53 protein-coding genes and 1 pseudogene (1 of these 54 only partly in view) are annotated in these 57297 nt (G+C 68.2%); 26 read left to right on the top strand and 28 right to left on the bottom strand.

The annotated features are described in order from the left end of the window. The 3 genes from R5W23_RS16370 to R5W23_RS16360 all read left to right on the top strand — a co-directional run. Positions 1 to 638: the 3' portion of an NADH:flavin oxidoreductase/NADH oxidase gene (locus tag R5W23_RS16370; protein ID WP_320687221.1), read on the top strand. 499 nt of this gene lie to the left of the window's left edge; only the last 638 of its 1137 coding nucleotides appear in the window; its start codon lies beyond the left edge, outside the window; it ends in the stop codon at positions 636 to 638. 274 nt (positions 639 to 912) lie between these two features. Further along, positions 913 to 1950, top strand: a complete 1038-nt coding sequence (locus tag R5W23_RS16365) for a DUF1559 domain-containing protein (protein ID WP_320687220.1) — start codon at positions 913 to 915, stop codon at positions 1948 to 1950. A gap of 75 nt (positions 1951 to 2025) precedes the next feature. Next, positions 2026 to 2415, top strand: a complete 390-nt coding sequence (locus R5W23_RS16360) for a peptidase associated/transthyretin-like domain-containing protein (protein WP_320687219.1) — start codon at positions 2026 to 2028, stop codon at positions 2413 to 2415. Positions 2416 to 2428: 13 nt separating this feature from the next. Here R5W23_RS16360 and pheS read toward each other — a convergent pair whose 3' ends face one another. From pheS to R5W23_RS16340, 4 genes are all read right to left on the bottom strand, one after another. Continuing rightward, complete coding sequence (gene pheS / locus R5W23_RS16355; RefSeq protein WP_407936135.1) at positions 2429 to 3460, bottom strand: phenylalanine--tRNA ligase subunit alpha; 1032 nt, start codon at positions 3458 to 3460, stop codon at positions 2429 to 2431. Positions 3461 to 3537: 77 nt separating this feature from the next. Beyond that, a complete protein-coding gene (locus tag R5W23_RS16350; RefSeq protein ID WP_320687217.1) occupies positions 3538 to 4011 on the bottom strand; it encodes a 6-pyruvoyl trahydropterin synthase family protein in 474 nt (157 codons plus the stop codon). A 58-nt stretch (positions 4012 to 4069) separates the two neighbouring features. Then, positions 4070 to 4762: a 7-cyano-7-deazaguanine synthase gene (locus R5W23_RS16345; protein ID WP_320687216.1), complete on the bottom strand. Its 693-nt coding sequence runs from the start codon at positions 4760 to 4762 to the stop codon at positions 4070 to 4072. Then, a complete protein-coding gene (locus R5W23_RS16340) occupies positions 4759 to 6243 on the bottom strand; it encodes a zinc ribbon domain-containing protein (RefSeq protein WP_320687215.1) in 1485 nt (494 codons plus the stop codon). Before R5W23_RS16340 ends, R5W23_RS16345 begins: the two co-directional genes overlap by 4 nt. A gap of 133 nt (positions 6244 to 6376) precedes the next feature. Here R5W23_RS16340 and R5W23_RS16335 point away from each other — a divergent pair, with 133 nt between their 5' ends. Beyond that, a complete protein-coding gene (locus R5W23_RS16335; RefSeq protein ID WP_320687214.1) occupies positions 6377 to 6934 on the top strand; it encodes an HD domain-containing protein in 558 nt (185 codons plus the stop codon). Next, complete coding sequence (gene phnX, locus R5W23_RS16330; RefSeq protein WP_320687213.1) at positions 6927 to 7730, top strand: phosphonoacetaldehyde hydrolase; 804 nt, start codon at positions 6927 to 6929, stop codon at positions 7728 to 7730. The genes R5W23_RS16335 and phnX overlap by 8 nt, the downstream gene beginning before the upstream one ends. Positions 7731 to 8164: 434 nt before the next feature. Here the strand turns inward: phnX and R5W23_RS16325 are convergent, their stop codons facing one another. From R5W23_RS16325 to R5W23_RS16315, 3 genes are all read right to left on the bottom strand, one after another. Further along, on the bottom strand, positions 8165 to 8650 hold the full coding sequence (locus R5W23_RS16325; protein ID WP_320687212.1) for a carboxypeptidase-like regulatory domain-containing protein: 486 nt from the start codon (positions 8648 to 8650) through the stop codon (positions 8165 to 8167). Between the two features lie 46 nt (positions 8651 to 8696). Further along, entirely contained in the window at positions 8697 to 9761 is a 1065-nt protein-coding gene (locus tag R5W23_RS16320) for a DUF1559 domain-containing protein (RefSeq protein WP_320687211.1), read from the bottom strand. A gap of 487 nt (positions 9762 to 10248) precedes the next feature. After that, entirely contained in the window at positions 10249 to 11112 is an 864-nt protein-coding gene (locus tag R5W23_RS16315; RefSeq protein ID WP_320687210.1) for a hypothetical protein, read from the bottom strand. 331 nt (positions 11113 to 11443) lie between these two features. Here R5W23_RS16315 and R5W23_RS16310 point away from each other — a divergent pair, with 331 nt between their 5' ends. Then, positions 11444 to 13408: a hypothetical protein gene (locus R5W23_RS16310; protein WP_261186803.1), complete on the top strand. Its 1965-nt coding sequence runs from the start codon at positions 11444 to 11446 to the stop codon at positions 13406 to 13408. Between the two features lie 93 nt (positions 13409 to 13501). Here the strand turns inward: R5W23_RS16310 and R5W23_RS16305 are convergent, their stop codons facing one another. The 5 genes from R5W23_RS16305 to R5W23_RS16285 all read right to left on the bottom strand — a co-directional run bounded on the left by R5W23_RS16305 (position 13502) and on the right by R5W23_RS16285 (position 21992). Then, entirely contained in the window at positions 13502 to 14143 is a 642-nt protein-coding gene (locus R5W23_RS16305; RefSeq protein ID WP_320687209.1) for a response regulator transcription factor, read from the bottom strand. Further along, a complete protein-coding gene (locus tag R5W23_RS16300) occupies positions 14140 to 19734 on the bottom strand; it encodes a PAS domain S-box protein (RefSeq protein ID WP_320687208.1) in 5595 nt (1864 codons plus the stop codon). Before R5W23_RS16300 ends, R5W23_RS16305 begins: the two co-directional genes overlap by 4 nt. Before the next feature lie 467 nt (positions 19735 to 20201). After that, positions 20202 to 20855 (bottom strand): SIMPL domain-containing protein, encoded by a 654-nt coding sequence (locus tag R5W23_RS16295; protein WP_320687207.1) that lies wholly within the window; start codon positions 20853 to 20855, stop codon positions 20202 to 20204. A gap of 111 nt (positions 20856 to 20966) precedes the next feature. Next, positions 20967 to 21383: a hypothetical protein gene (locus R5W23_RS16290; protein ID WP_320687206.1), complete on the bottom strand. Its 417-nt coding sequence runs from the start codon at positions 21381 to 21383 to the stop codon at positions 20967 to 20969. Between the two features lie 162 nt (positions 21384 to 21545). Further along, entirely contained in the window at positions 21546 to 21992 is a 447-nt protein-coding gene (locus tag R5W23_RS16285) for a hypothetical protein (protein WP_320687205.1), read from the bottom strand. A gap of 338 nt (positions 21993 to 22330) precedes the next feature. Between R5W23_RS16285 and R5W23_RS16280 the strand changes: the two genes are divergently transcribed. After that, a complete protein-coding gene (locus R5W23_RS16280) occupies positions 22331 to 23107 on the top strand; it encodes a hypothetical protein (protein WP_320687204.1) in 777 nt (258 codons plus the stop codon). An 18-nt stretch (positions 23108 to 23125) separates the two neighbouring features. On the opposite strand, the gene R5W23_RS16275 is transcribed toward R5W23_RS16280, so the two are convergent. The 4 genes from R5W23_RS16275 to R5W23_RS16260 form a co-directional block, all read right to left on the bottom strand. Next, the gene (locus tag R5W23_RS16275) at positions 23126 to 25471 is read right to left on the bottom strand and encodes a 2OG-Fe(II) oxygenase (RefSeq protein ID WP_320687203.1); all 2346 of its coding nucleotides are present in this window, start codon (positions 25469 to 25471) and stop codon (positions 23126 to 23128) included. 81 nt (positions 25472 to 25552) lie between these two features. Then, positions 25553 to 25885, bottom strand: a complete 333-nt coding sequence (locus tag R5W23_RS16270; protein ID WP_320687202.1) for a DUF4198 domain-containing protein — start codon at positions 25883 to 25885, stop codon at positions 25553 to 25555. A gap of 42 nt (positions 25886 to 25927) precedes the next feature. After that, the gene (locus R5W23_RS16265; protein WP_320687201.1) at positions 25928 to 26221 is read right to left on the bottom strand and encodes a hypothetical protein; all 294 of its coding nucleotides are present in this window, start codon (positions 26219 to 26221) and stop codon (positions 25928 to 25930) included. Between the two features lie 46 nt (positions 26222 to 26267). Next, entirely contained in the window at positions 26268 to 27269 is a 1002-nt protein-coding gene (locus tag R5W23_RS16260; protein WP_320687200.1) for a DUF1559 domain-containing protein, read from the bottom strand. Between the two features lie 106 nt (positions 27270 to 27375). On the opposite strand from R5W23_RS16260, the gene nikR reads away from it, so the two are divergent. The 6 genes from nikR to priA all read left to right on the top strand — a co-directional run bounded on the left by nikR (position 27376) and on the right by priA (position 34275). Further along, positions 27376 to 27825 (top strand): nickel-responsive transcriptional regulator NikR, encoded by a 450-nt coding sequence (nikR, locus tag R5W23_RS16255; RefSeq protein WP_320687199.1) that lies wholly within the window; start codon positions 27376 to 27378, stop codon positions 27823 to 27825. 93 nt (positions 27826 to 27918) lie between these two features. Beyond that, the gene (locus tag R5W23_RS16250; RefSeq protein WP_320687198.1) at positions 27919 to 28791 is read left to right on the top strand and encodes a hypothetical protein; all 873 of its coding nucleotides are present in this window, start codon (positions 27919 to 27921) and stop codon (positions 28789 to 28791) included. A 97-nt stretch (positions 28792 to 28888) separates the two neighbouring features. Beyond that, positions 28889 to 29764, top strand: a complete 876-nt coding sequence (locus R5W23_RS16245; RefSeq protein ID WP_320687197.1) for a metallophosphoesterase family protein — start codon at positions 28889 to 28891, stop codon at positions 29762 to 29764. A 69-nt stretch (positions 29765 to 29833) separates the two neighbouring features. Then, positions 29834 to 31123, top strand: coding sequence for an AAA family ATPase (locus tag R5W23_RS16240; RefSeq protein WP_320687196.1), 1290 nt, complete (start codon positions 29834 to 29836; stop codon positions 31121 to 31123). Beyond that, positions 31120 to 31791 carry a DUF4276 family protein gene (locus R5W23_RS16235; protein ID WP_320687195.1) on the top strand — a complete coding sequence of 224 codons (672 nt, stop codon included), beginning with the start codon at positions 31120 to 31122 and terminating at the stop codon, positions 31789 to 31791. Before R5W23_RS16240 ends, R5W23_RS16235 begins: the two co-directional genes overlap by 4 nt. Positions 31792 to 31872: 81 nt before the next feature. Continuing rightward, a complete protein-coding gene (gene priA, locus R5W23_RS16230) occupies positions 31873 to 34275 on the top strand; it encodes a replication restart helicase PriA (protein ID WP_320687194.1) in 2403 nt (800 codons plus the stop codon). A gap of 33 nt (positions 34276 to 34308) precedes the next feature. Here the strand turns inward: priA and R5W23_RS16225 are convergent, their stop codons facing one another. After that, positions 34309 to 36162 (bottom strand): RNA polymerase sigma factor, encoded by a 1854-nt coding sequence (locus tag R5W23_RS16225; protein WP_320687193.1) that lies wholly within the window; start codon positions 36160 to 36162, stop codon positions 34309 to 34311. Positions 36163 to 36703: 541 nt separating this feature from the next. Here R5W23_RS16225 and R5W23_RS16220 point away from each other — a divergent pair. Continuing rightward, positions 36704 to 37639 carry a hypothetical protein gene (locus R5W23_RS16220; protein WP_320687192.1) on the top strand — a complete coding sequence of 312 codons (936 nt, stop codon included), beginning with the start codon at positions 36704 to 36706 and terminating at the stop codon, positions 37637 to 37639. A 691-nt stretch (positions 37640 to 38330) separates the two neighbouring features. On the opposite strand, the gene R5W23_RS16215 is transcribed toward R5W23_RS16220, so the two are convergent. Then, positions 38331 to 38576 (bottom strand): hypothetical protein, encoded by a 246-nt coding sequence (locus tag R5W23_RS16215; RefSeq protein WP_261189571.1) that lies wholly within the window; start codon positions 38574 to 38576, stop codon positions 38331 to 38333. A gap of 691 nt (positions 38577 to 39267) precedes the next feature. On the opposite strand from R5W23_RS16215, the gene R5W23_RS16210 reads away from it, so the two are divergent. Beyond that, positions 39268 to 39924, top strand: coding sequence for a hypothetical protein (locus R5W23_RS16210; protein ID WP_320687191.1), 657 nt, complete (start codon positions 39268 to 39270; stop codon positions 39922 to 39924). A 103-nt stretch (positions 39925 to 40027) separates the two neighbouring features. Here the strand turns inward: R5W23_RS16210 and R5W23_RS16205 are convergent, their stop codons facing one another. Then, complete coding sequence (locus R5W23_RS16205) at positions 40028 to 40240, bottom strand: hypothetical protein (protein ID WP_320687190.1); 213 nt, start codon at positions 40238 to 40240, stop codon at positions 40028 to 40030. 128 nt (positions 40241 to 40368) lie between these two features. Further along, entirely contained in the window at positions 40369 to 41766 is a 1398-nt protein-coding gene (gene asnS, locus R5W23_RS16200) for an asparagine--tRNA ligase (RefSeq protein WP_320687189.1), read from the bottom strand. A 130-nt stretch (positions 41767 to 41896) separates the two neighbouring features. Between asnS and R5W23_RS16195 the strand changes: the two genes are divergently transcribed. Together R5W23_RS16195 and R5W23_RS16190 are read left to right on the top strand one after the other, a co-directional pair. Further along, entirely contained in the window at positions 41897 to 42187 is a 291-nt protein-coding gene (locus R5W23_RS16195) for a hypothetical protein (protein WP_320687188.1), read from the top strand. Between the two features lie 30 nt (positions 42188 to 42217). Continuing rightward, positions 42218 to 42478, top strand: coding sequence for a carboxymuconolactone decarboxylase family protein (locus R5W23_RS16190; protein WP_320687187.1), 261 nt, complete (start codon positions 42218 to 42220; stop codon positions 42476 to 42478). Between the two features lie 66 nt (positions 42479 to 42544). Here R5W23_RS16190 and R5W23_RS16185 read toward each other — a convergent pair whose 3' ends face one another. Further along, entirely contained in the window at positions 42545 to 42799 is a 255-nt protein-coding gene (locus R5W23_RS16185; protein WP_320687186.1) for a hypothetical protein, read from the bottom strand. A 239-nt stretch (positions 42800 to 43038) separates the two neighbouring features. On the opposite strand from R5W23_RS16185, the gene R5W23_RS16180 reads away from it, so the two are divergent. Next, positions 43039 to 43401 carry an RNA recognition motif domain-containing protein gene (locus R5W23_RS16180; protein WP_407936134.1) on the top strand — a complete coding sequence of 121 codons (363 nt, stop codon included), beginning with the start codon at positions 43039 to 43041 and terminating at the stop codon, positions 43399 to 43401. A 102-nt stretch (positions 43402 to 43503) separates the two neighbouring features. Here R5W23_RS16180 and rpsU read toward each other — a convergent pair whose 3' ends face one another. Then, a complete protein-coding gene (gene rpsU, locus R5W23_RS16175; RefSeq protein WP_261189565.1) occupies positions 43504 to 43710 on the bottom strand; it encodes a 30S ribosomal protein S21 in 207 nt (68 codons plus the stop codon). A 137-nt stretch (positions 43711 to 43847) separates the two neighbouring features. Further along, positions 43848 to 44114, bottom strand: coding sequence for a hypothetical protein (locus R5W23_RS16170; protein ID WP_320687185.1), 267 nt, complete (start codon positions 44112 to 44114; stop codon positions 43848 to 43850). A gap of 360 nt (positions 44115 to 44474) precedes the next feature. Between R5W23_RS16170 and R5W23_RS16165 the strand changes: the two genes are divergently transcribed. Further along, the gene (locus tag R5W23_RS16165) at positions 44475 to 44669 is read left to right on the top strand and encodes a hypothetical protein (RefSeq protein WP_320687184.1); all 195 of its coding nucleotides are present in this window, start codon (positions 44475 to 44477) and stop codon (positions 44667 to 44669) included. Positions 44670 to 45299: 630 nt separating this feature from the next. Here the strand turns inward: R5W23_RS16165 and R5W23_RS16160 are convergent. Both R5W23_RS16160 and R5W23_RS16155 read right to left on the bottom strand, forming a co-directional pair. Continuing rightward, a complete protein-coding gene (locus R5W23_RS16160) occupies positions 45300 to 47294 on the bottom strand; it encodes a preprotein translocase subunit SecA (RefSeq protein WP_320687183.1) in 1995 nt (664 codons plus the stop codon). Between the two features lie 605 nt (positions 47295 to 47899). Continuing rightward, positions 47900 to 48781: a UbiA-like polyprenyltransferase gene (locus tag R5W23_RS16155; protein WP_320687182.1), complete on the bottom strand. Its 882-nt coding sequence runs from the start codon at positions 48779 to 48781 to the stop codon at positions 47900 to 47902. 178 nt (positions 48782 to 48959) lie between these two features. On the opposite strand from R5W23_RS16155, the gene R5W23_RS16150 reads away from it, so the two are divergent. Together R5W23_RS16150 and R5W23_RS16145 are read left to right on the top strand one after the other, a co-directional pair. Next, positions 48960 to 49697, top strand: coding sequence for a glycosyltransferase family 2 protein (locus R5W23_RS16150; protein WP_320687181.1), 738 nt, complete (start codon positions 48960 to 48962; stop codon positions 49695 to 49697). Then, positions 49697 to 51112, top strand: coding sequence for a hypothetical protein (locus R5W23_RS16145; protein ID WP_320687180.1), 1416 nt, complete (start codon positions 49697 to 49699; stop codon positions 51110 to 51112). Before R5W23_RS16150 ends, R5W23_RS16145 begins: the two co-directional genes overlap by 1 nt. A gap of 66 nt (positions 51113 to 51178) precedes the next feature. Here the strand turns inward: R5W23_RS16145 and R5W23_RS16140 are convergent, their stop codons facing one another. Next, positions 51179 to 52027 carry a hypothetical protein gene (locus R5W23_RS16140; RefSeq protein ID WP_320687179.1) on the bottom strand — a complete coding sequence of 283 codons (849 nt, stop codon included), beginning with the start codon at positions 52025 to 52027 and terminating at the stop codon, positions 51179 to 51181. A 284-nt stretch (positions 52028 to 52311) separates the two neighbouring features. Here R5W23_RS16140 and recA point away from each other — a divergent pair, with 284 nt between their 5' ends. Further along, complete coding sequence (recA, locus tag R5W23_RS16135; protein WP_261189557.1) at positions 52312 to 53478, top strand: recombinase RecA; 1167 nt, start codon at positions 52312 to 52314, stop codon at positions 53476 to 53478. Positions 53479 to 53671: 193 nt separating this feature from the next. After that, positions 53672 to 55222 (top strand): lipopolysaccharide biosynthesis protein, encoded by a 1551-nt coding sequence (locus R5W23_RS16130; protein ID WP_320687178.1) that lies wholly within the window; start codon positions 53672 to 53674, stop codon positions 55220 to 55222. Here R5W23_RS16130 and R5W23_RS16125 read toward each other — a convergent pair. Next, positions 55170 to 55475 carry a DUF167 domain-containing protein gene (locus R5W23_RS16125; protein ID WP_320687177.1) on the bottom strand — a complete coding sequence of 102 codons (306 nt, stop codon included), beginning with the start codon at positions 55473 to 55475 and terminating at the stop codon, positions 55170 to 55172. The two genes, R5W23_RS16130 and R5W23_RS16125, sit on opposite strands and share 53 nt — an antisense overlap. A gap of 101 nt (positions 55476 to 55576) precedes the next feature. Here R5W23_RS16125 and R5W23_RS16120 point away from each other — a divergent pair, with 101 nt between their 5' ends. The 3 genes and pseudogenes from R5W23_RS16120 to R5W23_RS16110 form a co-directional block, all read left to right on the top strand. Further along, positions 55577 to 56092, top strand: a complete 516-nt coding sequence (locus tag R5W23_RS16120; RefSeq protein WP_320687176.1) for a DinB family protein — start codon at positions 55577 to 55579, stop codon at positions 56090 to 56092. A 78-nt stretch (positions 56093 to 56170) separates the two neighbouring features. Continuing rightward, on the top strand, positions 56171 to 56614 hold the full coding sequence (locus R5W23_RS16115; protein WP_320687175.1) for a TIGR03067 domain-containing protein: 444 nt from the start codon (positions 56171 to 56173) through the stop codon (positions 56612 to 56614). 68 nt (positions 56615 to 56682) lie between these two features. After that, positions 56683 to 57042 (top strand): annotated as a pseudogene (locus tag R5W23_RS16110) (hypothetical protein); the annotation flags it as partial. Between the two features lie 6 nt (positions 57043 to 57048). Here the strand turns inward: R5W23_RS16110 and R5W23_RS16105 are convergent. After that, positions 57049 to 57297 (bottom strand): Uma2 family endonuclease (locus R5W23_RS16105; RefSeq protein ID WP_320687174.1); only part of this gene is annotated, 249 nt, incomplete at its 5' end.

Here is a 57297-nt window from a genome sequence, read left to right as displayed (position 1 = left end):
TCGACGAGGCCGGCATCCGTGCCGTGATCGGTCAGTTCAAGGTCGCGGCGGCGCGGGCGGTGCGGGCCGGGTTCCGCGTGATCGAACTGCACGCGGCGCACGGGTACCTGATGCACGAGTTCCTCTCGCCGCTCTCCAACCGCCGCACGGACCGGTACGGCGGGAGCCTCGAAAACCGGATGCGGATCGTGCTCGAAACGGCCGCCGTGCTGCGCGACGCCGTGCCGCAAGAGTTGCCGCTGTTCGTGCGCATCTCGGCGACCGACTGGGCCGACGGCGGCTGGGACCTGCCGCAATCGATCGAACTGGCCAAGGCCCTCAAGCCGCTCGGCGTGGACCTGATCGATTGCTCCAGCGGGGCGCTGGTGCCGCACGTCAAGATCCCCGTGGGCAAGGGGTACCAGGTGCCGTTCGCGGACGCGATCCGGCGCGAGACGGGGTTGCTGACGGGGGCGGTCGGCCTCATCACGGAGACACAGCAGGCCAACGAGGTCATCACCTCCGGCGCGGCGGATCTGGCGTTCCTCGCGCGTGAGATGTTGCGCGAGCCGTACTGGGCGCTGAAGGCCGCCCAGACCCTCGGCCAGGAGCCCGCGTGGCCGGTGCAGTACGGGTACGCGGTCAAACGCCGGGGCTGAGCCGTGTACCGGGCGCTCGTTCAGACGCCCGGTGGAAATTGCCAGTCGGGAACGCCCTTGAAAGATCACGCCGCGTTGCTATTATGCATACATGTCACCGGGCGAACAGATGCTGTTCACCCGAACGGTTAATCCCGCACCCGCCTTTTCTGTTAGGTGTCGCTCAGTTTAGCTCTGCTGCTCGCCTCGCTCACCACGCGGGCGGGCCGTTTTGGTTGCCCGTGCCCCAACCCGGGCCACGGGCCTCTCTCCCTTTTCCTTCTCCGGGTCCGACATGCTCTTCTCTCCCACCCGCGCGCGCCGCGGGTTCACGCTGATCGAGTTGCTGGTGGTGATCGCGATCATCGCGATCCTGATCGGGCTCTTGCTGCCGGCCGTCCAAAAGGTGCGCGAGGCCGCCGCCCGCATGAAGTGCCAGAACAACCTCAAACAGCTCGGGCTCGCGGTCCACAACTTCCACGACGTGATGAACGGGCTCCCGAGCACCCGGTACACCACCCCGGTCGGCACCCCGAACCGCGGGGCGGCCCCGGTGTACGACACGATCAGCGGGTTCGTGTACCTGCTCCCGTACGCGGAGCAGGCGAACCTGAAGGACTCCATTTACAACAACGCGGCCTTCGTCGCCGGCACCGGCGGCGCGCCCTGGGACTCGAACTTTGCGCCCTGGACCGTCGTCCTCTCGCTGTTCCAGTGCCCGTCCGACGCCGGTACGGCGGCCAGCGGCACGGCCCCGCGGAACTACCACATGAACGTCGGCGACCGGTACGACGGCAGCCGCGGGGCGTTCCAGGCGGTCCCGCAGGGCGGGGCCAACCCCGAAAAGCACAGCGCCGGGCTGCTGGCCATCAGCGACGGCACGAGCAACACGCTCCTGTTCTCCGAGCGCCGGCGGCCGACCGGCGCCAACGAGATCGCCCGGTTGGGCCTGACCGCCTCGACCGTGCCGAGCGACTGCCGCGCGCTGTGGAACGGCACCCAGTACAGCGCCGTCGTCACGCACACCCCGTCGAGCCGGTACGGCGACGGCCGGTCCCTCTACGGCGAGATCCTGACCGTCCTGCCGCCGAACGGCCCCGGGTGCCACTCGGACTCCGGGTGGGACGGGAACCGCGGGTTCTTCACCGCGAACAGCAACCACACCGGCGGGGTGAACGCCTGCTTGGCCGATGGGAGCGTCCGGTTCGTCCGCGACAGCGTCAGCGTCGGCGACCAGACCGTCAACTCCAGCACCGTGGCCGGGACCAGCCCCTACGGCGTCTGGGGCGCGCTCGGCAGCCGTAACGGGGGCGAAGTCGTCACCCTCGACTGAACCGCCGCGCGGGCCGGGGCCGAGGCGCCCCGGCCCGCTCACGTTCCCGCTCCTCTCCACCGAGAACCAATTGCTATGAGCCTCGCGCGCCAGTTACTGTTTTTTGCCGCTCTGTTGGCCCCCGTGGCGGCCGGGTGCGGCGGGTCGGAGTCGGCGGTCGCCACGTCGCTCCTCCGGGGCAAGGTGACCTGCGACGGGCGGCCGGTCGTGGCCGGCGTGGTGACCGCTTACCGGGGCGGGACGAAGGTAATGGAGGCGAACATCAACCCGGACGGCGGGTACGAGTTCGCGCAGCCGTCGGCCGGCGAGTACCAACTGACCGTGACCAAAACCGACGTGGCGACCCCGTACGCGAAGCCGGTCAAGTTGCCGGCCCGGTACTCCGACCCGGCCCAGTCCGGCTTGACCGCGAAGGTGGCCGGGGGCCAGGCCAGCACCCAGGATCTGGCCCTGACCGCGAAGTGACGCCGGGGCTCGGTCAGAACTGCTTGAGGAACCGCAGGTCGTTCTGCCAGAACAGCCGGATGTCGTCGATCGCGTGCTTGAGCATCAGCATCCGCTGCGGCCCCATCCCGAACGCGAACCCGGTCACCTTGTCCGGGTCGTACCCGCCGGCGCGCAGCACGTTCGGGTGAACCATCCCCGCGCCCAGGATTTCGAGCCAGCCCGTGCCCTTCGTCAGCCGGTCGCGGTTCGGGTCGTCCTTCGGCCAGTCGATGTCCACTTCGATTGACGGCTCGGTGAACGGGAAGTAGCTGCTGCGGATGCGGACCTGGCGCTCGGGGCCGAACATCCGGCGCGCGAACGCCGTGATCGTGCCCTTCAGGTCGGCCATCGTGACGCCTTCGCCGACCACCAGCCCCTCGACCTGGTAGAACTGGATCTCGCTTCGCGTGCTGATGGCCTCGTTCCGGTAGCACATCCCGGGCAGGATGACGCGGATCGGCTTCCCCGCGGCCTCGCGCATCACGTGGATCTGCCCCGGGCTGGTGTGCGTCCGCAGCACGACGCCGGGTGTGGTGGTGAAGAACGTGTCCCACATGTCGCGCGCCGGGTGGTGCGCGGGCATGTTCAGCGCCTCGAAGTTCAGCTCGTCGGTTTCGACCTCGTTGGTGCGGTACACCTGGAACCCGAGGTCCGCGAAGATCGCGTAGATCTGCCGCAGGATCTGCGTCGCGGGGTGGAGGCGCCCGCGGGGGCGCCCACGGCCCGGGAGCGTCACGTCGAGCGGGTTGGTGGTGAGGCTGAGCTGGAGCGCCTTCTCCTTCGCCTCCGAGAACGCCGCGTCGTAGGCCGCGGTGAGCGACTCCTTGATCCGGTTGACTTCGGCGCCGGTGGCGGGCTTCTCGGCCTTCGGGACCTTGCCGAGCAGCGACATCGCTTTCTTCAGCAGCCCTTTCTCGCCGAACACCTGGGTGTTCCAGGCGCGAAGGGCCGCCTCGTCGGCGCACTGCTGGAGGGCGGTGAGGGCCGTCGCGACGCGCGCCCGGAGTTCGTCCAGCGAGTTCACCTCGTCCATCTGCTCTGCTCCCAACGTCGAAGGTCCTTCGTTGGGACAGGATACGGCCGCGAGGGGTTCGCGTCCGGTCACTCTGGCGCCGCGGGCGGCGTGCCCCCGACCACCTCGCGCATCGCAACCGGCCGCGACGGTACCCCGGGGGTGGGCCGGTACGTGGCGAACGAGTTCTCGGTCTCCCAGAGGATCACCTCCGTAACCGGCAACCCGTGTGCGACGGCCCGATCGAAGATGAGCCGGGCGATGGTTTCCGCGGTCGGGTTGGCGTCCAGTGCGACGAACGGCTCGCCCTGCCGCTCCAGTTCCGGGATGATGGGGTCGTCCTGGTGCAGCAGCATCCGGTGGTCGAGGGTGTCGTCGATCCACTTCCCGATGATGCGCTTGATCTCGGTGAAGTCCACGACCATGCCCAGGGCGTCGAGCGACTCGGTCTCGACGGTGACGACGGCCTTCCCGTTGTGCCCATGCAGGTTGCGGCACTTCCCGGCGTAGTTCAGCAACCGGTGCCCGTAGCAGAAGTGGATTTCCTTCGTCACGCGGAACATCGTTCCCTCCGGGAGAACGGCAAAAGAAGGCCGGCGAGCGGTCTTTTGCCGTTCTCCTTTACCTCTCTGCGTACTCAGTCGGGTCGGGCATGTGGGCCTCGCGGAACGCTAGCCGGCGCTCCGCACACTTGTTGCAGGCACCGCAGTGTAAGCCGCGCACGGGGCGGATGCAGGAGAACGTGTGCTCCAGCGGCAGCCTGCGCCCGCGGCGCATCACGTCCACCTTGTGAAGGGCCGAGTACGGGCGCAGTACCCTCACGTCGCCACGCACCGCGGAACTCACGATCCCGGCGAAGCCGTCGTAGAACGCGGGCGTCGCGTCCGGGAACGGGTTTGTACCGAGCGGCGCGGTCGCGACGAACGGCACCGCGTTCAAATGACACCAGATGAGCGGCTTGGCGAGCAGGAGGACGTTGCGCCCGGGCAGGAACACCGCCTCGTCGGCGGAGTCGGCACCGGGCACCCCCTCGCCGGTGGTGCTCCAGTGCGCACCGTACACGTCGGCGGTCGGCTGATCGAGAACCCGCAGCGGGCGCAAGTTCGGGGCCGCGATTGCTGCCAGGAAGCGTTCCAGGTAGGCGCGCTCGACGGCCTCCCAGTGCAGCCCGGAGCGCACATAAAGCGGGAACACGGCGGGGCACGCGCGGACCGCTTCGGCGAGCAGGATGGCGCTGTCCAGCCCGCCGCTGACGAGCACCGCGAGCGGGGCGTCGGGCAGCGGCGCGGGGTGCGGGTCCAGGGCGTCGGTCACCGGCAGGCCCGCACGCGGCGGCGCGGCTTCGAGCCGCCCGGTCTCGGCCCGGGACCGCCCGGGGCCGGCCCGGCAGGGCCACCCGGCGTGGGGGGCATTCCCGCGCCTCCGCCCCCGCTCGCGCCCCGCGGGTTGAACTTGTTCGCGACGCTGCTCACCGACTCCTTCAGGTCGGCGGACTCGACCGACGAGCGGGCGTAGAACAGGTCGCCGGACGAGCCGCACCCGATGTTCGCCAGCATTTGCGCCTTGATCTTGTTGCCGAGCGGGTCGACCTCGCTCTTCCACCAGCGCGGCGGGGTGCCCTCGTCCCCCTTGCCCAGGTCGCTCTCCTTCCACTTCCGGCTGGTGCTCGACGCTTTCTCGCTGTCGGCGTACCACACCACGACCTCGAACCGCACCTCGCGGCTGCCGATACTGGCCTTGAGCCCGTACCCTTTGCTCCCGCTCAGCGTCTCCGCGATGGTGCGCGCGAGCTGGGCCTTGCCGTCGTCGCTGCCGCCGCTCCCGCCGGCACCGTCCTTGCCCGCGGCCGGAGCGGCCGGAGGCTTCGAGTCGCCCTGGAACAGTTGCAGGCTCCAAAACGTACCGCGGGTGACACGTTTGCCGAGGTCCCCCATACGCGATCCTGCGGTTTTGTCCTGCGAGCCCGCGTTCCCGCTCAGAATCTTCTTGAACACCGGTTCGGGCACGTCCTGCGGGCAGACCACAACGAGCCGGTTGGTAGGGGCGAACACCCGCGTCCGGGGCGCCCCGCTGCTGAACCCGTCCACGGCGTAGTAGGTGCGCCCGTCGAGGGACTGCTGTTTCGCGCCGGGCAGCTTGCCCAAGCCGTCGGCGTTGAACTCCGATTTGGTGCGGAACACCATCGCGGAGTGGCCCTTGCTGTTGGTCCCGAACAGGACGTGGTCGGCGAGGCCGTCGAGGTCGTTGACGCCGATCGCGCGGCCGATGCCGTCGCCCGCGAGCTTGAACTCGCTGCCGCCGAACGTCCCGGAGAGGGCCTTGTAGAACTCCGGGTACTTCTGCGCGTGCCCCAGGTTCAACCCGGACAGCGAATCGGCGTCCTCGGGCACGTAGTGCATCATCTCGACCGACTTCGGTGTGCGGCCGAGCAGGTAGACCAGGAGTCCGGTCACGCAAGCGAGCATCACCAGCCCGGCGACGATCACCCCGATGAGCAACCCCTTGCTGGTCTCGCGCTTCTTCGACTTGCGCTTTCGCGGGGCCTTCGGGTCGGCGGCGCCCTTGACGGGCTTGTCTTTCTTCTTGCCCTCGCCGGCCCCGTCGCGATCCCGGTCTTTCTTGGGGCGGTCGTCGGACTTCTTTTTCTTGGGGCGGTCGTCGCCTTCGTTGTCCGCCGGCTCGGGCGCGACGAACGTGGTGCCGCACTTGGGGCACTCGATGTCCGTGCCGGCGTCCGGGGCTTCGTCTAGTTTGAGCTTGGCCCGGCATTCCGGGCAGCGGAGTTCAACGGCCATGCGGTAGCACCCGAGGCGAGCGGCGGACGTGCGGCTCCGACTTTCCGATACTATCGGGAGTCGCGCGCCGAGAGCAAGGGTGTGCGCGCGAGTTCATAAGAAGACGGCACACGCGCCCCGGAGAACCATTAACGTGACCCCCACTGACGTGATGGCCCGTATCGACCGCCTGTTCGCCGAGCGCGGCGGGTCCGAGTACCACGGCGAGGCCGTGACCCAGCTCGAGCACGCGCTCCAGGGGGCGCACTTCGCCGAGCAGGAGGGGCAGCCCGCCGAGATCGTCGCTGCCGCGCTGCTCCACGACATCGGGCACATGCTCCACGGCCACGGCGAGGACTACCTCGACAAGAACATCAACGACCGGCACGAGGAGCTCGGCGCGCGGTTCCTGGCGCACGCGTTCGGCCCGGCCGTCACCGAGCCGATCCGGCTGCACGTGCCGGCGAAGCGGTACCTCGCCAGCGGCAAGCACCCCGCGTACCCGGGCATCCTCTCGCCAGCGTCCGTGAAAAGCCTCGAGCTCCAGGGCGGGCAAATGAGCCCGGCCGAGATCGCGGCGTTCGAGGCGGAGCCGCACTTCGCCGCCGCCGCCAAGGTGCGCGAGTACGACGACCGCGCGAAGGTGGTCGGCATGGAGACCCCGCCGTACAGCCACTTCCGCAAGTACCTGGAGGCCTCGCTCCGTGGCTGAGATCAAGCTGGTGGTGCTCGACTGGGCCGGGACCACGATCGACTTCGGGTGCCTCGCCCCGTCCGGGGCGTTCGTGGCCGCGTTCGCCACGAAGGGCGTGACCGTGACGCTGCCCGAGGCACGCGGCCCGATGGGGCTGCACAAGAAGGACCACATCCGCGCGATGCTACGCACCGACGCGGTGGGCGGGAAGTGGCGCGCCGCCGTCGGCCGGGACTGGACCGAGGCGGATGTCGAGGACCTGTACCGCGACGTGACCCCGCGGCAGGTGGAAGCCGCCGTGACGTACAGCGAACTGATCCCCGGCGCCCGCGAGGCCGTCGCCGCGGTCCGCGCGGCGGGGATCAAGGTGGCCGCGACGACCGGCTACTTCCACGAGGCCGCCGCCGCAGTCGCCGGGGCCGCGAAGCGCCAGGGGTACGAGCCCGATTTCAACATCTGCGCCGACGACGTTCCGGCGGGCCGCCCGGCCCCGTGGATGATCTTCCGGTGCATGGAAGCGCTCGGCGTGTACCCGCCGGCCGCGGTGTTGAAGGTGGGCGACACGGTCATCGACATCGAGGACGGGCGCAACGCCGGGTGCTGGAGCGTCGGCGTGATCGACTCCAGCAACGAGATGGGGCTGAGTGCGGACGAGCTCCGCGCGCTGCCGCCCGCCGAACTCGCAGCCCGTCGCGAAGTCATCACCGAGCGTTACAAACAGGCCGGCGCGCACGCCGCGATCAACGACCTGGGCGGGCTGCCGGCGCTGATCGCCGACCTGAACGCCAAACTCGCCCGGGGCGAGCGACCGTAACCCGCCTGACAAGCGGCGCGTCGTTATGAGATGGGGGCCGCTCCGGTGGTGTCGCGCACAACGAGCTTCCGGCGACCGAATCCGGTAGCGGCGTGAGGGGCGGAGTCGCTCGAACGCCAAGGGCGGCGGTGGCGCGGGGGCGCCTCCTGCGTGCTCGTGTACCGAATAGCCCAGTAGACGTTTCACCCGACGGAAACGTGGCCGGTTGTCACGGAGGCAACCCGCGCGTACACCCCCTCCCTTCAGGGAGGGGCCGGGGGTGGGGCTATGCCCCGCGTGCGCCTCTCGCGCCGGGACCAGCGTTCCCGGCTCCCTCCCCTCCCGCCGGCCCACGGAAGCTTCGCTGACCGGGCCGGCGAGCACGGCGAGGAGAGAGCCGGGGGCGGTCTGCGCCCGACGCGCGAACCACCTCTACGCGCGGGAGGATCACGCGCTCAGTCCGTCAGCTCGAAGGCGAACGTGTTGTCCTTGTCGGTGACGGTCGCCGAGAGCAGCGGGGCCTTCGGGGCGTTGTACTTCTCGGGGATCACCGACTTCTGCTTGGTTCGCTCTTGGGGCCGCCCGGCCGGGTTGTACTCCTGCTTCGCGGGCTCGACCACGTTCCCCTTCGCATCGACCTCGACCACTTTGGAAATCAGCACGTCGTAGTCGCCCGGCATCGCCCCGTTGCGGGTCGCCCCGGACGTGACGAGTTCAAATGACCCGTCCGGGTTCGTGGTCCCGGAGGCCACGCGGGAGCCGCCCTTCGGCTTGAACATGACCAGCGCCCCGCCGAGCGGCTCTCCCTTGTACGTCACCCGGCCGATAACCTTCTTCACCTCGACCGCATCGCCGCCCCCGCAACCGGATATCAGCGGCCCGACGGACGCTAGCAGAAGCAGGCCGAGTGCCCGCAGCGGGGCGGAAAATCGGTGGCTCATTCGGTCCTCTCATTGGTCTCGGGCGTGAAGGGACATCGGTTCGGTGTCAACCGCCGAAGCTCTCCGTCTCGCCGCCCTGAACGGTCCCCATCGCGCCGATGACGCCGTAGGGGCTCTTGCCGCTCTTGAGGTCCCAGATGGCGATGGTCGCGTTCCCCACGTCGATGGAATCGGCGAGGAACCGCACCGAGCCGTCGCCCAGGGCGACCATCGCGCCGCCGGAGTGGTAGCTCCCGAGGCTCAGCAGCGGGGCGTTGGTGTCCGAGCTGCCCCACCCCAGGCACGACGGCGTGTTGGGCGCCGTAGCGGAGTGGAACCCGCTGTAGACCGGGATCGCGTCGTTCCAGCGCCGGCCGGACCAGTCGGCCCCCGGGTTGCGCAACTTCCGACGGTTCGTCGTGTCAACGGCCGCCAGCGCGCCGGCGGGGGTGGACGCGTTCAGGCAGAGCGACGTTTTCGCGTTCTGGGTGTCGCCGGCGGCGCAGATCGCCACCTCGCCCAGCAGCAGGGTGTTGCTGGTGCCGTCGGTGAAGTCCGCGAACGTCAGGCCCCGCTCCTCGCGGAAGGCGCCGCGGAAGTTCGGCTGGTAGTCGGTCCGGCCGAAGTCGCCCGAGTAGTCGCCCAGGGACGCGCGGTAGCTCGAGTTGCGGGTGAAGTAGGTCGTCCCGCCGCCCTGCCCGGTCTGCGGGTCCGACGGGCACACGCGGATCGACATGTCCTGCATCCAGGGCTTGTAGTTGGTGTTCCAGGCGTCCGCGGGGCCGGCGGCGAAGGCGGTGGTGCCGTCCACGGACGCGGCGGTGCCGCCCTGCCTGATCAGGTTGTTGATCGCTTCCTGCTCGGTGAACGGGAGCACCGCCACCATCCAGCCCACCCGGCGCGCGTCGTTATGGAGCCGCGGGAAGGTGTTGTTGGAGCTCTGGTAGTTGTGGCACGCTAGCGCCCACTGCTTGAGGTTGTTGGAGCACTTCATGCGGGCGGCGGCCTCGCGCACCTTCTGCACCGCCGGCAGCAACAGCCCGATGAGGATCGCGATGATCGCGATCACCACCAGCAGTTCAATGAGCGTGAAGCCGCGCCGCGGCGGGCGCGCTTTCGGGGTGCCAATCATGTTCTGTGCTCGGGGAGTCGGCGACAATCGGTGAAAGATGGTCCAACGGGCCGATTCGAGGGGGGAAACTTGCTCGCACGGAAACCGGCGCCTGGGCGGCGCCGCGTCGATTGTAATCTAATATAGATTTCGTGCGGCGGTACGGCCAGCCCTCTGTGAATATGCGCTAATAATTCTCGAATTGTTCATGACAATTGGTCGCCCGCACACGCCGGCCGGCGCCGCCCCGAGGCTTGTGTCCGGCAAACGTTCGGCGGGCACTCACTTTTCCTGTTCAGAGCTGAACGCGCGGCGGCTTTTGTTTTTGTGGCACAGACATTCCTGTCTGTGCGGCCTTCATATGCCGCACAGACAGGAATGTCTGTGCCACAAAAAAGCCAAGACAGACACCAAGACCTGCACCGTAAACGAGGGCTGAACGCGCGGTTGCCCCCGTCCGGTGAGCACGAGCGCGGGGCAGGGGCGGCGGAAGCTATCGCTTGTCGAATCAATCATCTTTCTCGCGTAATAGGTCCGGCTTGCCGAACTGGCTCAGATCGACGCTCCCGCGCAACTCCCCCTCCACCAGCTTCAGCCGCATCTCCAGGTCGCGCAGTTTCGTTTGCAGGATCTCCATCTTCGTGGTCGCGTCGTCGCGGACGCGGTACCGAGGCACCTCCGGGTAGCCCAACTGCCGCTGGAGCGCCGCGAACAGGTACAGCGGGTCGCGCGTGCGGCTCGCCTTCGCGATCTTCCCCTCCTTCTCGCCGAAAATGGCCCGCCGCCGCGGCTCGAACGCCGGGTTCCGGCGCCGCTCCTCGGACACGAACAGCTCCGAATGCGTGTACACCAGGTCGCTGAAGTCCTTCTCGCCCACCAGCCGTCGCAACTGGTCGAAGTAGCCCCGCCAGTCGGCGTCGTAGAACGGGTCGCGGGCCATCGCCTCCAGGCCGTCGATGTAGCCGAGCCTGTTGCGCGCGATCGTCTCGAACTGGTACACGAACAGCCCCGGCCGGGTGGGCTGGTTGGCCCGGTAGGCGGCCTCGCGCTCGAGGATCAGAAACGCGGTCGGCATCGGCAGCCGGGACTTCTCGTCCTCGGCCTGCTGAACAACGAACGCCTGGAACGCGGTGAAGTAGTGGGGGAGCTTGGCGAACCCGTTCGCCAACAGCCCGGTGTGCTTCAGCTCCGACGCCACGAACTGCACGGCGTAGGGGAGGCGCGTGGTGGAGAGCAACTCGTCCGCGACGCGCTGGAACACCTCCTGCGCCGGCTGGTTGTCGGCGACCCGCTCGCGCACGGTGCGGAACAGGTACGCCTGCTCGATGTACTCTTCGCGGTCGAGAACGGTCGGGGTGCTCATGGGCTTCATGATACTCCGGGGCGAATGAGGGGCGGAAGCTCCGAGTGCGCCGGTCGGCTCACACCATTCGTGTGTTGAGCAATCGCGAGCCGCGCGCCATCCGCCCGCCCCGAATCTGGTGGGAATAGCGCGACTCGTCGCGTTGTGCCGCTTGTGCGGGCCGCGCGAACTGGTTCGGTTGGCGCCTTTGGGCGGGTTCCGCCGTTACCGGACGCGGCGACCTGCGCACGAACCGCATAAGCCGCCTGTTGTGACGCCGCAACGTCATGCACATTTCTCATCAGCGGGCCGGCTCGTCGCCCCGTTCATCACGGATTTGCACCGGGACGCAGGAAACACCATGAGGAAGCAACTCGGGCTGTGGCTGCTCGCGCTGGGCGGCCTGGCGGGGCTGGCGGACCCCGCCCTCGCGGGCCACTGCGGCATCTGCCGGTACCCGCGCGGCTGCGTCACCCCGGACCAGTGCGCCGCCCCGGTCGTGACCAGCACCGTTCAGTACCAGCCGGTCGTCGAGCAGCACCAGCAGGTGTGCTACCGCCCGGTCTACAAGACCGAGTACCGGGCCGAGCAGTACACGACGTACAAGACCGTCCAAGAGACCAACTACACCACCGAGAAGTACACGGTGCAGCGGCCGGTCGTCGAGCACTTCGACACCGTCCGCACGTACACGGTGCAGCGGCCGATCCACGAGACGCACCTGCAAGAGCAGCAGTACACGGTGATGAAGCCGGTGACGCGCAGCTTCCAGGTGGCGATCCCGTACTGCACCACCCGGCCCGTGTACGAGCAGCACGTGCGCGACGTGTCGCACACGGTGATGAAGCCGGTCGTCAACGAGTACCAGGTCGCCGTGCCGTACTGCGTGATGAAGCCGGTGGTGGAGCACCACGTCCGCACGCACAGCTACGTGGTCAACCGCCCGGTGGTGGAGCACTACCAGGAGCCCGTCACGTACACGGTGAACCGGCCGGTGTACGAGCAGCACGTGCGCGAGATCCCGTACACCACCTACCGCGCGGTCCGCGAGCCGTACCAGGTGGAGATCCCGTACACGGTGATGCGACCGGTGTACGAGCAGCACGTGCGCGAGATCCCGTACACCACCTGGCGCACGGAAACGCAGCAGTACCAGGTCGCGGTCCCGTACTGCACGGTGCGGCCCGAGTACGAGACGCAGACGTACTACGTGCCCGTCACCACCTACCGCACCGAGGTCGATTACGTCACCCAGCAGCGGGTCAGCTACGTGACCGAGCCGGTGGTCACCGAGCGCGTCGAGAAGGTGTGCGGCGGCCACTACGAGACGGTGACCGAGTACGTGCCCGGCCCCGTGGTGACCCGCGCGGTGCGCTCCCCGGGCACCTGCGTGTTCGACCCCTGCACCTGCACCAGCCGGTACGTCCCGGGCTGCCTGACGCACGAGACCGTGCAGTGCCCCGGCCGGACGGTGTGCAAGAAGGTGTGGGTGCCGACTGAAGAGTGCCGCGTGGTGAAGGAGTGCAAGACGGTGTGCAAGCCGGTCTGCACCACCGTGCAGGTGCCGGTGTGCCGCAAGGTGGCCCAGACGGAGATGAAGGCGTGCAGCCGCACCGTCTGCCGGTTGGTGAAGGAGCAGCACGTGCGGTACGAGACCCGGACCCGCTGCTACAAGGTGCCCGAGCACCACGTCCAGCGCATCCCGTACACCACCTGCCGGATGGTGCCCGAGCAGTGCTCCCGCACCGAGACCCGGTACCGGTGCTACACCGTGCCGGAGCACCACGTGCGCTACCAGCCGTACACCACCTGCCGGATGGTGCCCGAGCAGCACGTGAAGATGGTGAACCGCACCCGGTGCTACTCGGTGCCGGAGGTGAAGACGTGCGAGATCCCGTACAAGACGTGCCGCTGGGAGAAGGAAGAGCACGTCCGGTACGTGACCAAGCGGACCTGCACGATGGTCCCCGAAACGATCACCCGGCAGGTGTGCTACACCACCTGCCGGCTGGTGAAGGAGGACCACGTGCGGTACGAGACGCGGTGCGTGGTGGAGAAGGTGCCGGAGGTGTGCGTGCGGCACGTGCCCGTCACCACCTGCCGCTGGGTGTGCGAGGAGAAGCAGCAGGTGGTCCGCCAGTGCCGCGTGAACTACGTGTGCGAGGAGCGGGTCCGCTGCGTGCCGGTGACCACCTGCAAGGTGGTGCCCGAGACCCACTGCCGGATGGTCCCGCACACCACCTGCTCGATGGAGCCGTACACGGTGACCACCTGCGTGAAGCGGTACGTCCCGGTGTGCGTGCCGACCTGCAACCCGTGCCCGTAATCGCGGGTGGTTGTGAGAGGCAGTAACAACGGAACAGCCCCGGCGGTGCCGGGGCTGTTTGCGTTTCGGTTGCGGCTCGCGTAACCGGTGTTCCTAACCGCCAGTCAGCCAGCCCTGTCGCACCGCGAACTGGACGAGCCCCACCCGCGACCGGATGCCGAGCTTCTCCATCGCCCGGCTCTTGTACGTCTCCACCGACTTGACGCTCACCTCGAGCCGCGCCGCGATCTGCTTGTTCGAATACCCCGCCGTGAGCTGCTTGAGCACCTCCACCTCGCGCTCGCTCAGGCCGTGGTCGCCGGCCGCCTCGGTCGTCGGCTCCGCGGAAAGGTACGACCCGGTCACCGACGGGTCCAGGTAGGTGCGGCCCGCGGCGGCGTGGCGGATCGCCCCGACCAGATCGGCCGCCGCCGCCCGCTTCGGCACGTACCCCGTCGCGCCCGCCTGGAGCGCCTGCTGCACGTACCTCCGGTCCTCGTGCGCGGTCAGCGCCACGATCCGGACGTTCGGGCAGCCGGCGCGGATGCGGGCCGTCGCCTCGATCCCGCCCATGCCCGGCATCGACACGTCCATCACCACCACGTCGGGCCGCAGCTCGGCCGCCCGCCCGACGGCCGTTTCCCCGTCGAGGGCGTCCCCGACCACCTCCATGTCGGCCTCGCCGTCGAGCAGCGCCCGCAGCCCGTCCCGCACCACCGGGTGGTCGTCCACGAGGAACACGCGCAGCTTGTTCACGACTCGCCTCCGTCTTGTGTTACCGGGATCTGAACCGTCACCGCCGTCCCCGCGCCGGGGCGCGACTCGATGTCGATCGTGCCGCTCAAGAGTTCGACCCGCTCGCGCATCCCCAGCAGCCCGAGCCGCCCTTTGAACCCCGCCGCCGGATCGAACCCCGCGCCGTCGTCCTCCACCACCACCGTCACGAACTCACCCGGCCGGGTGACCACCACGCCGACGGCGGCGGCGCCGGCGTGCTTGGCCACGTTGGTCAGGGCTTCCTGGGTGATCCGGTAAATGGCCGTCTCGATCTCCCGGGGCAACCGTCCCAGTCCGGCGGCGTGACACTCGGCCGGCACCCCGGTACGGCCCGACCACTCGGTCACGAGCTGCGCCAGCGCCGCCTCCAGGCCGAAGTCGTCCAGCGCCGTCGGCCGCAGCCGGACCGCGAGCCCGTGGACCTCGCGGCCCAGCTCGTTCATCACCCGCTGGGCGTCGGCCAGCCGCGCGACGGCCGCGGCCGGGAGCGTGCCGCTCTGCTCGACTGCCTTGAACGCCAGCGCCAGCCCGGCCATGAGCTGGCCCACCGTGTCGTGCAAGTCCCGCGCCACCCGCTGCCGCTCGTTCTCCTGGGCCGCGCCGAGCTTGCGGACGAGGTCCCGGCGCCGTGCCATCTCCGTTTCCAGCGCGTCGAGGGCCGCCGCCAGCTCGGCCGTCCGGGCCTTCACCCGCACCTCCAGCTCGTCCCGCGCCTGCCGCAGTTCGTCCTCGGCGCGCTTCCGCTCGGTCAGGTCGCGGAGCACCTTGACGAACCCGTTGGCCCCGCCGGCCCCGAGCGGGGCGAGCACCCCGGACGCCCAGAACCGGCTCCCGTCCTTGCGGACGTGCCACCGCTCGTCCGCCGCCCGCCCGGTCTCGCGGGCCTCGGTCGCCTCCTGTTCGGGCGCCCCGGCCGCGCGGTCCTCGGGCGTGAACACGAGGTCGCCGGACCGGCCCAGGATCTCGCCGGCCGTGAAGCCGAACGTGGCCTCGGCCCCCGGGTTCCAGGTGGTCACGGCGCGGCCCGCGTCGAGGGTGATGATGGCGAAGTCCGTCGCGCTCTCCAGGATGAGCCGTAGCCGCTCCTCGCTCGCCCGCACCGCGTCCTCGGCCTCCCGCCGCTCCGTCACGTCCACGCACGCGCCGGTCATCCGGGCTTGGTCGGCGGTGCCGAACACGTCCCCCCGGTCCCGGAGCCACCGCACCGTCCCGTCCGGCCACACCGCCCGGAACTCGGTGCTCAGCGGGCGGCCGAGGCGGACCGACTGGTCGAACGCGGCCCGCACCGCCTCCCGGTCGTCCGGGTGGATGTGGGCGAGGAACTCGGCGAACGGGGCGAGGGTCTCCTCGGCCGGGAGCCCGAGCAGCGCGTTCAGGCTGGCGTCCCGGCGGTGGGCGTCGGCCGCCACGTCCCACGTCCAGGTGCCCATGCGGGCGGCGGACAGGGCGAGCCGCAGCCGCTCCTCGCTGCGGCGCAAGGCGTCTTCCGTCACCCGCTGCTCCGTCACGTCCCGCATCACGCCGAGCATCCGCACCGCCGCGCCCGCCTCGTCGTGGAAGAAGCGGCCCCGGGCCGAGAGCCAGCGGACGGACCCGTCCGGGTGGGCCGAGCGGAACTCGTGGCGGTACACGGCCCGCGCGTCCCGGGCGGCCTCCAGGGCGGCCACGGCGCCGGCGCGGTCGTCCGGGTGGACCCGGGCGACCCAGGCCTCGTAGCTCGGCGCCACCTCGCCGACGGCGTACCCCTGCATGGCGAAGTGAGTCTCGTTCCACACCACTTGCCCGGTCCGCGTGTCCCAGTCCCAGGTGCCGAGCTCGCCGATGGCGACGGCCAGCCGCAGCCGCTCCTCGCTCTCGTGCAGGGCCGCCTCCGCCCGCTTCCGGTCCGTAATGTCCACCCCGGCCGACTGGGCCTCGGCCACGCGCCCCGCCGCGTCGAACGCCAGCGCCCGGTTGGTCCACAGCGTCCACCGCGGGCCGTCGGCCGCGGCGATCATGTTCTCGATCTGCACCAGGGGCGCGTCGGGCGTCAGCGCGTCGAGCCGGGCGCGCACGGCGGCGCGTTCCTCGGGGGGCATCAGGTCCCAGAAGCTCGTGCCGGTCAACCGCTCGGGGGTCGTTCCGAAGACCCGCGCGTAGGCGCCGTTGACGAACAGCAGCGTCCCGTCGGTGCGGAACTGGGCCACCATCTCCACCTGGCTCTCGACGAGCGCGCGGTACCGCCGCTCGCTCGCCCTGAGGGCGTCCTCGGCCTGCTTCTCGGCAGTCACATCCCGGAACAGCGCCGCGAGCCGGCCGGCGGCGACCGGGAACACGAACACGTCGAACCACCGGCCCAGCCCGGGGGCCTGATCGACGAACCGCTTCGGCCGCCCGGTGCGGGCGACCTCGGCGTAGTCCGCCAGCCACATGTCCTCGGCCTCGGGGAACAGCTCCCGCATGGTCTGCCCCGGCCGCGGCCGCCGCCCAGCCTGCCGCCCGAACGCCGGGTTCGTCTCCACGTACCGGAAGTCCACCGCCGCGCCGTCGTCGTCGTAGATCATCTCGAAGATGGCGAACCCCGCGTCGATCGCCTCGAACAGCGTCCGGTACTTCTCCTCGCCCGCCAGCAGGGCCTCTTCGGCCCGCTTCCGCTCGGTGATGTCCCGGACCCCCAGCAGGATCAACTGTACGTGGTCCAGCCGCCGCCCGTTCACGAGCATCACCCGCCGCCCGAGCCCCTCGAACTCGTGGGTCACCTCGTAATCGTTGAACACGTTGCTGTCCGGCAGCACGTCCTCCAGCAGCGTCCGCAGGGCCGGGATGTCCCACTGCCCGTTGCCGAGCTGGTACACCTTCCGCCCGACCGTGTCCGCCGGGTTGACCCGGAAGTGCGTGTAGAACGCCGGGTTGACGCCCTTGACCGTCAGGTCCGGGTGGAGGATCAGCAGGGGCTCGTGGAGCGTCTCGACGATGCTCTCGGCGTACCCTTTCTCCGCCGCCAGCGCGTCCTCGGCCCGCTTCCGCTCGGTCACGTCCACGAAGGTGACCACCACCCCGTCGATGCGGTCGCCCACCGTCCGGTACGGGAGCACCCGCCGCAGGTAGTGCCGGCCGGCCGCCGCGGCCACCTCCCGGGCGACCGGCACCAGCCGCTCCAGCACCGCCCGGCAGTCGTCGTCCAGATGCGGGTCGTCGAACTTCCGGGCCAGGGCCGTCAGCGGCCGGCCGATGTCCCCCGGGATCAGGTCGAGCAGGTCGCGGACGGCCGGGGTGAACCGGCGGATGCGGAACCGGGTGTCCAGGAACAGCACCGCGATGTCGGTGCTGGTGAGCAGGCTGGTCAGGTCGCTGCTGGCCGCCTGGTGCTCCTCCATCTTGGCCCGGAGCTGGGCGTTCACGGTCCGCAGCTCCTCGTTCAGGCTCTGCATCTCCTCCTTCGAGGTCTCCAGCTCCTCGTTGGCGCTTTGCAGCTCCTCGTTGACGCTCATCGCCTCCTCGTGGGAGGCCTTCAGCTCCTCGTTGCTGGTCTGGAGCTCCTCGATCGTGCTCTGCAACTCGGCCCGGAGCCGGGCCAGGTCGCCTGCCTCGCCGTTCGGTGCCGCGGGCGCGGGCACCTCGCCGCGCTCCTCGAAGCTGACGACGAAGTGATTCGCCGGCGCACCGGTGGGCACGGGCGAAGCGCTCACCGCCACCCGCACCCGGCGCCCCGGCTGCTCGACCCAGCCGTCGTGGACCGTGGCCGGCCGCTGCTGGGCCGACGCGTGCTGGAGCGCGAGCCGGACCGCGCCGCGCACCCCGTCGCGGGCCAGGAGCAGCAGATCCCGGGTGGGCTCGCCGGAGACCTGCTGGAGGAACGGGGACGTGTCGCCGTGGTAGTACACCACCTGGAAGTCGCGGTCCACGGCCACCGCCGGCGGAGTGTGGTGCTCCAGGAGCGCCTGCCGGGTCAGGTCCCCGACCGAACGGTCGCCGGGGCGCGACGGGCGCGGGGGCGCCTGGCCCCGCCCCTCGTCGGGAGCGGGGGCGAGGGCCGGGGCCGGGTTCGGCAGCGGGAACTCGACTTGCCCGTGCCGGGTCGGCCCGACCCGACGGTAGATGCGGGCCTTCTTGTCCACCGGCTCGAACAGTTCCTCGGCGCCGCCGATCGTCTCGCTCGTGCCGAGGAACAGGGCGCCCCCCTCGCGCAGCCCGAAGTGCAGGAGCATCAGCACCCGCTTCTGCACCTCGGCCTCCAGGTAGATGAGCAGGTTGCGGCAGGTGGCGATGTCCAGCCGGCTGAACGGCGGGTCCTGGAGGATGTTCTGCGGGGCGAACACCACCCGGTCCCGCAGCTCCTGGCGCACCCGGTACACCTCGTCCTCCCGGACGAAGAACCGCTTCAGCCGCTCGGAACTGATCTCGCTCTCGATCCCGCCGGGGTACACCCCGGCCCGGGCGTGGGCCAGGGTCCGGTCGGCCAGGTCGGTGGCGAACACCTTGATGTCCAACCGCTTGTCCGCCCGGTCCGACTCCTCGAGCAGGATCATGGCCAGGGTGTACGCCTCCTCCCCGCTCGAGCACGCCGCCACCCACGCCCGCACCGGGCCGCCCGGCTCCCGGGCGGCGACCAGCGGGGCGATCACCCGCTCCCGCAGGGCCTCCCACGCCTCCGGGTCGCGGAAGAACCCGGTGACGTGGATCAGCAGGTCGTCGGCCAGCCCCGTCACCTCGTTCGGGCTCTGCCGCAGGTGCCGGGCGTACTCGCTCATGGTGGGCACGCGGAGCAGCCCCATCCGCCGCTGCACCCGGCGCAGGATGGTCGGCTTCTTGTACCCGGCGAAGTCCTGCTTGGTGCGGGTCCGCAGGACGGCCAGGATCTCGCGGAGGTGGTGACCCTCTTGCTGGAGCACCGCCCGGGCGTCGGCCTCCCGACCGCCGGTGGCGTACCGGCTGCGAGCGTATGTCAGGAGCACGTCCGGCAGGTCGGTCGGGCGGACGATGTAGTCGGCGTACCCGGCGTCAATCAGGTGCCGGGGCATGCTCGGGTACTGAGCCGAGTCCGGGTCCTGGGCGACGCACAGCCCGCCAACGGCCTTGACCGCCTGCGCGCCGGCGGTGCCGTTGGACCCCATGCCGCTCAGGAGCACGCAGACGGCCCGCTCCCGCTGCTCCTCGGCCAGCGCGCGGAAGAAGTCGTCGACCGGGCGGTTGGCGGCCCGCGGCCCGCCCAGCTCCGGGCCAACGCGGAGGCGGCCCTCGCGGATGCCGACGACGTGGCCCGGGCGGGTAACGTACACGTGATCCGGCTCGACCGCGAGCCCGTCCTCGACCTCGTGGACGGGCATGGCGGTGCGGCGGGCGAGGATGTCGGCCAGCAGACTGTTCTGGTTGGGCGGGAGGTGGAGGATGAAGACGAACGCCATTCCGGCGTCGGGCGGCATGGCGGCGAGGAACTCGGAGAACGCTTCCAGCCCGCCGGCGGAGGCGCCGACCCCGACGACCGGGAACGACAGCCGCGGCGGCTGCTCGGCATCGACCGGCTGGGCGAGGCGGTCCTGTGCGGCGTCGGGAGGCAAGGCGGCGGTTGTCGGGTCGGTCTCGTCAGCCATGCCTACGCGGCCTCACGCGGGCGGGCGGACTCTCCGACGAGACGGCCCGGGCCGTCATCCTACTGTCTGGAGCAGTTATCGCGCCTGCTCACGTGACCAAAGTGGCGGATCAGTCGTGCTAGCGCGTCAGGAGAAGGCGTAATGCCGAATGGCACTGATTTGATGTTATGTCTATCGCAAGAATTCGTGAAGGAATCGGACGGTACGCATCCCGTTTGTCCGCCATCGGACGGTGAACCCGCTCCGGGCCGAGTCCCGCGCGTGCCGTCACCGGGTCGCGCGCGGTGGCACGCCGCCGAGTTGCTGGCCCGGACCGACGAAGCCGGCGCCGGGACGCCCTGTTCGCCGCGTTGCAGGAGCGGCCCCCCGGGCGCAGCGGCGACGGACGGGAGCAAGGGCTAAGGCATCCGCGGTCGGTAATGGAAAACGACTATATGCCGCGCCGGTGCCGGAGGCTCGTCGTCTCGCTATGACGCCGCGGGAGCGAGCGCGAACACCAGTGACACCGCCGCCCCGACGACGATGCTGCCGGGAGCGAACGCCCGCTCCGATCCTGCGTCATCGGCTGGCGCGTCCTGCGAGGTGTGCCCCTCGCCTGACCCGCGTAAGACATCGGGGCTGATGTCCTCAATACTGGTGACGGCTCCGAGCACCACGCCGGCCGCCCGGCAGTAGTTCTCCGCCTTCTCGCGGCCGGCGGCTACCGCCCGGCGCCGGGCCTCGGCCCGGTACTCTTTGAGCTTGGTCGTGCGAAACTCGACCGCGTCGATTTCGTTGGCCCCGGCGTCCACGACCCCGGCCAGCAACTCCTCCATGCGGTCCAGGTCGGAGAGCAGGACGTTGAATGCCACCTTCGCCGAGTAGCCCGTAGGTTGCTGCCGCCCGTTAATGTACTCGAACGTCCGCGTCAGCGTGACCCGCGAGGCGGCGACATCTCCGGCCGCCCCGGCTTGGGTGAGGTACGCTCGGACCCCCTTGACCGCCGTATGCGCTGCCTGGAAGGCGTCCTTCGGCTGCTTGGCTTGGCGGCTGACCGCGAACTGGAGCGATGCCGCATCCGGTTCGACCCGGAGGACGGCCGAGCCGAACACCTTCACGCCGGACAGTCGCTTCGGTTCCATCGCGTCTCTGCCTCACTCGCCGAACGAATACCACGCCCATCGGCCGCGCGCCAGCGCGCGGCCGATACTGGACACCGCCCCGGCGCGGCGGTTCGGGGCCGTGCCACTCGCTCACCCGCCCAGCGCCCGCTGGAACTGCACGAACAGCCCCGGTGAAACGTCCGCCGGCCCGGCCCCCGCGACCGACGCCAGCGCCTCCGGGAGCGGCCAGCCCTCCGCGAGCGCGACACCGGCCGCCGCCGCGCACACCGACCGGCTCAGGCCGGCCGAGCAACAGACCAGCACCGGAACCCCGGCCCGCACAAACGCCGCGACCGACTCGGCCGCCAGCCGCAGCAGCCACGCCGGGTTGTCGCCGCCGTCGGACAGCGGGAACCGGCACCGGACCAGTTCGCGCGGCAGAACCGCCAGTTGCTCGCTGTCCGCCAGTTCCACCACGGCCGCGACGCCGGCGGCCGTCACGGCGCGGGCGTCTCGGAGGTCGCCGGCGTTGCCGAGCCACAGCGCTCGGCCCTTGACCTGACGCATTCACGCCCCCGCCAGTGGATTTCTTGTGCCGAACAACGGCCCTGGCGCTGGCCGGCCCTCCGTTAACGGCATCGCTCAGCCGGCCGTACCGCGAAACGCCGAACCCGCACCGCGCGTCTGAGGGCGGTTCACGAAGCGCGTAACCCACAGCAGGCCGGCACTTTACCGGGGTTCGGTACCCCGTTGCGCGGACGGCGGCAGCTCCCGCCGGGCGAACCGCGTCAGCCTCCAGTCCGCCACGCGACACTGCACCCCGGGTTCGTTACCGAGGTAGCAGACCGAGCGGAACTGGGACGCGATCAGGGCCGCCGTTTCCGGCCAACCGTTGCCACGGTACCCGCCGCCGCGGTCCACCAGATACTCACGCCAGTCCGCCTCCCAGTCGGCGAACCGCCACGCATCGTCGTGCGGCAGGAAGTGCCCACCGAGCACCGGCGGCGGGGCCTCGCCGTCGGCAACTGGGCCGAAAAAGCTCCGCTCCAGGCGTTCGTCGCAAAGCTCGGCCACGTGGTGCCGGTCTGCCGGCAACAGGCCCGCCCACCACCGACGCACCACGGCCCGCTCGGCGCCAGGAACCGTGCGGAGTAGCGCAAGCGGAATTGCGTCCAATCGCGCCTCTGCGTCGTGTGACCGAACATAAAATGATGTTCGCCGGCCCGCCCCGCCGCCCCCTCGGCAGCGTAACCGATTGGCAACAATCTTCAATCCGAAATCGTCTCGTTCCGGTTTGCAGGTACGGCCAACGAACACGGCCCGTTGGTCTGGCTCAGAGTACCGACCGGCCCCGCGCGCGAGCCAGCAAGTTCAAGATGCGGCCCGATCGGGGCACCCGCTCGCGTCCGGGAGCCCGCAAACGTTGCCAACCGAAGCGCGGAATTCGCCGCTCTTCGGCGTTAAGACTCTCGGCCCACGGACGTGAGACGACCGGGTTCCATAAGGAGTGATTCGTGGCAAAAGCGCGCAACACGTTCCTGTTCGGTGACGGCCGCATCGCGACGGCGACGAAGGGCCGCGGCAAGTACGAACACACCTTCGGCGGGCCGCACGACCGAACGGGCACCGCGCGGGCAGACTGCAACGGGATTCTGATCCACTTGCTGCACCGGCTGGACCTGACGGACCCGGCCGTCCCGATCCGCATACCGGGCGTGCGGTGGCTGCCGCTCTACTACTGCTTCGACTTCCGCGCCAACGATCTGGGCTACCGGCTGGTGTCCGACGAGGAACTGGTCACCTTCTTCCCGGACGACGCCCCGAACGTGTCTCGGGAAGAGTCGTGGCCCGACGACGAGGGCTACCCGCTGGAGTTTCCGACGTGCCCCGTTACGGTCAGCGCGTTCGGTTACGACCCCACCGACCTTGAGGACGCGTGCCGCTGGGCGGGCGTGTTCGGTATCGGCAAGCTCTCGGCGCGCGACCAGGCGACCGCGAAGGAGCGGACCGCCGAGTTGATGGACGGTCTGGGGCTCCACGCCCCGGAAACGGACGAGGACTTCGAGCGCGTGATGTGCAGCCCCTTTGTCCAGGGCCGGCCGGACGACCCGTGTCTGAACCCGGCGTGTCCCAACCGGGAGAAGCGAGGGCAGTTGACGCCCATCGCCTTGCTGCCGGCGGAACCGGTGCCCGGGGTCCACACGTTCGGGCGGTACGGCGGCGGCGTGCAGTTGATTTTCCAGCTCTGCCCGGAGTGCGCGACGATCCGGGTGAGCAACCAGTGCGATTGAGCCGAGCCCGAACGGCGCTCACCCGGGCAGCGCCTCCTCGATCTTGCGCACCGTGACGAGGTGCTGGCAGTCGTCGTGGTACTTCTTTAGTCGGGCGCGGAACGAGGCTGTGTTCTTCGTACACACCAGCGTGTGCGGCGAGCCGAAGCGTTCCGTCTTGCAGTCCACGTCGCAGCCGCGGTTGCGGATGGTGTTCTCCAGGTGCGAGCGGCGGTCCTGCGCCGCCCGGAACCGGTGAACGCTCTCCTTCGGGTCGCCCAGGAACCGGCGCAACTGGGCGCAGTCGCCGCACGTACAGTCGATGTTCGCCTCGCGCCGGAAGTCGCCCGGCGGCGCCGGCTCCTGCGCCGTCAGCGCCTCCAACTGCTGCCGCACGGCCCCCACCCACCGGGACACGCCGTCGCACCCGGCCTTGAGGTGCGTCTTGAGCCAGGGCTGCAATGCGGTCAGCGCCGCGATGTGGTTCGCCAGCGGGTACAGCTTCGTCTGGGCCAGCGCCCGGTCGATAAACGCGGCGAACAGGTCGAACTGCCGGACCGCGAGGAGGGCACGCGGCAGCTCGGTCAGCACCGCCGACCGGTCCACGCTCCGGAACCGCCAGTCGTGGCCCGCGGCGGCGGTCTTGTCGAGCGCCTCGAGCACAGACACGAACAGCCCGGCCAGCCGCGCGCACAACGCGACCCGCTCCCCCTCGCCCGCCTTCCGGCGCGACTTGGTGGCGCACAGCGCCTCCAGGAGCTCCAGGTTCCGCTCCAGGAACTCGACGCCCGGTCCGGGCACCCGGGTCAGCGGGTCGGGCGTGGTCGCTGTGAGCAGACCGACGATTTCGGCCTCGAACGTGTTCCAGCCGAGCGACTCGCACGCCGCCCGGACGGCCCGCGCGGGCTTGATCGTTCGGCTGCCGGTGACCACGTCGCGCAGGAACGCGCGAACCAGCTCGGGCGCCTCCAGGGCGACCAGCGCGTCGAGCAGGTCGTTCGCCTCGGCGTCCCCGCAGTGCGCGCCGGCGCTCCGGGCGACCACCTTGGCCGCCAGCGCGGCGCACCGGTCTCGCTCGGCCAAGTCCTTTTTGCGGGCGCCCTGCCACCCGGTAACCATTTGCCGGAGCCACGCGACGGCGGCGTGCAGCCCGCAGTCGCAGAGCACGTCGAAGTGCCGCGCGTTCGGCCAGAGGACGATGACCGCGTGCCGGTACCACCGGTTCATGGTCAGCCCCTCGTTGCCCGTGTACCCGCTCACGCTCTGCTCGGGCTTCGCGCTCGTGAGCGCCTCCGGGGGCACCACCTCCTCCTCCTCGACCTCCATCACCCCGAAGTCCGGGCGCCCGCCGTCCGGGTCGCTCCAGTGCTCGGCGTTCAGCGTGGTCTCGTAGACCTCGCCCATCTCGTACTCGCCGTCCTCGTCATCGTCGTCGTCGCGGTACCGGTGCCGGCGCCGGCGGGGCGAGTAGTCCTCTTCGGCCGCGCCGGACTCCCAGAGCGTCAGCAGCGCCAAGTGTGCCTGGCAGCCCGCGCGCGTCGCGGCCTCGTGGAGCACCCGCGCCTTCACCCGGTCCACGCCCTTCAGGGCGTCCCAGACCAGCCCGTCCCGGGTGTACTGGTGCCCGAGCGGGACCGCGAGCTTGTGGGCCGTCGCGTCGGCCGGCCAGCCGCGCAGCGCCGCCGCGACCTCCTCGACGCGCTCGGCCGTCCGCGGCGCGGCGAGCCGCGACTGCGCCCGGGCGAGCGTGAGGTTGTACACGAGGCACAGCCGGTGGCCGGTCCGCAAGGGCCGGACCTCGTGCTCGCAGTCCGCGTAGAACGCCGCGAAGTGCGTGTGGAACGGGTTCAGCCCGGGGGCGCCGAAGTCGATCGCGCGCTCCTCCCCGTCGTGGCGGGCGATCAGCTCGCCGCCCGTGAACGGCGACGGCAGCACGACGACCAGCGTCGCGACCATGCGGTCGAGCTTCTCGCCGTCGCGGTGGGGCAGGAAGAAGCCGCCCGGCTCGTAGAGCAGCAGGTTGTACAGGTGGCTTTCGAGCTGCTGCTTTTCGAGCCCGAGGTCGCGCTGGACCGTCGCGACGGCGTCGCGGAGGAACTCGTCCCACTCGGGGTTCGCGAGGGAGAAGCGGTCCGGGTCGAGCTGCCACACCCGCCGGACGCTGGTGTCGATGAGGGTCTCTTCGCCCTTCCCGTAAGGGGCCTGTTTGCAGACCGCCGCGAGTTCCTTCGCTTGGTGCGCGGTGAGCGGCAGCCCGACCGGGCCGATTCCGGCCACCTCCAGACCCGGGTTCGCGGCGCGCACGCTCCCGGTGACACAGAACGACCCGGGGCGGCTGATTTTCTTGAGCGCGGCGTCGAGCCGCTCCGAAACGGGGTGGGCCACGGGCGTGCTCCGGGGGCTCGCGAACCTGTTGCGAGCGTTGTATCCGGAGCGCCGCAGGGCCGCCACCGCGCGGTTTGGCTCTCACTTCGCCAGATCGAGCACGAGCGTCGCCGTGTGCCGGACCGCGCTGTACTTCTTCCCCGCGAACTCGCCCGGCTTGGCCTCCGCCCGCCGCGCCGCCACGCAGTACCGCCCCTTCGCGGCGAACGACTCGGTCAGCCCGTTCTTGTCGGTCTTCACGACCGGCGACTTCTCCTCCGTCTCGCCCGGGAGCCCCACCGTGACCTCGATACCCTCGACCGGCTTCCCGGCGGCGAGCACCTGGAACCGCACCTTATCGCCGTCCTTAACCGGAACCAGTTCCAGCGCGGTGCCGGCCGTCAGCCCCTTCGCGAACGGGTCCCCGACGACCACTTTCGGGTAGTAGAAGGACAGCAGCGGCGGATCGTCCCCGCGCTACGTGACCCCGGCCTCGGTGGTGCCGAACACGACCGCCGGCGTCTCGGGCAGCTTCGCGCGGAAGAAGCTCCCGTCACCTTTTTCGGTCGTCAGCTTGAGCTCCTTGCCGCCGGCGGTGCGGGCGGTCAGGGCGGTCTTCTCGGCGCGAGCCGCCGACGCTTTCGGGTCCGGTTCCGCCCTGTGCCCGAACACGAGTCGGGCCTCGGTCCCCTCGACGTACACGAACACGAAGTGGGCGCGGCCGGCCGCGGCGAGCGCAACTGCGGCCCCGAGCGCGATCACGTAACGCATGAGTACCTCCGGAAGTTGGCCAGCGGGTCGAATAAGGGGTCCGGTGTTACCAGTCGCTCCCGAGCACCTCGCCCGTGGCGCGGGTGCCGGCGGCGGCCCACGTTCCCTGAGAAATGCCGTCCGACACGAACCGCACGCTGCCGTCCGCGAGGCACGCGTTCACCCCGCCGCTGTGGCGCGACCGGGCCGCCTTCCACGCCGGGTTGCTGTGCTGCACGCAGTCCATCAGCGGGTTGTTCGGGGTGCGGACGTTGTTGTACAGGCCACAGTTGTACGCCCCGTCCGCCCACAGCGCGCCGCGGTCGGTCACGAGGGTCGTGCTGGCGTCGCAGTTGGCCTGCGACAGCGCCGTCACCTGCTTGTAGTAGAGCCGCACGTCGGTGCCGCCGGCCGGGGCGGCGCCGCCGGCGCCGAGCAGCGATTCCGAGAACGCGACCGTGTTGCTCAGCCCGTCGGTCACGGCCGCGACCCGCACGCCCGGGTTCAGCACCACGTCGCGGTCCACGCCGTAGAAGATGCCGTCGCCGGTGAGCGCGTCGCCGCCCGCGTTGCTCCCGACGCAGGCCACGTAGTTGCTCGGCCCCTGCCCCTCCTTCACCGTCCGGAACTCGTCCGAGGGGCACAGGAACGTCGGCACGACGGCCGCGAGCGGCGCGCGGTTCTGCGGGAACGGGATCACCTCCGGCTGGAGCGTCCCGCCGCCGTACAGCGGGGCCGTGAGGTCCAGGGCGTTGTACACGGCGGTCTGCTCGAGGTACGGCGTGAGCTGCGCCAGCGCGGACCACCGGAAGTGCCCCTTCGGGTTCGTGGGGTCGACCGCCCACGTTTTGCGCCAGTACGCGTTCGGGAACGCCCCCGTCGCGCTCTCGTGGCTGTGGAGCGCGAGGCCGATCTGCTTCAGGTTGTTCTGGCACTTCATCCGCGCCGCCGCCGCCCGCACCTTCTGGACGGCGGGCAGCAACAGGCCGATGAGAACGGCGATGATCGCGATCACCACCAGCAACTCGATCAGCGTGAACCCGCGGCGCGGGTGACGAGCGGTTCGCATGGCGCGGCTCCGTGTGACGAATACTCGATTCGTAATACCGCGCGACGCGAAAACGGCTCGTGAATATTCAGCTAAAATCGGTTCCACCCTGCGCGGAGGTCGTCCCGTGTCTGAACTGACGCGATTCTCGGTTTCGCTCGAGGCCGACCTGCTCGACGCGTTCGACAAGTACGTGCGCGACGGCGCGTTCGCGACCCGCAGCGAGGCGATCCGCCAGCTCCTGCGGCAGACGCTGACCCGCGACGCGTTCGACGCCGACGACGCGCCCGTGACGGCCACGCTCACGATCGTGTACGACCACCACCGGCCGCACCTGGTGGAGAAGCTCCTGGACGTGCAGCACGACCACGCGAACCGCGTCATCGCGTCGATGCACGTCCACCTGGACCACGACCGGTGCATGGAGGTGATCGTGCTGCGCGGCCCGGGCGAGGCCCTCCGGAACCTCGCGGCGGCGATCCGCGGGCTGAAGGGCGTCCACACCGGGACGCTGGCGCTCGCCGGGGCGGGGGAGCCGGGGCACGACCACCCGCACCCCCACCCTCACCCGCACTGATCGCATTTCCGGGCCGAAATGTTGCCCTTCGGGCCGCGAACACGGAAGATGACGGGGCCGGGTTCACACGTCCCGTTCCGAAGGAAGATAACCATGCTGAAGCTAAAATGGGTGCTCGGGGCCGTCGCGGCGCTGGCCGTTACCGTCAACCTCGGCCGCGCGGCCGACGACGTGTACGACCTCCGCGGCCCGGCGCCGGTCAAGGGCCAGACGTTCGTCAACAAGGGGACGCTCAAGATCAAGGACGCCGACACCACCATGAAGGTGGCCGGCCAGACGGTGAACCTGACGATCAACCTCGTGGTCACCAGCGAGGAGGAGTCGAAGGTGCTCGCGGTGGACGGCCGCAACGTCACCAAGTCGCAGACCAAGATCATCAAGGAGCGGGCCGACGTGACCGCCAACGTCGGCGGCAGCGACATGACCCACACCGAGCCGACCGCGCTCGAAAAGGAAACGGTCATCAGCGAGCGCGACGGGAAGGTCTGGAAGCACTCGCTGGTGGACACCAAGCCGAACGAGAAGCAGAAGAAGGAGCTCGACAGCCGCAACGGGATCGAGAACGACGACGACCTGTACCCGGCGGAGAAGGTGAAGGTCGGGCACACCTGGAAGGTGGACGCCGCCGCGCTCACCAAGATGCTCGGGAACTCGTTCAGCGACGTGAAGGGGAAGCTCGACCAGAAGTTCGTGAAGGTGGAGAAGGTGGACGGCGAGGAGTGCGCCGTGGTCGAATCGACCGGCAAGCTCACCGCGAAGATGAAGGACGACGGCGAGCCGACCATCGACGTGGAGATGGAACTCAAGGTGACCACGTACAAGTCGCTCAAGACCGGCGTGAACGTGAAGGAGAAGTTCGACGGCAAGATCTCGCTGGAAGGGGTCCAGAAGATGGACGACATCAAGGTGGACATCAAGATGTCCGGCCCGATCTCGGGCGACTCCACCACCAGCCTGAAGAAGTAAAGACGCTTCTGAACCGCGAAGTGGCCGCCGCGTTCATCGCGGCGGCCACTTCGCTTGGCGCGCCGAACCCGCCCCCCGCGGCGCGTGTCTTCGCGGCATGAACGTGCCGCCCGCCCCCGCCGTGTTCCTCGTGTTCGGCGACCTGCACGGGCGCATCCTGCCGGCGTTCCGGTTCGCGTCGTACTGGTCGGCGCGCACCGGGTGCGACCTCGCGGGGCTGCTCCAGGTCGGCGACATGGGGTACTACACGGACGTCTCGAACTGCGACAAAGCGACCCTCCGGCACGCGAAGGACGACCCGCTGGAACTAGGCGCGCTCGACGTGGTGACCCGCACGCCGGTCGCGGACCGCGTGCTCGAAGAGGACCCGTACTGCACGTTCGACCTGTGGTTCACCGCGGGCAACCACGAGGAGTTCGACGCGCTCGAGCGGTTCGCCCAAGCCGCCGGGAGCAACCGCACGGACTTCGTCGTGGACGCCTACTGCCGCGTGCGCGGGATCAAGGACGGCCGCGTTCACGTGTTCCCGAGCGGGCCGCGGGTCGCGGCGGTGTGGGGCGTCGACGGGGGCGGCCCGAACGCGCGCCAGAACCTCCCGCCGCGCGGGTACGTCGCCGAGAAGGCCGTCGATCGGCTCGCGCTCGAACCCTTCGACGTGCTGCTGATGCACGACGCGCCGCGGGACGCGAAGCGCATCGGGTACGGGAGCGAGCCGCTCCGGGACCTCGTCGAGTTGGCGCAGCCGCGGTTCGCGTTCTTCGGGCACTACTCTGGCGACGGCTCCCGGATCGAGCGCGACTACGGCCGGACGGAGGCGTACCACCTCGCCGGGTTCGAGCTGCGCACCCGCGACGGGCACCCCGAGAGCGGCAGCGTCGGCGTGCTGCACTGGGACGGCGACGAGAGCACGTTCGCGCTGCTCGACGACGCCGACCTGAAGCCGTTCACCCGCCACAACTGGAAGTGGGTGTGAAGAACCTTGCAGCTCCCTCCGTCGGCCCGCTAACCTGAACACGCCCGCCCTTTTCGCGTCAGGAAGCAAATGGCTACCGCGACCGATCCCGAAGTCAACGGCGCCGCCGATGCGCGGAGCAAACCACCGTTCTTGCGTCGCGTACGCATTCGCGGCTACAAGAGCATCGCGTTCTGCGACGTGGCGCTCGAACCGCTCACCGTTCTGGTCGGCCGGAACGCCTCGGGAAAAAGCAACTTCTTAGACGCGCTCGGATTCTTGCGGAACTTATTGCGGCTGGGGGCGAGTGAAGCCGCCAAAATACATGGCGGGATAGAAGCAATTCTTTGTCGCGTCGCCACTGACCGGACGATTGCATTCGAGATTGAATGCAACTCCACGCACACAGAATCAGATGACGCATTTGAAGCAGCATATGCAATTGAGATCGAATTCCCGCAGAAGCAACGGCCTCAAATTCGCGGGGAGTCTCTACGCATCGCTAACGCGATCGGCGACCAAATGGGCTATTCGTACTCCAATGGTTCTGTTGAATGTTTCGCGTCAGGCGACCGAGCGGTTAAATGGGAGTGGGAGGCAAGCGTATACCCGTTTTTGGTACGATATCATAACGAGCTTCGAGCGGAGCAAACGCCTTGGATACTAGATGGTATCACATCATTATCAATTCACAACTTTCAACCGTCAGAGATTCGTCAGCTTCAGCACCCTTATCCAGGTAATCTGTTGAATCAAAATGGGGCCAATCTCGCTAGCGTCATTGAGGCAACTCGCGAAAATGACTGGGACGCTTTCGAGCGAGTACGTCGCTACCTACACGTCATCACTAAGACGGTTGAACTGCGAGGACTGATTAAATACGGCGCGGACTACGAAACAGTGCGATTCCAGGTTAGTCGCGACAGTCATGGTCAACCGTTAGATTTCGACGCCGCAAGCATGTCAGACGGCACGCTGCGAGTGCTCGCTGCTCTGGTTGCCGCCTTTCAGGTTGTTCCCGTGCGTGGCTCGCCGAGTCTCGTTGCTATCGAAGAACCCGAAACCTCGCTCCACCCCGCGGCTATGCACGCTCTTGTGGACGCGCTCGACGAAGCCACCCTGCGCACACAAATTCTACTCACCACACACAGCGCGGAGATGCTCGACAACCCGACGATTCGGCCGGAGAACATTCGCGTGGTGCAGATGATCGACGGCCGGACCGTGATCGCCCCGGTGGACGCGGCCAGCGTCGAGATCGTTAAGCGGCGGCTGAACACCCTTGGCGGGTTGGAACGCGACAACCTGTTGGAAGCGGATCCGGATGACGTTGAGCGGCAGCAACAACTGGAAGCAGCCTCTGCGGAACCGCCCAAATGACGTTGTACGTGTCGCTGATCGTCGAAGGGCACTCCGAAGCCCAGGGCGCGGTGGAGCGTTTGCTCCGCCGCATCTGGAACGAGTTGTTCGGCAACCCGGTCCTGCTCCGCGTGCTGCCCCCATCGCGATGCAAGCGCGATTCGTTCTTGAACCCCCAGCACCCCGAGTTCGTCTCGAAGATCGAAGAAGCGATGCTGAAGCTGGGGCAGCAACTGAGGCGCGACCCGTCCGGGCGCGGCGTGCTGTTCGTGCTCCTCGACGCGGAAGCGGATTGTCCGGCAACACTCGGACCCGCCCTCTTGGCGGCGGCAAAAGGCGTTCGGAGCGACGCCGACATCGCCTGCGTACTCGCAAAGCAAATGTTCGAAAACTGGATCGTTGCCGGCGCCTCTGCCCTCGCGAGCGTGAACGAGTTGCCTGAATCGCTGCCGCCGCGCCCGACGCCCGAGAACGGCAGCGGCGCGAGCTGGCTCGACCACCAGTTGCGCCAGCGAAATAAGGGACGAAAGTACAAGAAGACCGTCGACGCGGAGGTGTTCGTTCGCGCGATGGACTTGCACGAGTGCCGCGACAACTCCCGTTCATTTCGCAAGCTCCTGAAAGAGCTCGAAACTCGCGTTCCCCCGCCGCCGCAGGCGGACCCAGAAATCGAAGGGGCAGCCGAGTAATCCCGCCGCACCCGTTGTGCCGATGATAGCGGTTGGGCAACCGTCCTTTGAGGGGCCGATGCGCGCGGCTAAACTGTGCGCATGAACACACTGACGCCCGACGCCGCGGAGCGACCGGCCATGACGGCCCACGACACCCTGTTCGACATCGAAGACGAGCGGGACAAGCCGAACGAGCCCCGCGCGGTACGCGCCACCCGCACGCCCGGCGGTCTGTTCGCGGACGTTGTGTTCGACCGCCCGCTCGACCACGCTTACACCTACGCCGTGCCCGCCGAACTGGCGGCCAAGATCGGCGTCGGGAAGCGGGTCGAGGTACCGTTCGGCAAAGGCGGGAAGGCCACCGCCGGGTTCTGCGTCCGCGTCACCGACGCCGAGCCCACCTCCGGCTACGAGATCAAAACCGTCACCCGCGTGCTCGACGACGACGCGATCGTTGACGAGCACCTCATGAAGCTCACCCGCTGGATGGCGGACTACTACCTGTGCGGGTGGGGGCAGGTGCTGCACGCCGTCGTCCCCGCCGGGGTGCGCGACAACGCCGGCACGCGGATGGCGTCGTTCGTGGAGCCGGTCCCGCGCGAGAGCCTGCCCAATCCGCTGCCCACCGTCACGCCGCAGCAGAAGGCGGCGCTCGACAAGCTCAAGAAGGAGAACCGCCCGCTCGAAATCCTCCAGCTCGCGCGGCTGGCGAAGTGTACCGCCGGCGTGGTGTCGGGGCTCATCAAGAAGGGTCTGGTGCGCAAGTTCAGCGAGCGCATCGAGACCGAGGCGAGCGGGGCGCACGAGTTCGCCGAAAGCGAGAACGCGCAGGGGACGGATGAGGCGCGCAAGGAGATCGAGCTCAACGCGGACCAGCTCCGCGTCTGGAAGCCGATCGGCGAGGCGCTCGCCGCCGGCGGCTACCACCCGTTCCTGCTGCACGGCGTGACCGGGAGCGGCAAAACGGAGGTGTACCTGCGGGCCATCGAGGAGGTGGTGAAGCAGGGCAAGGAGGTCGTCGTTCTGGTGCCCGAGATTTCGCTCACGCCGCAAACCATTTCGCGGTTCCAGGGGCGGTGCGGGAACCTCGCGGTGATGCACAGCCACCTGACCGACGCCGAGCGCGGCGGGTACTGGCGCCGCATCGCCACCGGGCACATCCACGTGGTCGTCGGCGCCCGCAGCGCCGTGTTCGCCCCCACGCGCAAGCTCGGGCTCATCATCATCGACGAGGAGCACGAGAACAGCTTCAAGCAGGAATCGACTCCCCGGTACCACGCCCGCGACGTGGCGGTGATGCGGGCGCGCCTGGAGGGCATCCCCATCCTCATGGGGTCGGCGACGCCGAGCCTCGAGAGCTGGGCCAACGCGGAGAAGGGCAACTACACGGTTTTGAGCATGCCGAACCGCGTAGCGAGCCGGCCGATGCCCGCGGTGAAGGTCGTGGATTTGCGGCACGAGCCGAAGGCGCCCGGCAAGCCCGGGGCCATCGGCCCGACGCTCGAGGCCGCAATGCGCCAGACCCTCAAGGACAAGGGGCAGATCATCCTGCTGCTGAACCGCCGCGGGTTCAGCACGCACGTCCACTGCGAGGCGTGCGGGTACGTGGCGCAGTGCGCCAACTGCGACCTCGCGATGACGTTCCACCGCACGAAGAACTCGCTGATGTGCCACTACTGCGGGTTCGAGACGGCGCCGTTCCAGAAGTGCCCGACGTGCGCGCAACCCTCGATGCGCTACCAGGGGCTCGGGACGGAGAAGCTGCAAGTCGAGATCGAGGAGAAGTTCCCGGGGAGCGTGTGCCAGCGGATGGACTCCGACACGATGTCCAAGCCCGGGAGCCACCAGCGGGTGCTGGACGCGTTCCGCGACGGGCTGATCCAGATCCTCGTCGGCACGCAGATGATCGCGAAGGGGCTCGACTTCCCGAACGTGACGCTCGTGGGCGTGGTGAACGCGGACGTGGGGCTCCACCTGCCCGACTTCCGCAGCGCCGAGCGGACGTTCCAGTTGCTCGCCCAGGTGGCGGGCCGGGCGGGGCGCGGGACGCGCGGCGGGCAGGTGCTGGTGCAGACGTTCACGCCCGAGCACCCGTGCATCACGCTGGCGTCGCACCACAACTACAACGAGTTCGCGAAGATGGAACTCGTCCACCGGAAGCTGCACAAGTACCCGCCCTACGAGCGGATGGCGCGGATGATCGTGCGGAGCGAGAAGGAAGAGGCCGCGGCGGCGTTCGCGGACGTGCTCGCGACGGCGTTCAAGGAGGCGATCCGGCGGGCGATGAGCACCGGCCGCTCGTCGTCCGAGGCCCCGGTGCGGTTGCTGGGGCCGGCGGAGTGCCCGGTGTTCCGGCTGAACAACTTTTACCGGTTCCACTTCCAGCTTCAGTCCGACAGCAGCGCGGTGCTGCACGAGGTGCTGCGGAACGTGCTGGCGCTGGCGAAGCCGCCGCACGGGGTCGAGTTCCAGGTGGACATCGACCCGTACAGCATGTTGTGACCCGGGGGCTCGGCCCCGGGTTGTGGGAACGTGTTACCGCCAGTCGAGCTGGGCTGCGGGCATCCCCTTTCCGCCTGGAAAGTCGGAGCTGAAGACAGTCTTCGCCCCCGTCCCGTCCGCGCCAACCACGCCGATGTGCCATCCGGACGATGCTAGCGCACCGGACTGGTAGTCGTGCGAGAAGCAAAGGAATGCGAGGCGGGAGCCGTCCGGTGCCCAATTCAGTGCCCAGGGAAGTCTGCTCCGCTCTTCGTGAAGAACCGCGACCCGTTCTTTTTTGGCGAGATCAAACGCCGTAATTTTCAGGCCCAGGAGTGGCTCTTTCTTCTCGCCCACCGGTTCCGTGGTGTTCACGAGGCACGCCACGCGCGCCCCGTCCGGCGACAGGGCCGCGGTGTTGAGCCATTCTCCGGTTCGTGTCCAATCCCCTGCAAACGAGTAAGTGGCCAGAACCTCGCTGATCCGGCCGCTCGCCGACACCTTGCACAGTGCCTGCGATGTCACCGACCAACCTTTCAGGTACCCCAAGCGCTCCTCGCCGATGGTGAGGAACCAGCCGTCTGCGGACCAGCCCACAACCTTATGGTTCTTCGGCAGGTTCAGTGCAATCGTTGTGCCCGCGGCCAGATCGATCAGCACGTGCTCGTACACGGGCGTCGAGAACAGAGGGTACTTGAGCCGGCACCCGACGGCGCGTCTCCCGTCCGCCGACCAGGCGACGATGGGCGGTACATCGCTGGACGCAAAAAGCGCCTCGCCCCCCTTCGCGACCTTCACCGGAGCAACCGCCGGCGGCGCGCCAGGGGTCAGCAGGTACAGCCCCTTACGGGTTTCGAGCGGGAGCCGGCCGTCGGGGGCTACCCGGCCGCACAGACCGAACGCCTCGGCCCGCAAGGCACGAATACCCTGGCCCGACGAAAAGCCGAGCGAGAGCGATTGCGTCGGCATGTCCGCTCCAGCCTTCACCGCGTCCGCCGCGGTGACCCGCGCCACCTCGGTGCCGTCCGGCTTCAGGAACCGGACGTGCCCGCCGAACCGCAGCACCAGCCGCGACTCGTCTGCCGGCCGCGGGGCCGGGGCGGGCGCCGGGCCCGGTTTGAACGGTTCCGCGCCCAGCCCGAGCGTGACGCCCACCAGCAGCATACACGCGGCCAGCTTCCACTTCAGCGCAGACCCTTGTGCCATGATCGCCTCCGTCAGTTCCGTGACGCTCGCGGACGGGCAATCGGAGATGGGTGAGAGCGCCGCCGCGTCGGGCGCTAGCGCGCCGAGTGCCGCCGCACCCGCGGCCGCCCCGACGCCCCGGCGCCGGAGCCGCTCGGCGAGTAACCGTCGTGCGGTCGAGAGCCGACTGTACACGGTTCCGACCGGCATCCCGAGCTGGCGCGCGACGACCGCCTGGGACTCGCCCCGCAGGTCACACGCGACGACCAGGGCGCGGTACCGTTCGGGCAGTTCGGCCAGCGCGTCGGCCACCGCGGCCCGGGTGTCGAAGTCCGGTTCCGGTTCGCACCCGCCGACCTCGGGCGGCGCCGCCGTCAGCGACTCGCGTGCGCACCGCCGGGCGGACCGCCGCCGGGCCGCGCGGGCGGTGTTCACCGCCACCCCGAACAGCCACCCGCCCACCGCGCCCGGCGGGTCCAGCTCGCCGGCCTTGCGGGCCAGCACCAGGAACGCGGCCTGGAACGCGTCCTCGGCGTCGTGCCGGTGCCGGGTGATCCGCCGGCACACCGCCGACACCATCGGCCCGTGCCGGCGCACCAGTTGGGCGAACGCGTCCGGGTCGCCGGTGGCGCCGAACCGGGTGACCAGTTCGCCGTCGGCCAAATCGGCGCGAGCCGCCCGGCGCGCCCGGGTGACGGCCGCGGTCAGTACGCTCTGCGACATTCCCTTGCCTCCGAGGGCCGGCGTCGTGCCGGCCCACCGTATATTGGCGCCCACCCATCCGCCCCTTCGATGAGTGGGGAAAAAATGTCCGCGTACCGCCGCGGAGCCCGAAGAGGCAAATTACCCGGTCGGACCGTCCGTTCGCCAGCCGAGATGCGGAACGCGGTTTGAAGGCGCGGCGTTGTGGGCGCGATCGGAGTGCTGTACCATCGAGTCGGTCGAACGAGGGGCGAACCGATCGCGTTTGGGGGCGAACATGTACCTCAGAGCAATATTCGCAACGGCGGTAGCGGTCGCGACCGCAAGTACGGGAGTTACAAGAGCCGCAGACACGGCCCCGGTGCCGCGAGCGGTCAACGACATCTGGTTCCCAACGCCCCGGGCTCGCACGCCTCAAGACCACGATGAACCGCTCGCGGCCGCGCCCCCGAGCGCGTTTCCGGGACTCGTCTTCGTAGCCCCGAGATTCGACCGCACCGAGGACGGGGACCAGTTCTCCGAGCGGTACGAAAGGGCCTTGCAGAAGGTGCTGCCGCGGTTAATGGGTAAGCAGAGTCTCCAGATCCTCCCGACCGACGACGAACATGGGCGGCTCCTTAAAGCCCAACTGAACCAAGGAATCCAGGAGCACTGGTGGGAAACCCGGCCGATCGACATTAGCGGTACCGAGCCACCGTTTACCCCCGTCATCGAGTGCCTGACGGACATGCGGGTCGCCGCGCAGCGCCTGTGGGCCGGTCAGCCGAACGAGCTTGCCCCGTGGCTCGAGGAGTTCGTCGTGGCGGCCAAGCACTGGGAGAGCTACACCCGTTTGCGCGCCGAAATCGGTGCCCTCGCACCGGACCGCCTTTACTACGTCACGCGGCACCGACTCCGGGCCGAAGCCGACCTGTGGAAGGTGAAGAACGGGGCCAAAGGCCGCGCCGCGCCGCCGGCGGCGAATCAAGGCGACAAGGGGAAAGTAGCTGGCGGCGAGTGGCTCGGCGAGAAAACGCTTCCTCCGAGCTTGTTCCCGAGCGTTGTGCTCCCTCCGCCGCCCGACAAGGGCGACCCGAAATGGGACGAAAAGCGAGCCGAACAGTTCGCGAAGCGATGCCCGCGGCTGAACGGCAAAAGCGGCCCGAGCGTTGAGGTCGGCGACGGCACGTTTGAGAAACTGCTCAAGGCGCGAGTGCATCAGGGACTACTTCAGCTCAGGTGGTACTGGACCGGAGGCCGCGGAGCCGGCCCCGACGAGTACTCGCTGCGCTGCGATTGCCTCGACGACACCGCTTTGGCGCTCGTCGAATTGTTGGGACCAGAGCCAAAGGAACTCGCCCCCTGGCTCGAGGAATTGTTGGTCGATGCAAAGGAATTTGAACGGCACACGCAGCTCCGTGTCGAAGCCGGCGCGCTGCGGCCGTCGCGCCTCAACCAAGTCACTCGCACCCGGCTGAAAATCGAAGCGGAGCTGTGGAAGGTCAAGAACGCGAAGTAGCCCGACCCGGCGACGTTATTCCCGACTGCCAGCATTCACGCTGACATGGACGTTGTTGGTGTGCGCTCGTTCCCGATCGCCACGAATCTACTCAATCAGCTCAGCGGTGTTTTGGCTCAACTGGCGCGGTGGCGTCTCGTTCACTCCGCAGTGAGGCGGTTGCAACGAGAGAGGAAGCGAAGTGGGGCGCGGTACACGCTCGGGCGGCCGATGCGCCCGAACGTGTGCGTAGTTGGTCCACCCGAACCGGGGAAACACGGGCGCAGGGCGGTCTCACCCGGTCCGGGCGGTGTTCCGAAGGCGAACCGGAACCTGGCTGCATGTGTTTTGGTAAACCCGGCTGGGCGGGCCGGGTCAATCGCGGGCGAGACCGCAGGGCGATCAGGGCGAGTGGGCGATACGGCGAGTGCGATACGGAAAGTCATAGCAGGCCACGTGCCGTTGTTGTGGTTATCGCATCCATTCGCCACAAGTCGCGATTGAGAAGCACCTTATCGAAATTGCCTCGAAGTCCCAACCGGTTCCGGTTGCGTCCGAATACCCGACAGGGGCTCTGGAGGTGTCGATATTTTCCACTAATAGCGTTTGCTTCCGACACCGGTGTGGGCTATTATTCCTTTAGACCGGCCGCGGCAGCCACACTGAATGGGCGACAGTGTGACAGCTTGCGGCCGGTCCTTTTTTGCGCCGCTCAAAACTCGCGAATCTCCACCTTGTACCCCTGCTGACGCAGGCGGATCGCGATCACCTTGGCCTCGACGTGCAACCGGTAAACGCCGTGGCTCTGCCACCCCTGCGAGCCTCGCAGCACCAGCACTTCAAAGCGGTGGTGCGGTAGCAACGGCGGGAGTGACGCTTCGGCGGTGGTGGGCGTGGCAACCATCGCCGTCAGTGTGCTCGTGGTGAATACGGCTGACAGGATCAGTTTGCGGATCACGGTCGGTCTCCTCGTCAGGGTCGAGGTCCGTTCGGCCCTTCCATCCGAAGAACGATCCGGAACGTGAGCGTTGCGCGCGCGGGGGCGATTTCGCCCCGGTTCGCGGTGCTCAACAGACGGTTCGGTTGCTGGCGTCTGTTTTGGGTTGATGTCTTTGTGGCCCGGACGCACCGACCCGCGCAACCTCCGGGCGGTAAATCAGGAGCAGGGGCGTCCACTCCGGCCCCAACCCGAACTCCGAGTGCAGGACCGTGCCGGGCGCCACAGGTTCAGTTACCACTCGTACCACTCCGGTGCCAACCCCTGTTCCCACGTCCGCGGCGTTGGCACGTCCACTCGCTTCACACGCTGTCTGCCGCCCTCCCCGGCGGAACCCTGCGCCTTTCACCGACCCGCCGATCAGGGCCAGCATCGCCCCGCAATAAGGGCTTCTCTCCATTAAGGGAATTTGCGCACCAAGCAGATTGAGCCAAAATTCTGCTTGACAATTGCACCCTCTGTGAGAACATAGGGGCGCCAACTGAACCAACGTGACTTTCTCAACGCTCAGGAGGTTGTCTCGTGCGCACGTCTTTTCGCCCGAACTTGGAACCCCCTCGACCCGCGTGAGTTGCCGTCGGTAACGCCCTTCACATTCACGCTCACCACTGGTACCGTGGTGAGTGGGACATTTAACTATGACGGGACGGTTGTGGACTCAGCCCTCGCGTCGCAGCAGGTACCGGCGTCGGACGTGACAGTGGCGCTGAACGGTCAGGCGGCACTCGTGGTGGAACTGGTCGCGCCGGTGGCGACGTTCGCGCAAGGGCAATTGGAAGCGGTGTCGCTGATCGCGGTGGCCGTTGCAGGCGACGTAGCCGCCATCATCGACACGGCCGGAACGCTCTCACCGGTCTCCGTGACGAACCCCGCACCTCCGCTCAACCCGATCACGCCGCCGGTGCCAGGAGTTGGTCCCATCGATTGGCAGGCGATGTTGACCTCGTATGGCATCAAGATCGCTACCCTCGATTCGCTAGCGACCCAAATCGTAAGCGAGATGCAGCGCTTCGACGGTTTGGAGGCGCTGATTAAGGACCTGCGGATCAAAGCCCGATTCGCTGCGACGCCTGAAGAACGCCTCGGGTTTACCATGTTCGCCGACGCGTACCTCGACCAACTGCTCGGTTCGTCCCAACGCCTCGCAAATCTCACCTCGCAGTACGGTGAACTCTACCTGACGGCAGCGGCACAATTCGCGTTCCTTGAAGGCGCTTTGCCCGCCGAGTTGCGGGCTTTCCTTGTCCCACCCCCGGAGTTGCCCGAGGTGCCCTCGCTGTACTATGCCCCCCTGAGCGGCCTCGTCTGATCAATCTCGTGCAACTTCGAGGATTACGATCGTGAGCTGCATACTACTGAAAATGGCTCTCGGGCTAGCGCTCTTGGGAGAGCCGAGAGATACTCACCCGCGGTTACCGTTTTCTCGTGTTCTCCCGAATCCACAGCAGTTGCAAACCGACGGTACTCAGCGCGCGCTCAAGAGCTTCCGTGAACTGCTCCAGATTACGGAGCAGGATCGGAAGGAACTCGAACGTCGGACCGGCGAAGACAACAGCCGAACGATCGAGATCCTTCGGCGGAACGAAGAAGACCTGAAGCGACAGATCGCACGCCTTGAGCAGCAACGGGTCGCCCCGCCGAAACCCGCCATGCCGTTCCCGCGGCCCGGAGATGTCCGACCCAAGCCACCGGTCCGCGACTGACACCATCTTCGAGCGCCCGCCTCTTCGGGAGCGGGCGTTCTCATTTCCAGTCAGTACTCGGCGTTGCCGGGGGTGCGCGGGAACGGGATCACGTCGCGGATGTTCGCCATCCCGCTCAGGAACAGGATCGTCCGCTCGAGCCCCAGCCCGAACCCCGAGTGCGGTACCGTGCCGTAGCGGCGCAGGTCGAGGTACCACTGGTAGCCCTCGGGCGCAAGCCCCTGCTCCCGCATCCGCGATTCGAGCACGTCCAGGCGCTCCTCGCGCTGGCTGCCGCCGATGATCTCGCCCACCCCGGGCACCAGCACGTCCATCGCGCGCACGGTCTTCCCGTCGTCGTTCACCTTCATGTAGAAGGGCTTCAGCGTGCGCGGGTAATCGTACAGGATCACCGGGCACTTGAAGTGCTGCTCGGCCAGGTAGCGCTCGTGCTCGCTCTGGAGGTCCACGCCCCACGCCACCGGGTACTCCCACGTCTTGCCGCTCTTCAGCAGGATGTCCACGCCCTCCGTGTACGACACCCGCTTGAACCCGTTGTTGAGCACGTTCTCCAGCTTTTCGAACAGCCCCTTGTTGTTCTCCAGCTTCTCGGCGAAGAACTTGAGGTCTTCGAGGCAGTGCGTCATGGCGTCGGAGATGATCCGCTTCAGGAACGCCTCCGCGAGGTCCATGTTGTCCGCGAGGTCGTAGAAGGCCATCTCCGGCTCGATCATCCAGAACTCCGCGAGGTGCCGCGGGGTGTTCGAGTTCTCGGCGCGGAAGGTGGGGCCGAAGGTGTAGATCTTCCCCAGCGCGCACGCGAACGCCTCGCCCTGGAGCTGCCCGCTCACCGTCAGGTACGCCGGCTTGCCGAAGAAGTCCTGCTTGTAGTCCACCTTGCCGTCGGCCTTCGGCGGCGCGTCCGGGTCGATGGTGCTGACGCGGAACATCGCGCCGGCGCCCTCGCAGTCGCTGGCGGTGATGACCGGGGTGTGGACGTAGTAGAACCCGCGCTCGTGGAAGAACTGGTGGATCGACATCGACACCTGGTGCCGCACGCGGGCGACGGCCCCGAGCGTGTTGGTGCGGGGCCGCAGGTGCGCGATGCCGCGCAGGAACTCGAAGCTGTGCCCCTTCTTCTGGAGCGGGTACGTGTTCACGTCGGCGTCGCCGATCAGCTCCACGCTCGCCGCGAGCACCTCCGTGGCCTGCCCCTTGGCGGGCGACGCCTTCACCTCGCCGTCGATGCGGACGCTGGCCCCGGTGGGGAGGTGCTTCACCACCGACTCGTAGTTGGCGAGCTCGCCCGGGGCCACCACCTGCACGTTGCCCTGGCACGAGCCGTCGTTCAGTTCGATGAAGCTGAACCCGCCCTTCGAGTCGCGCCGGGTGCGCACCCAGCCCTGGAGCCGGACGTGCCGGCCGACCGCTTCGGCCCGGCGGGCGTCGGAAACGCTGATCTTGTCCACAGATTTGCTCCCTGCTTCGGAACTGCTGTCGGTAGTGTAGCCGTCGGGCGCCCCGGCGTTCAGCGCCGGGCGTTGCGGCGCCGCACCGGCGCCGGCAATAATGGCTGAAACAGACCGAGGGGGAACGCCGATGCCGTGGATCCAAACGGTCCCGCCGGATCAGGCCGACGCCGCGCTGCGGGCGGTGTACGAGTCCGTGTACGCGCTGTACCCGCCGGAGTACGGGCCGCCGGTGCCGGCGCTGGCGCGGCCCGGCGGCGCGGCCGACGGCGTCGTGGCCGCGCACAGCCTGATCCCCGAAGCGATGCGCCACATGATGTCGGGGCTGGCGGTGATGATGCAGCCGCACCTGCCGCTCACCCGGCGGCAGCACGAGATGATCGCGTCCGTGGTGTCGGCCCGGAACCGGTGCTTCTACTGAACGGAGAGCCACACCGAGTTCCTTCGTCGGGTGAGCCTCGACGACGAACTCGCCGCCGAGTTGCGGCGGGACCACACGCGGGCGAACCTGCCCGACGCCGACCGCGCGATGCTCGACTTCGTGGTGAAATTGACCGAGGCGCCGCACACCCACACCCGTGAGGACGTGGAGAAGCTGCGCGGGGCCGGGTTCGATGACGTGGGGGTGTCGCAGATCACCATGATCGCGGCGTTCTTCAACTACATCAACCGCGTGGCCGACGCGCTGGGGGTCGGCAAGCCCGACGAATAACGCCCGTGGGACCGCGTCGGGCCGGCGCGCGGGCGACCGGCCGCGGCCCGTCAATCAGGTCGGCGATTAAATCGCCGGCCTCCACGTGCCACCTTCGGAAGCCTGGATCCGGGCGAAGCACTGATCGGCGAGCGCACCGGCGATCTCGGGCGTCAGGCCGGCCCAGTGCCGCGCAATTCGGGAGAGGTCGGCGCGCGTCACGGGCAACGCGCCCAGCCACAGCTCGGCCTTTTGGTCGGGCTCCCGGGACTGGAACTGGAGCGGCTTTTGACCGCCTTCGGTCAACCACGTTAAGAACTCGACGGTCTGCGTGTCTTCCACGTTGTCCCCTCGTTGGCGCGTCGCGGCTGGGTCATGCTACCACGGGGCGCGCCGAACGCGGCCGATATTCCGCCAAGTTGCGGCGAGCCGTCTTAACGGCTCGCCGTTCTGCCCCCGGAGAAAAATTTTTAAGCCCGAAAGATTATGCGCGCAAACCCTACCATTTTGAGTACGATTAGTGTAGGCGGTACTTTCCGCCTGTGTTCGCTGGAGGCCCGACCGGGCCTGGGGGCGTGACCGTGGCAATGAATCTGTATGTGGGCAACATGTCGTTCTCGACCACCGAGGACGAGCTCCGGGAGCTGTTCTCCCAGTACGGCACCGTGACAAAAGCGCAAATCGTCATGGACCGCGAAACCGGGCGCCCCCGGGGGTTTGCGTTCGTCGAAATGAGCGATGGTGGCGATCAAGCCATCCAGGCGCTCAACGGCACGCAGGTCGGCGGGCGTAGCCTGACCGTCAACGAGGCCAAGCCCCGTGAGGGCGGTGGCGGCGGCGGCCGTGGTGGGTACGGCGGCGGTGGTGGTGGCGGCGGACGTGGTGGGTACGGCGGTGGAGGTGGGTACGGCGGCGGTGGCGGCGGTGGCCGACGCGGCTACTGAACCGGGGGCCGGACGCGCCGCGCCCGGCTTCAATTGCTACTCAACACCCATCTCGGTTGTGACTGCCGCCCGGGCGCATTGGCCGCCTCAGGCGGGCGCAGATCAGAACGGCCGTTCTTTCTTAACCGGCTTACCGAGCGCCGCCTTCTTAATCGCGCGCAGCCGGTTCGCTTCCTTCCGGGTTCGCAACTCGCACGGCTTGACGTAGTACTCGTGAGCGCGAACCTCCCGCTTGAGCCCGCTACGCTCGACCAGCTTCTTGAACCGTCGCAGGGCGGCACCGATCGGTTCCCGATCGTGCACCCGCATTCGCAAACCCATTACGCCTCCTGGTAAAGACTACCGCCGAATCACGTTACCGATCCGCGATCGGTAAGCCACACGAACACGTCCGATCGTTTCCACCACGTGCCCGCGTGAAATACGTGAGCGCGGGGCCATCGGCCTTAACGACGCTTGCTTCGTAGGTAAGCCCGCTGCTCATCCGGCCAGTAATAGCGGCTCTGGTGGGGCGGCGTCGGGATGACCAGCTCAAGGGCCTTGAGCAGTTCCGCCGAGCAGGTGAGCGTCCCGGCCTGTTGGTCGTAGACCACGAAGAGGGAGTAGTCCTGGGGGTGAACCAGGACACTCGAGAGCGGGTCGCGCCATCGCCATCCGCGGTCGAGCATCGCCAAAACCTGTTGCTCGGCGCTGAGAGAATCTTTCGATTTCACGACGATACTCGCGAGTTGTGGGCAATCGTAATGTATGGATTGCTTCCCTCATTCGCTGGGAATAATCCCGTCGATGGATCGATAGTTGAACGCGCGTCTTGCGGGGCGCAGGTCGGGTCCGCGGATCACTGGCGCGAGGTCGAGACGTGCGCCGGTTGCCTCCGGCACGCATCTGACCAAATTCCTTGATCGCTTCCCGATGGTACCTTCTGCGGTCGCCCCGCCGCCTCATAATGGGTGATGATACCGGCTCAAGGGATCACTTCCGCCAGACCGCCAAAGATCCCCCCGATCTTTCGCGAATCTCAGCTTCGGGCACGCAGTGTGCGGCACTCTCTGGTTCGCCCGGGAGACATCGTGATGCCTACGGACAACAAGTCGCCAAACAACGACGGCATCGGCGCCACCCCTCAACGGGAGTGGGAGTCGCCAGAAGGCGTGTTCGCCCGCATCCGTGCCGTTGCTTGTGACATCGGGGAGCGCGTGCGGAAGGCGCTGGGGCGCGACGATGACACCCGACCGCCCGGGTTTAACGGCCTCATGCTGGTCGCGTGAATCGTCGGCAACTCTCCCGCGCCCGGGCCGTCTGCGCGTTGCTACTGGCGTAATGCCGCGCCCAGCCCTGACACCGGGTCCGTCGCCCGTTCCGGGTTACGGCGACTTGCGAATGTCGGGTTCGCTGGCCGACGGTGATGTTTCGCACCCACCGGGCCTCGGTCTGATGGTACCCGCTCGCACCCTGGGCAGAAACAGTTTCATACCGAATCCAGTCGTTTCAAGTTGATATGGCGTGCTCCGCACGGGTCTTTGAGTGTGGTCCGCTCACTCCGTGAGCGGTTGCCCCGGGTATCGGATGGGCGTGGCGCATAGCAACCGGGTCTGCACGCCTGGGCAGCGAATCGGACCTGCGGGCCGACCGCTCACGGAGTGAGCGGACCACACTCAATGGGCAGGACCAAGCTGCACGAACTGGAAACGACTGAAAGCCGATTGAAGAGTAACAACTTCCTGTGGCTGGCTGAGGGCCGTTGCGCGTTTGGGTCTGGGTAGTCGGAGCAAACCCCTCTCCCCTTGGGGGAGGGGTTTCGTAGCCCGCCTCGTTACACACGGAACGGCCCTGGTAGTTGGCCTCTGTGAGGCGGGCTACAGAACACGGCGCGGAGACTCATCAACCGGATTCGGTCGTCAGTCCACATAGGGGTCCGCGCCGAGGTCCTGGAGCATCTCCTGGCGCTGCTTGTCGTAGTTCATCAGGTCGAGCCGCTGGCGGTAGTGCCGCGCCTCGACGCGCTTTTGCGCCTGGCGGAACAGCGGGGCGTATGCGTTCCAGTCGCGGTTCCCGCCGGCCTTCCCGAGCTGCAACAGCTCGCGCTGCTTCGCGACCCCCAGGCCCTCGAGCAACTGGTCCTCGAGCGAGAGCATGAACTGCGCGCTGCCCGGGTCGCCCTGGCGCCCGGCGCGGCCGACGAGCTGCCGGTCGATGCGCTCGGCCTCGTGCCGCTCGGTGCCGATCACGTGCAGCCCGCCCTTCTCGGCCACCCCCGGCCCGAGCTTGATGTCGGTGCCCCGCCCGGCCATGTTGGTGGCCACCGTCACCTTGCCCGGCTGCCCGGCCGCGGCCACCACCTCTGCCTCGTTCTCGTTCTGCTCGGCGTTGAGCACCTGATGCGTGACGCCCACCGCGGTCAGCTTCGCGCTGATCTTCTTCGACGCCTCCACGGTGCGGGTGCCGATCAGCACCGGGCGGCCGACCGCGAGCATCTCCTGCGTCTTCGCGACCACCGCGTCGAACCGCGCCTCCTCGGTCGGGAACACGAGGTCCGGCATGTTGTCGCGGCGGTTCGGCTTGTTGGTGGGCACCTTGGTGGTCCACCGCCGGTACACCTTGCGCATCTCCCAGAAGTTCGGCAGCAGCGTCCCGGACATGCCTGCGAGCTTGGTGTACAGGCGGTAGAAGTTCTGGAACGTGATCTGCGCGGCGTGCGAGCTGGGCATGTTGATCTGCACCTGCTCCTTGGCCTCGACCGCCTGGTGCAGCCCGTCCCGCCAGTGCCGGTCGGGCATCGGGCGGCCGGTGCCCTCGTCGATGATGACGATCTTCTTCTCGGCGTTCACCATGTAGTGGTGGTCGCGCATGAACCGGTGGTGCGCCTGGAGCCCGCGCTCGACCGCCTCGAGCAGCTTGTCCATCGCCTTGGCGTGCTTACCGGTGGGCGGGTTCGAGTACCGCACGAGGTGCTTGCCCGCGTCGGTCAGCTCGACCTTGTCCTTCTTCGCGTTCATCACGAAGTGCTCGTCGCGGCGCATCTCGCGGGCGAGCTTGTCGGCCCACTTGAACACCACCTGCTCGTCGGGCTCGGCGGCCCGGGTCGGGTTGGCGATGATGAGCGGGGTCTTGGCCTCGTCCACGAAGATGCTGTCGGCCTCGTCCACGATGGCGTAGTGCAGGGGCCGCTGGACCCGCGGGTCCAGGCGCCCCGCGCCGCCGGTCCACGCCGCCCAGAAGGGGGCCGCGTTGGCCTGCCCGCCGCGGAGCTTCAGCCGGTCGCGCAGGAAGTCGAACCCGAACTCGGCCGCGGTGCCGTAGGTGATGTCGGCCTTATACGCGGTCACCCGGGCGCTCTCGTCCATCTTCTGCTGGAGCACCCCAACGGACATGCCGAGCTTCTGGTACACCGGCCCGATCCACTCGGCGTCGCGCTTGGCGAGGTAGTCGTTGACGGTGGTGACGTGGACGCCCTTGCCGGACAGCGCGTTCAGGTACGCCGGGGCCGACGCGCTGACCGTTTTACCTTCCCCCGTGGAGAGCTCGACCAGCCCGCCGAAGTGCATCACCGTGCCGGCCGCGAGCTGCACGTCGAACGGCCGGATGTTGAGGGTGCGCTGGATCGAGATGGAGACCAGCCCGAACGCCTCCGGGAGCAGCTTGTCGAGGTCCCACTTGCCGCGGGCCTTGCCGCGCAGCTCCATGCTGAGTTCGATCAGCTTCTCGTCCGACACGTCCGCGTGCAGCTTCTCGTAGTACCGGATTTTGGGGATCATCAACGCGGCCTTCGCGAGCCGGCGGGTCCACGGGGTCCCGACCCGCGAAACGGCGCTGTTGACGGACCACGACCCGAGCCGCCCGGGCGTGTTCTCAATCTTCCGCGGGGCTTCGTGCGGCAGTTCGACGGCACCCATGCGCGTACCTCGGCGAGCGTTGATTCCCCGTTTAGCATACGGCGTAATCCGGCGGACCGCTACCGCGGCAGTGGCTCCCCACCCCTCCCGATCCGAAGCCGCGGCGGGGCACGTTTTGCGGCCCGGTGCCATCAGCCGGATAGGGTGAGGTGCCCTTCGCGCGGCGGAAGGCCGGACGACCGACGGGCACCGCGACCGGTTTTGGCGTTTTCCGCTCGCGCGGGTCTGTAACGGGGGGTACAGTGCGACACAAGTGCCGTTCGACTAGTCAACGACGGGACATTCGCTGGCGTCGGACTACCGATTCGCTACCGGTTCGCTGGGCGCCCGCTACCACCGAATCGTGCCCTCAAAACCCGGATAACACGCCCGTGCGAACGGAGGTTGGCTTAGGAGCGATTCAGGTGCGGCATCGCAACCTGTTAATGTGGAAAGTTTTGCGATGAATCGGTCCGGTAGAGCGGTTTCACCCGCGCGGATGAGAGCAGAGGCGCGACTGGTCCGTTGAGGGTCGCTCGAACTTCCAGAACGACGACACAGAGGAAATACCCCGGGTGCCAGCGGGAGCGTGATTGCGTCCGCGATCTGAATGGCACCGGAGCGGTTCACCGGACGGCGAGTTGGACCAGTACCACCGCGAGCAGCCCCAAGCTGATGACGCCGTTGACGTGGAAGAACGCGCGGTTCACGCGGGTCAGGTCGTCCGGGCGGACCAGCCAGTGCTCGTAAGCCAGGAGCGCCCCCACGGCCCCCAGGCCCGCCAGGAAGACGCCCCCGAGGTGCGGCGACGCGAAGTACAGCCCCACCAGCAGCGCGAACATGACCGCGTGGCACCCGGCGGCGATGCGGAGGCTCCGGGGGATGCCGAACCGGGCGGGAACGCTGTGCAGCCCGGCGTCCTTGTCGAACGCGGCGTCCTGGCAGGCGTAAAGGATGTCGAAGCCCGCGACCCAGAACCCGACCGCGCCGCCGAGCAGGAGCGGCACGGTCATTTCGGTGAAACCCCGGATCGCGACCCACGCCGCCACCGGGGCGAGCATGAGCGCGACCCCGAGCCAGAAGTGGGCGAGGCTGGTGAACCGCTTGGCGAGCGAGTAGCCCATTACGAACAGCAGCGTCGGGAGCGCCAGATACAGCGGCCACGGGTTGGCCGGCTCGCGGAGGTCGAAAATGAGGGTAGAGGCCACGAAGCCCACACAGCAAATGAGGGTAAACAGCCACACGGTCCCGACCGTCAGCGTGCCGGCGGGCAGGTGGCGCCCGGCGGTGCGAGGGTTGCGGGCGTCGATGTGCCGGTCGGCGACGCGGTTGAACGCCATCGCGGCGCTGCGCGCGAACACCATGCACAGCAGGACGCCGACGAGGTCTTCCCAGCGGAACGGCTCGTCCCGCCACGCGAGCGCCGCCGACAGGGCGGCGAACGGCAGCGCGAAAACGGTGTGGCTGAACCGGATCAGTTCCAGCAGCTTGCGTGTGGCGGTGAGCATGGTGTCAGGTTTCGCGACTCGCCGCCGGGTTTCAACCCCGGCCGCCGAAGAACGAACCGCGTCCGCGCCGGAACCGCAACCCGATGAAAGGTCCGGTCCGACCGGCGGTTTGATCTGGTACGCAGTGTGCAAGTAGAATGGAACCGGCTGTCCTTTCCCCGTGAATCGAAAGCACCTCATGCGCGTTCTCACCGCGATTCCCGTTTATAACGAGGCCAAGCACGTTCGCGAGGTCCTCGCGGAGGTGCGGCAATATACGCCCGACATCCTGGTCGTGAACGACGGCTCCACCGACGGCACCGCCGAATTGCTCGACCGCGAGCCCGGCCTCTTGCGGATCGACCACCCGCAGAACCGCGGGTACGGGGCGGCGCTGATCTCGGCGTTCGCGTTCGCCCGCGCGAGCACGTTCGACGTGTTGGTCACGATGGACTGCGACGGCCAGCACCAACCCGAGCGCATCTCGGTGCTCCTGGAAGCGATTCACGACTGCGACATCGTGTCCGGCTCGCGCTACTTCCGCGACTTCCGCCAGGACACCCCGGCGCCCACCGACCGCCGGTTCATCAACGCCACCATCACGCGCGAGATCAACGCGAAGTACGGCTTCAACCTGACGGACACGTTCTGCGGGTTCAAAGCGTACCGCCGCGAGGCGCTGGAGAAGCTGAACATCACCGAGCGCGGCTGGGGGATGCCGCTGCAACTGTGGGTGCAGGCCGCCCGCCAAGAACTGCGGGTGAAAGAAATCGGGGTGCCGCGGTTGTACCTGGACCCGAACCGGGCGTTCGGTGGGGTGATGAACGACCCCGAACAACGGCTCGCGTACTACCGCGCGGTGCTCGCGTCCGCGGAACGCGACGAACTGCCCGCGGCCCGCGCGGCGGCGTGCTGTCCGTGCCCGGGGACGCGCTGATGCGGCACCGGTTTCGCGCCCCGAAGGCCGACGGCGAGGTTTTGGCCGAACCGGGCTTCGACGCCGTTCCGGGGCTGGTCGAAGCCAACCGCGCGCGCCTCGATCGCGCTGATGTGGTTGTCGGCGGGTTGTCGCTTCACGAGCTGCGGGCGTTGGCGCGACGCGAGGCGCTGGATCAGGCGGGCGGAACGGGCGACGGCCCGCTGCTGCTCGCGGGTCACCAGCCCGAGCTGTCGCACCCGGGCGTGTGGGTCAAGAACTTCGCGCTCAACGGCCTCGCCCGGCGGCTCGGCGGCGCCCCGCTCAACCTGATCGTCGATAACGACACGCTCAAGAGCACCGCGATTCGTTTCCCGGTACTACGTGACCACGACCCGGCTTCCGTTCACTTTCAGGCACTGAACTTCGACACGCTTGCGGGCGAAGTTCCTTACGAGGACCGCACGGTTCACGACGGCGAACAGTTCCGCACGTTCGCGGAGCGAGCCGCCCCGCTGTGGGCCGATTGGGGCTACGAGCCGCTACTGGCGAAGCACTGGGCGGGCGGTACGAACGTGGGCGAGGCGTTCACGGCGATGCGCGTGGGGCGCGAGCGGGCGTGGGGCTGTCGCAACCTCGAACTGCCGATCAGCCGGTTGGCGCGAACGGACGCGTTCGCCCGCTTCGCCCGTCACGTCCTCGGCGATCTGCCGCGGTTTCGTGCGGCGTACAACGCGGCGATTCGCGCCTACCGGGTCGCGAATCGCGTTCGTAGCGCGAACCACCCGGCGCCGGAGTTGGCGGAGGGCGAAGGCCCGTTCTGGGTGCGCACCGGCGCCGGCCGGCGGCAGCGCGCGACACCCGCGAGCGACACGAGCGAGCTGCGCCCACGGGCGCTCACGCTAACGCTTTTTGCCCGGGTATGCTTGGGCGATTTCTTCATCCACGGGATCGGCGGCGGGAAGTACGACGAGGTCACCGACGACATCATTCGCGACTACTTCGGCATCGAGCCGCCCGCGTATCAGGTGCTGTCCGCGACCTTGCATTTGCCGCTCCCCGCGTTTCCGTCCACCGCTCGTGACTTGCAGGCCGCGGAACGCCGGGTACGTGATCTGCGCTGGAACCCGCACGCGCGTCCGGATGCGCCGGCCGACCTCGTGCGCGAACACGCGCGGCTCGCGGCGTCGGAGCCACCTTACGGTGATCACGCGGCGCGGCGCGAGTGGTTCCGGGCGCTGCAACGGGTGAAGGAAGGGCTACGGGAAGCTGCGACGACTGGAGTGTCCGCTGCCGCAGCCGAAGTGAAACGCATCCGGAGCGAGGTCGAGGCGAACGCGATCCTCCGGCGCCGCGACTACCCCTGGGTGCTGTACCCCGAAGACACCTTGCGGCCGTTTCTGACCGGTGCGGGCGAACGCGCGCGCGGAAGTTAAAACGCCGGCGGCCGGAACCTCAGTGGCTCCGGCCGCCGGCGCTGTCTGATCTCGCAAGCCATCGATTTACGGCTTTTTCTCGTCAACCATCTTCTTGGTAGCGGCCACGATCTCGGCGACCTTCTCGTCGGTCAACTCGTCCGTCTTCAGGCTCCACCGCTGCACGATCCGCAACCGGTTGTAGATGATGATCGTGACCGGCGCCGTCTCCTCGATCTTGAACGCGGTCACGGCGCCGGACTTGTCGGCCGCCAGCCCGAACGGCACCTTGTTCGCGCGGACCTTGCAGGCGTACTCCTGCACCAGCTTGACCTTGTCCGCCCGCCTCTCGTCGTGCGGGAACTCCAGGTCCACCGCGACCTTCTGTTCGCTCCCGTCCTCGCCCTTCACGGTGACGGCTTTGGTGCCCCCCTCGAGCCAGAGGAACATCACGAACGCGGCCAGCTTGTCCGCTTGGTACGTCGTCAGCAAGCCGTCGCGGGGCCGCACGTCCCGGACCTTCTCGTTCTTGTTCTCGTGGTCCAACTCTCGGAGCAGTTTGCCGAGCCCGGACTCGGCGTCGAGGCGGCCGGCGTCCGCACGCACGAAGACGGCCACCACCGGCGCCAGCCCGTACTCGCTGACCAGGTCGTGCATCTTCCCGCTGCGGTCCCGCGGGTCGCGGTCGCCGTCGTTGACCTTGTCCTCGTCCTTGGCCTTTTCGCCCAGCGCGAGCGCGGCACACTCCGGCCACCCGTCGCCGGTATCGAGCCGGTGCTTGGTTTTGAGCGAGAACCGGTTGTCCACCACGAGCTGGGCGCGGAACGTGGACGGGACCACGTTTTCGGCCTTCGCACCGCGCTTCGGCTCCTGGGCCTGTGCGAGCGCGAACCCGGCGACCAGTCCGCCCAGCGCGACCGCCAATCGAATGCTCATCCGCTCCTCCCGAGTCCGCCGCCAGGGCGCCACACGATACGTTCAGCCTGACAGCCGCCGCCGGTCCCGTCAAGCGGGCGGCGCGGGCGGTGCGGGAAGTTTCTCCCGCGCCGGTACGAGTTTGTGGCGCGTAGCACGTGCCCACACGCGCCCCGACAACCGGCCGCGCCGGAAAAGTGCGCCGCCGGCCCGGCTGCTGACCTTCAGTTGTTCCCCGCGCGCGGGTAAACTTCACCCCGTTACGACTGACCCACACTAAACCGCTCGAAGGATGGGACCGCATCATGGCCGAGAAAGGCGACAAACTGGAGAAGAGCAAAGAAGGCGGCGGGAGCATCAAGGACAACAAGGAACTGAAGACCGCCCTCGCGGCGATCGAGAAGGAGTTCGGCAAAGGTTCCATCATGTCGCTCGGCGACATGAACAGCCTGGACATCGAGTGCATCTCGACCGGGGCGCTGAGTCTGGACTTGGCGCTCGGCGGCCGGGGCATCCCGCGCGGGCGCATCGTCGAGATCTACGGCGCCGAGGCGAGCGGCAAAACCACCATCGCCCTTCACACCATCGCGCAGGCCCAGAAGGCCGGCGGCGTGGCCGCCTTCATCGACGCCGAGCACGCCCTCGACCCGAACTGGGCGAAGCGCCTGGGCGTGGACCTGGACAACCTTCTCGTCTCCCAACCGGGCTACGGCGAAGAGGCGCTGCGTATCGCGGAGATGCTCGTCAAGTCGAACGCCGTGGACCTGATCGTCGTGGACTCGGTCGCGGCCCTGGTGCCGAAGAACGAGATCCAGGACAGCGAGATCGGCGACACGAAGGTCGGGTTGCAGGCCCGGCTCATGAGCCAGGCGATGCGCATCCTGACCCCGCAGATCAACAAGAGCCGCACCTGCCTGCTGTTCATCAACCAGATCCGCCAGAAGATCGGCGTGATGTACGGCGACCCGAACACCACCACCGGCGGGCTCGCGCTGAAGTTCTACGCCAGCGTCCGGATGGAGGTGAAGCGGGTCACGCACGTGAAGGACGGCGAGGACACGATCGGCGCCGAAACGCGGGTCCGCGTGGTGAAGAACAAGATCGCCCCGCCGTTCCGCAACGCCGAGTTCGAGCTGCTGCACGACCGCGGCATCGACTTCGAGGGCGACGTCATCAAGCTGGCGCTGGAGGACGAGGTCATCGAGAAGAGCGGGGCGCACTTCTCGTACAAGGAGCAGCGGCTCGGCCAGGGCCTCAAGAACGCGGTCGAGTTCCTGCGCGAGAACCACGCGGTGCGGGACGAGATCGTGGCGGCGGTGAAGGAAAAGCGGACCCCGAAGGTGGTGGACGCGGCGGCCCTCGAGGCGACCGCCGCGCAGGAAGAAGCGGAAGCCGCCGCGGCCCTCGCGGCGCTGGGCGAAGAGGTCGAGATCGCGCCCAAGAAGAAGCGGGGCAAGGCCGCCGCGGAGTAGCGCGACGCACCCGGGCGAACCCCGCCCGCCGGGGCGGGGGCGGGTGCCCCGCGGGTGCCCGCCCGGTTGCTGGCGCTCACAGCAACCGCCACCCCTCGCGCTCCGACGCCCCCGCCCACAAGGGCGGGGTTCGCCTTTTTTGTCGGTGGCGCGGTGTGGTAACCTTTGCGCCCCCCGCACGGAGGCGTTTGCGTTGTCTGAATCGCGTTCGGCCAAGCGGTCCCTTCTGATCGGCGCGGCGACCAACTGGGCCGCGTTCGTCGCGACGCTCGCGGTCGGCTTCTTCCTCGCCCCGTACATGGTGAAATCGCTCGGCGTCGCCCGGTACGGCGTGTGGTGCGTCGTGGAGAGCGTCCTCGCGTACTTTACCCTATTCGACATGGGCATCGCGGCGTGCCTGGTCCGGTTCGTCGCGAAATACCACGCCACCGAGTCGCGCCACGAACTCAACAAACTCGTGTCGGCGTGTCTGGCTCTGTTCGTACTCGCCGGGGCGGGGGTGCTGCTCGTCGGCGGGGCGGTCGTGCCGTTCGTCGCGCCGGGGTTGGAACGCAAACTCGGTGAGTCTGGAGACGTGCTGTCGTTCACGTTGCTGGTGCTTGCGAACTTGGCCGTCACACTCCCGCTGAGTGCGTTCCCGGCGATCCTCGACGGGCTCCAGCGGTTCGGGGTCAAGAGCCTCGTCCGGCTCGTGTGCTTGGCGCTGCGTGTGGGCGGGATCGTGTGGGTGATGGAAACGCGCCCCGGGCTCCTGCCGCTGGCCGTTGTGTTGACCGTCACGAACGTGCTCGAACATGCACTGATGGCGCTATGCTGCTTCCGGTTTCTGCCCGGCCTGCGGGTTTCGATCCGACTGATCGATCGGGCCACGGTGAAGGACGTGCGCGGGTACAGCCTCGACGCCTTCCTGGCGATGGTCGCGGGCCGCATCACCGTGCAAACGGGCGCGATCGTGACGGGCGGGTTCCTCACGTTCGCGGCGGCGGCGCACTACGCCATCGCCTTACGGCTGGTGGACATGGCGAAGAACCTCCTCCGCTCCGCGACCACCACGCTCACGCCGGCCGTCAGCCAGCGCGAGGCGTCAGGGGACATGACGGGCGTGCGCCGGGTGCTGCTCGACGGCACCCGCGCGGTGCTGTACCTCGTCCTGCCGATTCACCTGGGGCTGCTGTTCTTCGGCGCGCCGTTCCTGGTGCGGTGGATGGGCGGGGAGCAGTACGCCGAGTGGTGCTTTCCCGCGACGGCCGTGCTCTCCGCGACACTCACCATCGGCGTGGCGCAGTCGGTCGCGTCGCGCATTCTGTACGGGATGGGGAAGCTCAAGCTTTTCGCGCGGCTCGCGCTGGTGGAGGCCGGCGTGAACCTCGCACTGAGCCTTACTTTGGTTAAACCGTTCGGGATCGTGGGCGTTGCGGTCGCGGTCGCGGTTCCGAACGTCCTGTTCTGCCTGTTTGTAATCGGATACGCGTGCCGCACGCTCGATGTGGGTGTGTGGCACTACCTGCGCGAGAGCTGGACGAAGCCGCTCGTCGCCGTGAGCGTGCCGGCGCTCGTGTGGTGGGGCGTGACTCCGGTCGAAGCGAAGTGGCTGAGCATCGCGATCGGTGTCGCGACCGGGCTCGCGCCGTTCGCCGCAGTGGTCGCCGCGATCGAACTGGCCCCGCGGCGCCAGGCCCTGTGGGCACGGTTCAGTCGCCCTCGTCCAACGCCGGAATCAGGTCCGCGAGTTGCTGAGGCGTAACCCCGCGGACCAGGATCACCTTGTTGCGGTTCGTTTGCCCGCTCAGCAGCACCAACTGCGATCGTTGTAGTTTGAAGTGGTCGCGGAGCAGTGCAAGAACGGCGTCGTTGGCGCGCCCGTCCTCCGGCGGCGCCGTGACCGAAACCCGCAGCGCGCCGGCTCGCTCACCCAGAACGGCATTCTTCTTGGCTTTCGGCTGCACGCGCACCGCGAGCGTGGCGCCTTCGGCGTGCGCCGTTACAGCGGCTGCCATCAGTGAAGTACCTCGACCATCGCACGCGGTGTCGGAAAGGGGTACGCGCCGTTCCCGCTAAGATAGCCGCCGGAACCACTCACGACGCGAGGCGCCCGCCAATGCAACGACCGGAGCCGACCGAATACGCGCCGTTCTACGGAACGTACATCACCCTGGTTCCCGAGGGCGATGTACTCGCGGCGATGGAATCGCAGCTCACCGAGACGCTCGCGTTCTGGCGCGCCATTCCCGAATCGCAAGGGGACGTGTGCCACGCGCCGTACACCTGGACTGTGAAACAGGTGATTGGGCACCTGATCGACGGCGAACGCATCTTCGGCTACCGGGCGCTGCGGTTCGCCCGCGGCGACTCCACCCCGCTGCCGGGGTTCGAGGAGAACGACTACGCAAAGACGGGCCACTATGAGCGGCTCACCGTCGCGGCCCTGGTGAGCGAGTTCGAGGCGGTGCGGCGGTCGAGCCTCTGGCTGTTCCGCAACCTCCCCGCGGAGGCGTGGGCGCGGAGCGGCAAGGCGAACGATTCGCCGGTCACCGTCCGGGCGTTGGCGTACATCGTCGTCGGCCACGTCCGGCACCACGGCAGCATCCTCCGCAAGCGACTCGGCGCGGCGTGAGTTCGGCCGGAATTCTGTTAACGGCTCCGAACCGATCGGTATCCTGTCCCCGGACTTCTCACACTCGGGGATTCTCACATGCGATTCCTGTTGCTCGGGTGCGCGCTCGCGTTCGTTTGCTCCACCGTGCGCGGGGACGACGAGGCCGCCAAGAAGGAGCTGAAGGCGCTGGAGGGCACGTGGACGGTCGTTGCCGCCGAACACGACGGCGACCCGCTGGAGCGCGTCGTCGGCGGGGAGATGGTCATCAAGGAGAACAACTTCCACGTCAAAACGAAGAACGGCACCGAGCTGAAGGGCGATCTGGTTCTCAACCCGACGAAGAAGCCCAAGCACATCGACTACGTCCACCAGGACGGCCCGCTCAAGGACAAGAAGTGGGAAGGCATTTACGAACTGAAGGGCGACACGCTCAAGATCTGCTACGCAGAAGCGGATAGCGAGAAAGAGCGGCCGACCGAGTTCAAGACGCTGAAGAACTCGAAGCTGCTGTACCTCGAGTTGCAGCGCGAGAAGAAGTAGATGACGGCCCGCGTGCTCGCGCTCGACCTCGAGCGCACCCTCATTTCCGACGCGCTCCGCGCCGCCCCGCGCTGGCGGAGTTCCTCGCGTTCTGCTTTGCCCGGTTCGAGCGCGTCGTGCTGCTCACCACCGTCGAGGAACCCGACGCCCGCGCGGCGCTCGACCAACTCGTGGCGCGGGGGCACGTCCCCGCAGAACTGATCGAATCGCTCGAGTACGTGCCCTGGGTCGGTGAGTACAAGGATCTGGCGTTCGTGCGCGGTGCGAGGCCGGAAGAAATCCTGTTCGTTGACGACGACGAGGGCTGGATACGACCGGACCAGCGTTCACGCTGGGTGCCGATCGCGCCGTGGGACGGCGGCCCGGACGAAGAGCTGAAGCGCATCCGTGAGGTGCTCGAGCAAGGGCTCGGGTCGGCAGGCGGTTGAACCATGTCAGATGAACAGATCGGCGACCGGGCACGCGAACCCCGGCAGCACGTTCTCGCCCGAGAGCGTTCCCGTTTCGTCCAACTCGACGCAGGTGCCGTCGGCGCGGCGCACCAGCACGGTGCGCGTCTCGGGGCTGATGACCCAGATCAGTTTCACGCCGACCGATTTGAACTCGGTGACCTTTACGGCCACTTCTTCGTAGGTGTCGTGCGTGGACACCGCTTCGACGACCAAGTCGGGCACCAGTGCGAG

Origin of the sequence: Gemmata algarum (assembly GCF_034097035.1) — a bacterium.
Taxonomy (GTDB): domain Bacteria; phylum Planctomycetota; class Planctomycetia; order Gemmatales; family Gemmataceae; genus Gemmata; species Gemmata algarum.
Note: the sequence above shows the minus strand (reverse complement) of the source record. Positions and strands in the feature narration are given on the sequence as shown.

Bases quoted from the DNA above. Each gene is read 5' to 3' on its own strand.
- R5W23_RS16365 (WP_320687220.1), top strand. From the start codon at position 913: ATGCTCTTCTCTCCCACCCGCGCGCGCCGCGGGTTCACGCTGATCGAG.
- R5W23_RS16360 (WP_320687219.1), top strand. From the start codon at position 2,026: ATGAGCCTCGCGCGCCAGTTACTGTTTTTTGCCGCTCTGTTGGCCCCC.
- R5W23_RS16350 (WP_320687217.1), bottom strand. From the start codon at position 4,011: ATGTTCCGCGTGACGAAGGAAATCCACTTCTGCTACGGGCACCGGTTG.
- R5W23_RS16340 (WP_320687215.1), bottom strand. From the start codon at position 6,243: ATGGCCGTTGAACTCCGCTGCCCGGAATGCCGGGCCAAGCTCAAACTA.
- R5W23_RS16325 (WP_320687212.1), bottom strand. From the start codon at position 8,650: ATGAGCCACCGATTTTCCGCCCCGCTGCGGGCACTCGGCCTGCTTCTG.
- R5W23_RS16320 (WP_320687211.1), bottom strand. From the start codon at position 9,761: ATGATTGGCACCCCGAAAGCGCGCCCGCCGCGGCGCGGCTTCACGCTC.
- R5W23_RS16315 (WP_320687210.1), bottom strand. From the start codon at position 11,112: ATGAAGCCCATGAGCACCCCGACCGTTCTCGACCGCGAAGAGTACATC.
- R5W23_RS16310 (WP_261186803.1), top strand. From the start codon at position 11,444: ATGAGGAAGCAACTCGGGCTGTGGCTGCTCGCGCTGGGCGGCCTGGCG.
- R5W23_RS16300 (WP_320687208.1), bottom strand. From the start codon at position 19,734: ATGGCTGACGAGACCGACCCGACAACCGCCGCCTTGCCTCCCGACGCC.
- R5W23_RS16295 (WP_320687207.1), bottom strand. From the start codon at position 20,855: ATGGAACCGAAGCGACTGTCCGGCGTGAAGGTGTTCGGCTCGGCCGTC.
- R5W23_RS16290 (WP_320687206.1), bottom strand. From the start codon at position 21,383: ATGCGTCAGGTCAAGGGCCGAGCGCTGTGGCTCGGCAACGCCGGCGAC.
- R5W23_RS16265 (WP_320687201.1), bottom strand. From the start codon at position 26,221: ATGCGTTACGTGATCGCGCTCGGGGCCGCAGTTGCGCTCGCCGCGGCC.
- R5W23_RS16260 (WP_320687200.1), bottom strand. From the start codon at position 27,269: ATGCGAACCGCTCGTCACCCGCGCCGCGGGTTCACGCTGATCGAGTTG.
- R5W23_RS16250 (WP_320687198.1), top strand. From the start codon at position 27,919: ATGCTGAAGCTAAAATGGGTGCTCGGGGCCGTCGCGGCGCTGGCCGTT.
- R5W23_RS16245 (WP_320687197.1), top strand. From the start codon at position 28,889: ATGAACGTGCCGCCCGCCCCCGCCGTGTTCCTCGTGTTCGGCGACCTG.
- R5W23_RS16240 (WP_320687196.1), top strand. From the start codon at position 29,834: ATGGCTACCGCGACCGATCCCGAAGTCAACGGCGCCGCCGATGCGCGG.
- R5W23_RS16235 (WP_320687195.1), top strand. From the start codon at position 31,120: ATGACGTTGTACGTGTCGCTGATCGTCGAAGGGCACTCCGAAGCCCAG.
- priA (WP_320687194.1), top strand. From the start codon at position 31,873: ATGAACACACTGACGCCCGACGCCGCGGAGCGACCGGCCATGACGGCC.
- R5W23_RS16225 (WP_320687193.1), bottom strand. From the start codon at position 36,162: ATGTCGCAGAGCGTACTGACCGCGGCCGTCACCCGGGCGCGCCGGGCG.
- R5W23_RS16220 (WP_320687192.1), top strand. From the start codon at position 36,704: ATGGGTAAGCAGAGTCTCCAGATCCTCCCGACCGACGACGAACATGGG.
- R5W23_RS16195 (WP_320687188.1), top strand. From the start codon at position 41,897: ATGCCGTGGATCCAAACGGTCCCGCCGGATCAGGCCGACGCCGCGCTG.
- rpsU (WP_261189565.1), bottom strand. From the start codon at position 43,710: ATGCGGGTGCACGATCGGGAACCGATCGGTGCCGCCCTGCGACGGTTC.
- R5W23_RS16165 (WP_320687184.1), top strand. From the start codon at position 44,475: ATGCCTACGGACAACAAGTCGCCAAACAACGACGGCATCGGCGCCACC.
- R5W23_RS16160 (WP_320687183.1), bottom strand. From the start codon at position 47,294: ATGGGTGCCGTCGAACTGCCGCACGAAGCCCCGCGGAAGATTGAGAAC.
- R5W23_RS16155 (WP_320687182.1), bottom strand. From the start codon at position 48,781: ATGCTCACCGCCACACGCAAGCTGCTGGAACTGATCCGGTTCAGCCAC.
- R5W23_RS16150 (WP_320687181.1), top strand. From the start codon at position 48,960: ATGCGCGTTCTCACCGCGATTCCCGTTTATAACGAGGCCAAGCACGTT.
- R5W23_RS16145 (WP_320687180.1), top strand. From the start codon at position 49,697: ATGCGGCACCGGTTTCGCGCCCCGAAGGCCGACGGCGAGGTTTTGGCC.
- R5W23_RS16140 (WP_320687179.1), bottom strand. From the start codon at position 52,027: ATGAGCATTCGATTGGCGGTCGCGCTGGGCGGACTGGTCGCCGGGTTC.
- recA (WP_261189557.1), top strand. From the start codon at position 52,312: ATGGCCGAGAAAGGCGACAAACTGGAGAAGAGCAAAGAAGGCGGCGGG.
- R5W23_RS16125 (WP_320687177.1), bottom strand. From the start codon at position 55,475: ATGGCAGCCGCTGTAACGGCGCACGCCGAAGGCGCCACGCTCGCGGTG.
- R5W23_RS16120 (WP_320687176.1), top strand. From the start codon at position 55,577: ATGCAACGACCGGAGCCGACCGAATACGCGCCGTTCTACGGAACGTAC.
- R5W23_RS16115 (WP_320687175.1), top strand. From the start codon at position 56,171: ATGCGATTCCTGTTGCTCGGGTGCGCGCTCGCGTTCGTTTGCTCCACC.